Genomic DNA, 55,339 nt, shown 5'->3' with positions numbered 1-55,339 from the left:
AGCTTCTGGCCGAGGGCGCCTTCGCCCCGGGCGAGCTGGCGCTTCTGGGCGTCAGCGATCCCGCGCAGCCCGAGGCGGCGCCGCGGCTCCTGTCGGGCTGGTGCGCCAAGGAGTCCGCGGCGAAACTCCTGGGCGAAGGGCTGACCGGACGGCCGCGGGCCTTTGTGTTGACCGCCTGCGACGCGCCGGGCGGCCGGGCCGAGATCCGCACGCCCGACGGCAGCGCGGTCGCCGTGCGGCTGGCGCAGAGCGGCGGGCTGGTCATGGCGCTGGCGCTGAGCGTCCGTTCGGGCGCCGATGCGGGCTCGGCCGCGTGAGCTCTGAGCGACGGCGCGGGCCGGGCGGCACGGCGGCGCCCCCGCCCGCACCGGCAAGCCTGCGCCACCCGGCTCCCCCGGGCCCCGCCGCATTGGACAGCCTCATGGGGCCTTGCTACTCTTTTTCCACCGCCCGGGCGCGTCCCGTGGCGCTTCTCTTCCACTGCAGCCCAGTTTGAAGAAGGGACTGACGATGATTTCCTTGGTTAGCAGAACTCTTGCCTCGGGCGCGCTGCTCATGGCGCTTCTGGCCACCTCCGCCACCGCGCAGGACGGGCCGATCCGCGAGGCGATCCGCGACCGTATCGCCGAGCGCCGGGCCGAGCGGCAGGCGGGCGGCAGTCCCAGCGCCAGCGGGCTCGAGCTGATCACCATCCAGCACCAGGGGAGCCAGCGGTCCTATTACATCGACCCTGCGACCGTCTCCGCGGGCCGGGGCGTGGTCATGGTCTTCCACGGCGGCGAGGGCGACGGGCGGAACGCCCAGGAGTCGGCGCTGCTTTCGCGCTTCGCCGGCAGCTACGGCTTCGCGGCGGTCTATCCCAACTCCCCGGGCCAGCAGTGGAACGACGGCCGCGCCACCACCCGGTCGAGCTTCGACGACGTGGGCTACACCCGCGCGGTGGCCGCCGACCTGCGTGCACGCTTCGGGCTCGACACCGGGCGGATGTTCGCCGCGGGCGTCTCGAACGGCGGCATGTTCACCCAGCGGCTCGCCTGCGAGGCGCCGGATCTCTTCCGGGGCTACGGCGTCGTGGTCGCCAATATGCCCGCCGATCTTGCCTCGCGCTGCGCACCGGGACAGGCCCAGCCGATGATCTTCTTCCAGGCCACCGACGACCGGCTGATGCCCTGGCAGGGCGGCGAGATCGCCAATATCGCCATCCTCGGGATCGGCACCGGCGGGCGGGTGCTTTCGGCCATCGAGACCCAGGAGTTCTGGATCCGCGTCAACAATTGCGGCGGCGGCTCGGGCGGTTCGGTGCGCGATGACGCCAATGACGGCACCAAGGCGCAACTCATCACCTACAATTGCGCGGGCGGCGCGGCGCTGCGGTTCTGGGTGCTCGAAGGGGCAGGCCACAATTGGCCCGGCGGCACCCGCGGCGGTGGCCGGATCGCGGGCAACATCAGCCGCGAGGTGGCGGCGACCGACGCCATGCTCTCCTTCTTCGCGCGCTACGGTCTATGAGCGGCGAGAGCCGGCCGCGGCCGATCCTGGTCGCGGCCTCTCCGGGCAGCGGCCACGGCACGCTGGCGGCGGCGCTCGGGCGCAACAGCCAAGCCTTCGACCTGCCGGTCCTGAACCTCGAGACCGAGAAGACCGTCTACGACTTGGTCTTCGAGATGACCGGCCCGCGCATGGTGCAGCTGAGCGGCACCCTGCGGGCGCTGGCGCTGCTTCTGTCGGGCGAACAGAGCCTGCAGTCGGTCGAGATGGCGCGGCGCTGGCTCCTGGAGCGGATGCATTGGCCGACCGCGCGGCTGGCCGATTGGTTCGCCGAGCGGCTCGCGCCGCGCCGGCTGGTCCTGCCGCTGGGCGCCGGGCTCTTCAGCGAGATCGCGCGGGATCGGATCGCGGCGCTTTACCCGGGCGCCGACATCGTGACCCTGCGCCGTCACCCCGGCGCCCAGGCACGGGTGGTCATGGCCCAGGCCGGCGGCGCGGCGGCGACCTTGCTGGGCGCCTCGGGCGGGGCCGCGGGCCAGCCGCGCCAGCCCGATCCCATCGGGCTCTGGCTCAAGGCCGAGGAGGCCATCGACGCGCTGGCGGGCGCGATGCCCGGCAGCCGGGTCGCTCCGGTGCGGCTCGAGGATCTGATCGCGTCCCCCGGGACCGAGCTGGCGCGCCTGGCCGAGGTTCTGGACCTGGCCGCCGAGCCCGCCGACCTCGCTGCCATGGCGCAGCCCGAGCTGTCGCCCTTCGCGGGCCCCGGCCCCTACGGCGCGAGCCTCGCCGAGCCCATCGCGCCCCTGGGTGAGCTGACCCGCGCCGAGGACGGCCCGCGCTACGCGCTACCGAAGAAGGCGCGGGAGTATGGGTATTCGTGAGGGGGTGAGGTCAAATGCGCGCAGGCCGGTCTCATAGGTGAGGTGCGGGCGGGCAGGGCTGTCCGCAAGCCATGCGGCAACGCGAGCCTAGGCCGTCTCGGGTCAGCAGGGATGCCGCCGCTGCCGGACCTCCAGCCGCGGCCGCATCCCCGAAACCACCCCTAGCTGCCCAGCAACACCTCGAACCCGTTCTTGTCGGCATTCAGCGCGGGGGTTACCGCCCCGGATTTCCGGCTCAGGATGCGCAGGAGCTTCGGGTGCACGCTGGTGCCCAGGAACAGGCCCGCCGGCGTCGATTGCATCGATCTCAGGCCGGTCGCCGAGACCCGCCCCAGCGCGGCGTCGATCACCTTTTCCCAGTCGCCTCCGTTGCGCGACCTCCAGAGCTGGTACCCCCCCGTCAGCGGCGATCCGTCACCGTGCAACGCCGTGTCGAAGGGCTCCCATTGCTGGGTGCCGACATAGAGCGCGTCTTCGTGCACCGTCATTGACCACATGACCGAGTTGTAGGGATCGTCGAAGCCCGGCCCCATGGCGCTGAGCGGCACCTTGAGCCCGTCGGGCGTGCAGCGCAGGTCCCCGACCAAGAGATCCCAGGACCCGTCCGGCTTCACGCGGATCAGCTCGGCAGTGGCGGGGCCCACGTCATGCGCCTTGTCGTAGCCCAGCCCGGAGATGCCCGAGCCCACGTACATATCGCCGTCGAAGGCGCAGAGCGTGGCAACCGAGAAGTTGTGGTTGAACCGATAGGCGCCGTCCGTCAGCACCCGCTCCCATTTGTGCAGCCCTTTGCCTTTGCCGTCGGTGCGCCACAGCTGGAAGCCGCGCGTCCAGGAGGCGGTGCCCGCGTAGAGGTAGCCATGCGCGACACCCAGCGCGAAGACCGAGCGGTTGACCGGATCGCCAAAGGCAGGTTCGCAGACCGGCGCCCAGCTTTCGGCGCCCTTGGCGGGGTCGTCGGAGACATAGACCATGGCTTCCGGGGCGAAGTTCGGGTCGGCCTTGTCGCGCGTGGCGGTTCCGGCGGGCGCGGTGTAGAGCCGCCCCTTGAACTCGACCAGACCGCGGAAGGACAGGATGCTGTCGTCGTGCCGTCCGGTCCCCAACACGGGCTCAAAGCTCACCCCGTCTTCGGACCGCAGGATGCCACCGCCGAAAAGCGACATGGTGCCCGCGTAGAGACAGGGATGCGGGTCGCTCTTGCCCTTGAAGATCTGCAGCGCGCGAATGCCGTATTCTCGCGCCAATCCGGTGGGATGGGTGACGCCGGTTAGCCCGGCCAGATCCTTGCCCCCAAGAGTTTCGTTCTGCGCGTCGAGCCGGGCCAGGATCTCCTCGTTGGTCTCGATCACGGGGGCGCTGTGGGCGGTCTCCCAGCTCTCGGACTTCGGATCGAACCGCAGGATGCGGCCCGCGTCTGTCGGGCTGGCGCCGCGCGGAGCGGTGGTGCCGAGGTAGAGGTGATCCTGAAACCAGGCCATGGCGTGGGCCAGCGTGCTGCCCTCGTGGCCTAGCCCGCCTTGCGCGACGGATACGAATTGCAGGTCTGTATCGCCGTCCATGTGCTTATCCATATCCAAACTGGCGCGCGAGCCTGATTGTCTCCGGCGCCAGCGCGCCACCATCGTCGCGCCAGGGCAGGTGGCTGTCGAGCGAGGGCTCGGCGATATTCTGCAGCCGCGACATGTCGAGCACCGGGTTTTTCAGGAAATTCGGGTCGTTGCCGTAAAGCGCCGAAGGTGGCCCGATCGAGGCATAGGGTGAGTTTTCCGGGTGCATCATCGCCTCGAGCGCATCGGGCTCGGTGGACAGCCCCAGCCATTCGCAGATTTGCGCGAGGTATTTCGGCGGGTCGCTGAGGATCATCTCGGCCTTGACCCGCAGGCACTGGCCCGGGGGAAGCGTGGCGGTGAAGCGCGTGATGTTGTCCTGCGCGCGCCGCCAGGTGTTCTCGGGATCGAGGTTGATGCGCGCCCGGCGCTTGGGCTTGTTGGCATCCGCGAAGCTGTTGCGCAGCGCCATCGCGGACTTGCAGGTGGTGATCGGGTGGCGCGTCAGATGCAGGAAGGAGGCATTCGGAAAGACCTGCAAAAGCCGTGCCATGTTGTCGTAATTGGTAACGGTTCGAGGGCTCTTATCGAACAGCGCCTTGTCGCCGACCTGGTCCTGGATATGGGCGAAAAGCTCGGCGATGCTCCAATGCGCGCGCTGCATGAGCCACTGCCGGGCGGCGTTGACCGTCTCCTCGGTCTGTTCGCCGTCGTGCAGCTGCGCGAGGAGCCTGAGTAGTCCCGCCAGACCGTATTCCAACGGCCCCTTCAACGTCTGCAGCACCCCGCCGATGGTATCCGCATGCGAGACGCTGATCTCGGGCATGCCGTAGACCTGGGGGTGCTGGCCGATCATGCCGCCGATGAGCGAGGTATAGGACCGCCCGGGCGCGATCAGGAAAATGGGCTCGGGCATGGGCGCTCCGCGATGAATGACACAAACAAACGACCTGTCCCGAAAGGGATAGCCGCCGCTTCATCGCTCTGGCAATTAAAATTGACGCCCCGGCAAGCAGTGGTGCGCGCGCGCCTCAGGGGCGGCCGCGGGTGCCGGTCAGATCCGGGGCGCCGGGGGTGTCGGCACCTTCCGCCTCTGCACCCGAGGCGCTTTCCACCCGGTCCATCAGCGCGCGCTCTTCCTCGAGCAGCGCCAGCACCGAGCGCAGCACCTCGATGCGGTAGTCGAGGTCGCGGCGGCGACCGTCCAGCGCCTCGGCGTCGTCGCTGACCTCGATGGCCAGTTCGGAGAGATCCAGAAAGGCCGGGGTGGAGATGAACTCCTGCACGTGGCGCAGCCGGGTCTGGCGCTCCTGCTGGTCGCGCAACAGGTCCTTCAGGCCCTTGTCGGTGCCGCTGTCGTCCCGCGATTTGGCCGTGTCGGTCATGGCGTGGCGCTGTCCAGGTTGCCCCCGAGCGCTACGAAGTCCTGCGCCCGAAGGCAAGAAGTTGCATTCAAAGAGGGTTGCGCCAAGACCGAGATCCGATTTTAAATTTCAGGGCGTTGCCGCGCAGCATCGGCGGCAGGGGGCAGTATTCGGAGTAAGTTTATTTGTCTGACCGTGTTTTGATGATCGGCCTCGACGGGGCCACTTTCAGCCTGCTCTCTCCTCTGTCCCGGCAAGGCCATCTGCCCTTCCTGACCGGGTTGATCAAATCCGGCACCATCGCCCAGCTGATGTCGACGCGGAACCCGCTGACGCCGCCGGCCTGGACCTCGATGACCACCGGGGTCAGCCCCGAGGCGCATGGCATCTACGACTTCCTGCGCCCGGCCTTCCTCGAAGATGGCGGCGTTTTCCTGAAGATCAACGACCGCCGCGACAATCACGCGGAAACGGTGTTTTCCATCGCCAACCGCGGCGGCAAGCGCGCGACGGTGCTGAACTTCTTCGGTTTCTACCCCGCGCCCGAGCTCGACGGCCACGTGGCCTCGGGCTTCGTGCCCTGGAAGCACCTGCGCGGCGGCATTCACCCACCGGCGCTGTTCGACAGGCTGCGCGCCTCGGAGGATTTCGACTACCGCGACCTCGGCATGGACATCGGCGAGGAGAAGAAGGTGGTCCAGGGCCTCGAGGCCGACGAGCACGAGGAATGGATCGAGCTGCAGAACGTCCGCGACAAGGCCTGGACCGACGTCATGTGCCGGTTGCTGGAAGAGGACCCGACCGACCTCGCGGCCATCGTGCTGGACGGGCCGGACAAGATCCAGCACCTCTTCTGGCGCTACCTCGACCCCGAGTGCCACGCCGGCGAACCGGGAGAACAGACCGAGAAGATCACCCGACTGGTGACCGAGTTCTACGCCCGGATGGACGATAACATCCGCCGCATGGTCGAGGCCGCGGGCCCCGGGACCAACGTGCTGATCACCTCGGACCACGGCTTCGGGCCCACGACCGAGATCGTCTACATCAACCAGTGGCTCGCCGATCGCGGCTACCTGCACTGGCGCGAGGACGGCGCGGGCGACGGGCGGGCGCAGCTCGCCGCCGACAAGCTCAAGGACCACCAGGCGATGATCGACTGGAAGCGCACGGTGGCCTTCTGCCCGACGCCGTCCTCGAACGCGATTTTCATCAAGCCCGACCCGGGCGACGGCTCGGGCATTTCGCCCGACCGCTACATGGAGTTTGCGCTGAAGCTGCGCGAGGAGCTTCTGGCCTGGACCGACGACCAGGGCGAGAAGGTGCTGGCCGGGCTCGACATGAACAAGATGCGCGGCCGCGCCTTCATCGAGCCCTGCCCGGACATCACCCTGAAGCTGCGCGACGGCGGCTTCGTCTCGATCATCTCCTCGGACGCCGTGGTCAAGCCGCGCGCCCTGGCCGACGGCACCCACCGTCCCGAGGGCATCTTCATCGGCGCGGGCCCCGCCTTCCGGCAGGACGAACAGGTCGATCCGCTGAATCTTCTGGACATCGCGCCCCTGATGCTGACGCTACTGGGGCTGCCGGTGCCGAAGAACCTCGAGGGGCGGGTGCCGCAGGAGGCCCTGGTCCCGGGCATCACCGCCACCAAGGCGGGCCAGGCCCGGAGTGCCGCCTCCCAACCCGCCGAGGAGCGCCCGGAACCCAGCGCCGAGGAGCGCGAGGTCCTGCTCCGGCAGATGAAGAAGCTCGGCTACATGGATTGAGGCACGCGCCCGATGACGGCCCTGACGCTTCCCGACGTCAAGCTGAACTACCAGCTTCTCGGTGCGGACCCGGAGGCCGGTCCGGTGCCCCTGGTGATGATCCACGGGCTTGGGGCGAACCTGTCCTTCTGGTTCCTCGGCGCGGTGCGCTACCTTGGCCAGGAGCGGGCGCTGCTCTTGCCGGACCTGCGCGGCCACGGGGCCAGCTCCATGCCGCCCGAGGGCTACCGGCTCGACCGCATGGCCGCCGACATGCTGGCGGTCATGGATGCGGCGGGCATCGGCCAGGCGCATCTGGTGGGCCACAGCCATGGCGCCCGGGTGGCGCTGGTCCTCGCGCAGCGCCATCCCGAGCGCTTCGCCAGCCTGACCGTGGCCGACACCCAGCTGCGCGCGATCCAGCCGCCGATGCGGCTTTGCGACTGGCCGCATTGGCCCGAGTGGCGCGCGCAGCTCGCCGAGCAGGGGGTGACCCGCTTCCCGCCCGAGGAGGCCGAGATCGACTTCACGCTCCTGGCCGAACTGGGCCAGCGCGGCGGCTCGGCGCTGGCCACGGGCGAGTTGCCCGCGCGGGCGGGGCCGGCGCGGCGGCGCGGCATCAACTTGCGTTCGCGGCAGATGGGCGCGCGCGGCGCGCAGCGCTGGCAGGCCCTCCTGGAGACCACCACCGCCCGCGACGAGATGCAGGACGAGACCCAGATCGACGTGCCCGCGCTGCCCGAACTGCCGATGCCGGTGCTTCTGGCCTATGGGGCCAAGTCGCACTGCCTGCCGACCTCGGAATACCTGCTCGATCATCTGCCCGGCGCGCGCCGGGTGGTGGTGCCCGGCGCGGGGCATTTCTTCCCGATCGTGAAGCCGCGAGTCTTCGCCATGGCGCTGCAGGCCTTCATCGGCGGCAGCGACCAGCCCGCCGCGCTGCGCCTGCGCGCCGCTGCCAAGCGCCGCCAGCGGCCGCTGCGCGCCACCATCCGCCGGAGGGGCTGGCGATGAGCGCGCCGGTCGCCGTGCTGACCGGGGCCACCAGCGGCATCGGCCGGGCCCTGGCGCTGGAATACGCCCGGCGCGGGCATCGGATCATCGGGCTCGGCCGCGCCGAGGCGCGGCGGGCGGAACTTCTGTCCGAGCTGGAAGAGATCGCGCCGGGCGCGGGCCACGAGGCGCTGGGCCTCGACGTGGGCGACGCGGACCAGATGGGGCAGCTCGCCGCGCGGCTGACCGAGATCGGGCGGGCCGACCTGCTGGTCTGTTCGGCGGTGGTCGGCCGCGACCCCGAGGCGGGCGCGCCGCCCCGCACCCGCGACCTGCCGCTCGCCGACTGGCAGCGCGCCATCGACGTGAACCTGCACGGGGTCTTCCTGGCCGACCAGGCGGTGCTGCCGCTGATGCGCAAGGCGGGCGAGGGCGACATCCTGCACATCGGCTCTTCCACCACGCCGCAGGGGCTGCGCGGCACGCCGCTCGCCCCGGCCTATTGCGCGACGAAATTCGCCCTCGCCGCCCTGGGCCGCGAGCTGGCCGAGGCGCTCGGCCCCGAGGGCATCCGCGTCCGCACGGTCTTCCCGGGCTCCGTCGACACGCCGCTGATCGCCGATACGCTGCTCGACGGGCCCTTCGGCGGGCGCATGACCCCCGAGGGCTTCGCCCGGGCGCTGGCCGATCTGACCGAGCTTGGGCGCCGCATGGCCTGCCCCGATCCCCATCTTCTGCCGATGCCCCGCCGGGGCCGTCAGCGGCACAAAGCGCGAGGTTCCGCATGAGCATCCCCCTGACCGGCAAATCCGCCATCGTCACCGGCGCCGCGGGCGGCATCGGCGCCGCCGTGGCGCGCCGCCTCGCGGCGGGGGGCGCGCAGGTCCTGCTGGTCGACCGCAACGCCGAGGGGCTCGCCGCGGTGGCCGCGGAGATCGGCGCGGCGGCGCGGGTCTTCCCCGCCGACATCACCTCGGAGGCGGACATGGCGCGCATGGCCGAGCTGGCGCTCGAGCCCACCGGCCGGATCGACATCCTTGTCGCCGCGGCGGGCATCCTGCGGGTCGGCGGCACGCTGAAATCCGTGGCCGACACCAGCTTCGAGGAATGGAAGACCGTCATCGACGTGAACCTGACCGGCACCTTCCTGTCGAACCGCGCGGTCCTGGCGGCCATGCTGGCCCAGAAGGAAGGCGACATCGTCAATATCTCCTCGGTCTCGGGCAAGCAGGGCCGGGCCTTCGACGGGCCCTACGCGAGCTCGAAGTTCGGCATCCTGGGCCTGTCGGAAAGCCTCGCCGAAGAGGTCCAGCGCGAGGGCGTTCGGGTGCAGACTGTGCTGCCCGACGCGGTGGACACCGGGCTCTGGTCGCAGTCGGGCACCGCCGCGCTCAAGCCGCGCGCCATGCTGTCCGCCGATCACGTCGCCGAATACGTCGACTACCTGGTGCGGCTTCCGCGCGAGATGTTCCTGTTCAACTCCGTCGTGGCCCCGGTGCCGCAGCGCCGAAAACGCGGCAAGGGGGCCTGAGCGCGATGACCATGCCGCTGCCCGATCCCTTCCCGAACCGCGGGCTCAACGCCCGGGACTTCACCCGCGTCGGGGTCGGCGGGCTGGGCGACGGGCACAACAACTATGCCCATTCCATGGCCTGGTTCCGCGGGCGGCTCTACCTCGGCACCACCCGGTCGAACCTCTGCATGCTGCGCTTCCAGTCGGCCTTCAAGGCGCTGCCCTTGAAGGTCTGGCCGGTGGAATGCCCCGAGACGCTCGACGGGCTCTACGAGCTCGACCGGCGCTCGCAGATCTGGGCCTATGATCCGCTCACCGACCAATGGGAGATGGTCTTCCGCGCGCCCATGGTCGAGGGGCTCGACGGCCGTCCCGTCCCGCGCGAGATCGGCTACCGCTCGATGGAGGTCTACCAGGGTCCGGGCGATACCGAACCGGCGCTCTACGTTTCGGCCTGGGCGCCGGGGCGGGCGCCGGGCGGGCTGATCCTGCGCTCGACAGACGGGCAGGGGTTCGAGCCGATCACGCCTTACGGCATCACCGATCCGCCCTTCTCGGTGACCCGCAGCCTGACCACCTTCAAGGGGCGGATGCATTTCGCCCCGACCGCGCGGCGCGGCAGCGACGGCGGGCAGCAGAACTCGGCCGGCCTGCCGCTGATCTTCGCCTCCGCCACGCCCGAGGCCGGCGACTGGCAGCCGGTGAACCCGCCGGGCTTCGAGGACGCGGGCAACATGGGGATCTTCAGCCTCGCGGTGGCGGGCGACACGCTCTACGCCGGGACGCTGAACCTCGAGGGGCTGCAGGTCTGGGCGACCGACGGCAGCCCCGCCGACCCCAAGGCCGGGCCCTTCCCCTACCGCTGGCGCAAGGTGATGAGCCATGGCGCCGGGCGCGGGCCGCTGAACCAGGCGGTGGCCAGCATGACCGCCTTCAAGGGGGCGCTCTACGTCGGCACCGGCATCCAGGGCGGCGGGCTCGACCGGGTCAACGGCATCGGCCCCGCCGCGGCCGAGATCCTGCGCATCCATCCCGACGACAGCTGGGAGGTGGTGGTCGGCGACCGCGACGGCGACGGGCGCGCGCCGCTCTCCGGGCTGAAGGCGGGGTTCGGGCATTTCTTCAACGGCTACATCTGGTCGCTCGCCGAACATGACGGCTGGCTCTACTGCGGCACCTACGACTGGGCGGTGACCCTGCGCTGGGCCAAGCTCGACGGGGCGCCGCGGCTGGTGCGCGAGCTGCTGACCCATGTCAGCCCCGAGCGCATCATCGAGAACGACGGCGGCGCCGACATGTGGCGCAGCGCCGACGGCGAGAACTGGCTGCCGGTCACCCGGCGCGGGCTCGGCAATCCCTACAACTGGGGGGTGCGGAACCTGGTCTCCACGCCCGAGGGGCTCTTCGTCGGCACCGCCAATGTCTTCGGCCCGCGCGTGGCGGTGCCGGACGGCACGCCCGAGGGCTGGCGCTACGAGGACAACCCGCTGGGCGGGCTCGAGGTCTGGCGCGGGCAGGGGCCTGCCGTGGACCGGGCGGGATAGGGCCGTGGCGGCGCGCGGCAAAAGGGGCGGCAGCCCCGGCGCTCCGGTCCGGGCCGCGCGCAGCGTCTCCATCAAGACCCGCTGGGGCGCCCGGGCGCTCCTGCTGCCCGAGATGCCGGTCGAGACCGCGCCGACCTGTTCCACGGTGCTGGCGCTGCACGGCGGCAACGGCACCGCCCAGGGCTTCGTGCTGCGCTCGGGCCTGGCCGAGGCGCTGCAGAGCTACGGTCACGACATCGCCTTCCCGCAGGCGCTGCGGCATTGGTCCGACGGCCGCCCCCCGCTCGAGGACCGCTGGCCCGGCGACCGCGGCTTCATCGAGGTGATCCACGCCCGCCAGAAAGAGGCGCTGAACCGCGCCGAGGTGCCGCTCGCGCTGATCGGCGTGTCGAACGGCGGGATGTTTTGCCAAAGGCTCTGCTGCGCGCTCTCCGAGCCGCCGGCGATCGGCGTCGCCGTGGTCTCGGCCCTGCCCGAGGCCCTGGCGCAGAGCGCGCCGCCCGGCCCGCCGGTGCCGATGATGCTGATCCAGGCCACGGATGACCCGCTGATCCCCTGGGAGGGCGGCGAGGTGCCCGACATCGCCGGTTTCTCGGTCGCGGGCCGGCTCCTGGGCGTCGAGGCGACGGTGGACTTCTGGAAGCGCCGCAACCGGATAACGGCCCCGCCCCGGCGCAGCCGCGCCCGGGTCGGACGGCACGACGCGCGGATCAGCTTCTGGGACGGCGGGGCGGCGGGCGCCGATCTCTGGCTCGTGGTGCTGGAAGGGGCGGGGCACCGGCAGCTCGACGGCGACCCCCGGCATTTCCGCACTGGAACGCTGCAGGATCTGATCGCACGCACGGTGATGTGGTATGTCGACCGCGACAGGCTCGCGGCGACGGGGAAGGCTTCAATCTGAACGAGGTGGATTTGATGACGAAAGTGGATACGACCTACGAGTCCTACGCGCAGGACAATCATTACGTCTCGGTGAACCGTCAGCTTGTCTCCGAGGTGGACCTCGGCGCGGTCTCGCGGGTCGCCGACCTGGCCTGCGGCACCGGGCTGCTGTCGCGGATGCTGCTCGAGCGGAAGCCCGGGCTGGCGGTCTGCGGCATCGACCTCGACCCGGTGCAGATCGAGCTGTCGCGCCGCGGCCTCGAAGAGGACGGCGCCCGCTTCCACGAGAGCCTCGAGGAATGGCGCGCCGCCGCCGAGGCCGGGCAGGGCGGGGTGCACCTCCGCGTCGACAGCGCCATGGAGCTGCCCTTCGCCGATGGCGAGATCGACCTCGTGGTGATCGGCAACGCGATCCACATGATGCCCGACCGCCCGGCCTTCCTGGCCGAGGTCGCCCGGGTGCTGCGCCCCGGCGGGCAGTTCGTCTTCAACTCGGTTTTCTACGCCGGCACCTTCGTCGAGGGCACCGAGATGGTCTTCACCGAGATGATGAAAGAGGCGGTGCTGGCGATGAACGAGCTCAATGCCGAGCGCAAGACGCGCGGCGAGCCGCCGGTGCCCCGCAAGCGCGGCACCGTGAAGCGCGCCTTCCAGCAGACCGAATGGGTCTCTGAAGCCGGCTGGGCCGAGGCGGTCGAGGCGCATGGGCTCACGGTGACCATGTCGCGGCAGACACCTGTTGCCATCTCGCAGCGCGGGCTGGAGCTTGTCGGCGGCTATGGTGGACTCGCGGAGGTATTGATGAGTGGATACCCTGTCGACATCGCAAGCGAGTGCATGCAGGCCGGTGTTGCGCGCGCCTTCGCCAACCTGGAGATCTCCGAAGTTCCGCGCAATTGGCTTGAGGTCACGGCGAAGAAGGCCGGCTGAAGAGCCGTTGGGGAAGCGGAACCGGCCCCGTCCCAGGGACCGGAGATTGACAGACAAGGGATTTGCACATGACCGACACGTCGCAGAAGGCGCTGGAGAGCACCGTCACATCGGTTCTTGAAACCACCGTCGAGGACTGGGGCCTCGAGATCGAGGGCGGCATCCAGCCCGAGACCACGCTGATCGAGGACCTGGAGTTCGAGTCGATCGACGTGGTGCAGCTTTGCGTGGCGCTGGAGCAGAAGCTCGACCGCAAGGGGCTGCCCTTCGAGAAGCTCTTCATCAAGGACGGCGCCTATGTGGACGACGTGGCGGTGAAGGACGTGGCCGCCTTCCTGCACGAGGAGCTGCAGGCGGTCTGAAGGCGCGGAGCTCGCGAGACTTGGGGCCTCGGCGTTGCGCCGGGGCCTTTTTCGTTTCGGTGGGGGGCGATGGTCGAAGACCGCCTCTGAGGGACGGCGCGACCCTGACCGAGGCCCGGCAATGCGGGACGGCGCGACCGCGACCGAGGCCCGACAATGCGGGGCGGTGTGCCCCTTGCCGAGGCCCGGTAGTACGGGGCGGCCTGCCCCTGACCGAAGGCCGGACTCGCTGGTCGGCGCGGCTTTGACCGAAGAGGGGGATGATGGGCCGAGGGCGCGCTTGCGGAAGGCCGCCGTCGAGTCTCGCCTCCATGTGCCAGAGCGTCGCGCGAGGGCCGGACCGTCAGCCCGGCCCGCCCGGCACCCGCGCCCGCCTCACGGGATCCAGGACCAGAACTCGATCTGGAAGAACCGCTGGATGCTGCGCAGGTAGGCCTCCCAGACGCGCATCTCGGTGCCCTCGATCTTGGCGTATCCCGTGGTGCCCGAGCGCAGGAAGTCGTCGGGGTTCTCGAAGACCGCGTCGACGCGCACCACCCGGCCGTAGCCCTTGTCCTCGGCGGTCGGCGCGATGGCGGCGACCCGGCCCTCGATCTCGTCTTCCTGGTAGCCGCGCACCTTCATCCGCACCGCGTCGCCGGGGGCGATCAGGGTGATGTCGAACTCCGGCACGTCGATCGCCGCCGAGATCCGCTCGGTCCGCTCGATCTCCAACAGAGGGTCGCCGACCCGCAGGAAGCTGCCGATCTGCAGCTCCAGGTCCGAGGTGATCACCCGGCCCGCCATCGGGGCCTCGACCCGGGTGCGGGTGACCTCGGCCTCGTGGAAGGCCAGCTGGATGCGCAGCCGCTGCACGTCGGCCTCGGCAATCGCCAGCTCCTCGGCGGTGGCGCCGCTTTCGACGAGCGCCAGGTTCGCCTCGGCCGAGGCCAGCGCGCTCAGGTCGTTCTGATGCGCCGCGCGGGCCTTCTCGAGGTCCTTGCCGCTGATCGTGCCTTTCGCCGCCAGGTCCTCGGACCGCGCCAGCTCCGCCTCCGAGAAGGCCAGCGCCGCCCGGGCGCTGTCGAGCCGGGTCTCGGCCACGCGGACCTCCTCGGGCTTGGCCCCGGCGCGCAGGCGCTGCAGCTTCGCCTCGGCGGCGGCCAGTTCGGTCGCGGTCACGTCGCGCTGGCTGAGCTGTTCCCAGTTCGAGAGCTGCGCCAGCGGCTGGCCGGGCGCCACCAGCTCGCCCTTGGTCACGAAGAGCTCGATCACCTCGCCCTCGGTCCGGGCAATCGCCTTGGCGCGCGAGGCGGGCAGGATCTCGACCTGGCCGCCGGCCTCGTAGGTATAGGGCAGGAAGGCCACCGCCAGGAGGCCCGCGCCGATCAGCGCCCAGACCACCTTGGCCGCGCCCGAGGCCTGGGCCCCGGTCGTCGCTTCCAGGGGATGCGGCCGCGGGCCGGTCTCGGCGGCCATGGCCGCCATCTGCGGGCTCATCTGCGCCATCCGCCGCCCGAGCGTCGCCTTGACCGCCAGGAGCCAGATCACGAAGGCCAGGACCAGGCCGAAGAAGATCGACACCCCCATGCCGCCGAGCTCGCGCTCGAGCGCGATGGCGGCATAGATCGCCAGCGCCGTCAGCCCCGCGACCGAGGTGATCACCGTGGCCAGCCCGAAGAAGATCAGCGGGCCGAGGTCGGCGCGCCCGACGAAGGGCGGCAGCGGGCGGCGGAAGAAGACATGGCGCAGCGCGGCCAGCGTCTTCGGCATCAGCCGCGGGTCGTTGAAATAGACCGCCATCCAGCGCTGGCCCTCGGCGGGGATCAGCGGCAAGGCCGAGAGCACGAAGACGATCAGGCCGATCTTGGCGGCGATCAGGCTCATGTCGGCGAACCAGGTGCCGCTGTCACGGGTCACCGCCCAGAAGAGCATGCCGAAGCCGAAGGTCGCGAGCCGCGCCAGGAGCGGCGCGCCATGGGCCCAGAGTTGGCCGCGCCGGTCGAGCATCCGCACCGCGCTGGTGTCGACGTAGAAGCGCGGCAGGATGCCGAGCATCAGCGTCACCCCCAGCCGCGAGACCCGCCCGCCATGGGCGACGATGGCCACCCCCTGGGCGAGCCGCGAGACCAGGTTCACGATGCCCGCCGCGCCGATCAGCACCCAGAGCCGCGAGACCTGCCCGAGGGCGGCGTAGATGTCGGCGATCAGCGGCTCCCAGTTCTGGAAGATCGTCATGCCGGCGATCAGCACCAGCGGCACCAGGGCCCAGAACAGGAACTTGGCAGGGTAGAAGGCGATGTAGAGCAGTTTCAGAAGCGCCTGCGGGTTGAAGAGCGGCAGCCGCGCGGGGCCTTCCTCGGGGCCCGGCTGCTGGGCGGCCATGCCGCCCATGCCGCCGAAGCCGCCGCCCATGCCCGCGCCCATGCCGGCCCCGAGGCCGCCCATGGCACCGAGCCCGCCGCCCATGCCGCCCATGCCCGCGCCAAGCCCGCCGCGCGCACCCATGCCGCCGCCGAAGCCGCCGCCCATGCCCGCACCCATGCCGCCGAGACCAGCGCCCATGCCGCCGCCAAAGCCGCCGCCCATGCCGCCCTGGCCCTGCCGCGCCGCCAGGAGCGCGCGGAGCCGCTGCCCCTCGCCACCCATCCGGCTCCCGGCGGGCTCTCCGCCGGCGCCTTCGCCGGGCCGCCCGACAAAATCCATGCCGAAGTCATTGGCCAGCTCCGCGGTGAGCGCGTCGACATCCGCCTCGATGTCTTCCGCCGCCTCGGCAGCGCTCGCCGGTCGCAGCGTGGCGGTCACTGTCGCAAGCGGATCAAGCGCGGGAGCCTCTTGGGCCGTGCCGGTCGCTTTCGGGCCGTCTGTGCCACGCGCCTCGGCGCCGGTGGCCTTCGAACCGTCGATGATGGTCTGGCGTGGGCCAACGCCAGAGGCTCGCGGTCCGTCGATGCCGGTTCCGCGCGCGCCAGCGCCTCGGGCACTGCCCGCGCCGCGCGACGGGCCGCCCGTGTTTTTCGCCGCGCCGCTCGTCCGATTGCGGCCCGATCCTTGGGGTCGTTCGGCCGGGGCTTCGGACTCTTCCGTTCCGGCCACGGGTGCAACTGGCGACGCCGATCGCATTGTCTCGGCAGATGCCTGCTGCGCCGCTGCCTCACGTCCCGTCCCCTCGGTCTTCTCCTGCCGCGGCGAGGTCGGCACCGCGCGCAACCGCGCTCCCCCGCGCCCGCGCGGCGGTTTGGCCGGGGTGGAGTCACTGGTCTCGGAGGCGGCGCTTGTCTCGTCCGGTGTCGGGCGCGGAGCCTCATCCAGCGACGTCACGCCAGCGTTCTGCGCCGTCTTTCCATCGCCGGTCTTTGCCGCTTTAACCGCGCCCTCAGACCCCTTTTTCGCCTGCGCGGGTTCCTTCGCCTCAGACGCCGCATCTGTCACCGGGGCCGTCTCCCCAGACGTCCCGCGCTCCGCGCTCGGCACCTCCGCCCGCTGATCGTCCTCCGCAGGCTTGGCCCCCGAAGCCGCCTCTTCCTCCGCCTGCTTCTGCGCCTGGTGGCGGCGGCGCGCCTCCATGGTCTTCTGCGCCTTGGCCTTGGCGGTCTCAAGTCGCGCCGGACGGCTCCCGGTGCCAGCCGCTTCGGACGGACCAGAGCCGCCGGCCTCGGCAGCCCCGGCCCCAGAGGTCGTCCCGCCCGACCCGGTCCGCGCGGCCCGCGCGCCCGCACCAGCTCGCGGCGCCCGACCGCGCAGCGCGGCGCCGCGCTCGCGGAGCGGCCGCGCGGGTGGCTCGGGGCTCTCGCGCTCGGCCTCGGAGGCCAGGAAGCCCATGATGCTCAGCCGCCGGAAGAAGGCCATGACCCCCTCGGGGTCGAGCGCGCCCTCCTCGGGCTGGCAGGCGTGCAGCGCGGCGAGGTCGCGGCTGCCGTCGGCCTGTTCGAGCAGCGCCGCCTCGGGGCCGCTCAGCCGGATGCTGCGCCCGGTCTCGGGGTTGCGCAGCGCCAGCGCGGGCTCCCGCGCGCCACGCGCAAGGCCACGGGGTGGCGCATCGGCGGCGCGGCGCACGCCCGACTTCAGCCGCGGGCGGGCGTAATCGGCGTCGGGTTTCACCGTGTCGAAGGGGCTGTTCGTGCGAGCCATGCGGCACCTGCTTCCCTTGTCGCCCGGCATCCACCGGGACGATGCGCGCGTCGCGCCGGGCTCCGCACTGGTCCAAGCGGGGCCTCTCACGGCCCGGCCCTTGAAAAATCACGGAAAGTATAGCCGCGGCGCGGGGCTTTGCAAAAGCGCGCTGCAAGGGGGCAGGGCGCTTGGGCGCGGGGTGTTGTCCTTTCTGCCGCGCCTGCGGTTGGGGTGGAGCTGGGGCGGGGGTGAGAGCGGGTCAAAGGCGCGCCAAGCTGCCCGAGGGAAACAGACCGTCATTCCCGGCCCACATCCGCGCCGGATGCCCCTCACCGCACCCCACCTCCCGGGCACAAATTCGCCCGCGCCACCGCCCGCGCGCCCGGCCCCCCCCTCACCCCATGTTCCGTTCCGCCGACCAACCCGCTACACCAAGGAAAAGACGGCAAAGAGCAGGAGACCCACCCCATGCGCAATCTCATCCTCAGCGCCCTCGCGCTCACCGCCCTCGCGGGTTGCCAGGCGCCGGGCACGGGCCTGGCGGGCGAGCGCGGGCTCTCCGTGGTCTACGGCGTCGAGGAGGGCGACATGCTGAAGCTGCGCGCCGGGCCGGGCACCGGCTTCGACGTCTATACCGGCCTGCCGAACGGCACGCTGGTGCAGGTGCGCGACTGCGACCAGCAGGGCGGGGTGCGCTGGTGCCGCGTGGCGCTCGAGCGCACGCCGGAGATGACGGGCTACGTCTCGCAGAGCTACCTGCGCCGGCTCTGAGGCCCCGTTTCCCTCACCTCCCCGCGCTGCTAGGCTCTGCGCCGAGATCGCAGAGGGAGGACCGGATATGATGGACGGACAGGGCGGCGCCTGGGGCGCGCTCATCGCGGAGCTGTCGGAGCTGCTCGGAGAGCGGCTCTCGACCGGGCAGTCGGTGCGCGAGCTGCACAGCCGCGACGAGGCCTATGCCACCCCGCATCTGCCCGACGCCGTGGCTTTCCCCGAGACCACCGAGGAGGTGAGCCGGATCATGGCCGCCTGCCATGCCCACCGCTGCCCGGTGGTGCCCTTCGGCATCGGCTCCTCGCTCGAGGGCCACGTGGTGCCGGTGAAAGGCGGGATCTCGATCGACACCAGCCGCATGACCCGCATCCTCGAGGTCCACGAAGAGGACCTCGACGTGGTGGTCGAGCCCGGCCTCACCCGCAAGGAGCTGAACGAGGCGCTGCGCGCGACGGGGCTGATGTTCACCGTCGATCCCGGCGCCAATGCCACGCTCGGCGGCATGGCCGCGACCCGGGCCTCGGGCACCAACGCGGTGCGTTACGGCACCATGCGCGAGAACGTCCTGGCGCTCGAGGTGGTGCTGGCCGACGGGCGGGTGATCGAGACCGGCACCCGGGCGCGGAAATCCTCGGCGGGTTATGACCTGACGCATCTTTTCGTGGGCTCCGAGGGCACGCTCGGGATCATCACCAAGCTGACCCTGCGGCTCGTGGGCCAGCCCGAGCGGATCTCGGCGGCGACCTGCGACTTCCCCGACATCGCCGCGGCGGTGGACACGGTGATCCTGGCGATCCAGTCGGGCCTGCCGATGGCGCGGATCGAGCTGCTGGACGAGGTGCAGATGCGCGGCATGGCGCTCTACAACCCCGACCTGGGCCTGCCCGAGCGGCCGCATCTGTTCCTCGAGTTCCACGGCACCGAGGCGGGCGTCGCCGAACAGGTCGAGAGCTTCCGCGAGATCGCCACCGACTACGGGGCGGCGAATTTCCAATGGGCGACCCGCACCGAGGAGCGCACCCGCCTCTGGGAGGCGCGCCACACCGCCTATTACGCCGCCCGCTCGCTGCGCCCGGGCGCGCAGGGCGTGGTCACCGACAGCTGCGTGCCGATCTCTGCGCTGGCCGAGGCCATCGCCCGGACCAAGGCGCTGATCGCCGAGGCGGGCCTCGTGGCGCCGCTGGTGGGCCATGTCGGGGACGGCAACTTCCACCTCTCGATCCTGGTCGACCCCGAGGACGCCGAGGAGCTCGCCGCCGCCCGGGCCCTGGCCTCCAAGGTCAGCCATATCGCGCTGGAGCTCGGCGGGACGGTGACCGGCGAACACGGCATCGGCAGCGGCAAGATGCGCTACATGCGCGACGAACACGGCGACGCGCTGGACGTGATGGCGGACATCAAGCGGGCGCTGGATCCGTTGAATTTGATGAACCCGGGGAAGATTGTGGAGGTGTGACGGGGGCTGAGGTGGGCTGTGTTGGCTGGTTTGCGCGGTCGCGTTCGGGCGCGCTTGGCGCAGAAGGGCCCGGCTGTAGCGGGATTTTGTCGGATGCCCGCAGTATTGCGACGTCGCCCCTCACGCAGCGCTTCCCGTGCAGCCCGCTGGTGACTAGGCGCCCCGACAACCACCCTTGCCCCTCCTTGCGCCCGAATAGCACCGAAGGTGCCGGGCGCGCGCCGGACCGGCCCGATGGGCCGGCGCTCTTGTGGGTGGCCCGCCTAGCTCGCCACTAGCCCTGACCTTGCGGGGATTAAGCGCCTCGATCAGAGGTCGGCAGCGCCGGCCCCCGGTCCGGCGCGCGCCCTCTGATGGGATGGGGTGTGAGGGTGTTGGGGGAGGCTTTGGGCTCTAGGCGTGGTCGGAGCGACGGGGCAAGCTGCGTAGCTTCCAACCACATCAACCCAGCCAACAGCCAAGGTCCCCAAAACTCACCCGCCCGGCAGCACTTCCACCACCGTCTCCTGCCGATACCTCTCGCCCGGCTCCAGGCGCACCTGGTCGGCCCAGGCGCGGTTCGGGGCGTCGACCCAGGCCTGGGGCTCGAGCGCCACGGCGTCGCCCGCGCGGTAGCGCGCGCCGGCGTGGCCGCCGGGCAGGTCGAGGTGACGGCCGTCGTAGACCTGCAGCCCCGGCTCGGTCGAGGAGAGCACCAGCCGGGCGTCGGGCGTCAGGAGACGGGCGACCTCGCGGCAGGGGGCTCGATGGCGGGCGAGGCACAGGTTGTGGTCGATCGGATCGCTGAGCGGCACCGGGGTGCGGAAGTCGAAACCGCCCTCGACCGGCACGGGGTCGCCCTCGGGGATGCCCTCGGAGACCGCCTGGTAGTGTTCGGCGGGCACCTGCAGCCGGGTGCCGGGCGGGCGCAGGTAGTAGAGATGGCTCGCCAGGTTGCAGAAGGTCGGCGCCTCGGCGCGGCCGGTGAGCTCCAGGCTCAGCCGCTCGCCGGCGCAGGAATAGCGCGCCTCGAGATGCAGCCGCCCGGGAAAGCCCATGTCGCCGTCCTCGAGCACAAGCGACAGGGTCACCGCCTCGGCCGAGGCCTCCTCGAGCTGCCAGATCCGCCCCCAGGTGCCGCCCGGCCCGCCGTGCAGCATGTTGGGCCCCTCGTTCGGCACCAGCGGATAGTCGCGGTCCCCGAGCCTCACATGTGCGCCCGCGATGCGGTTGGCGACCCGGCCGACCACCGCGCCCAGGAACTCGCGGTCGGTGAGATAGGTCAGGGGATCGGCGAGCCCCAGGACCAGCGGCCGCGCGACGCCCGCATGCCGCAGGTCGGTCAGCGCCGCGCCGCGGTTCACGATCCGCGCGGAGAGCGCCCCGGCGCCGATGTCGATGCACCAGAAGGGGCCCTCGGGCGTGTCGGCGAGTTTCTGCGTCGATGCGGTCACTGGGGGTCTCCTCGGGGTGCAATGGCTCCGAAACAAGCAGCCCTGCCGCCTTTTGGAAAGCCCGTGCGGGCAATTGACGCCGTTTTGGGGCTTTACATCCGGGCCGATGACCGCCGTAAACACGGGCCACCGATCCAGCCCGAGGCCCCAGAGGAGAACCGCCCCGTGTTCCGCAGAACCTTCACCGCCCTGTCCGCAGCCGTGCTGGCCGCATTCGCACTGCCCGCCGCCGCCCAGGAGGACGGTCCGATCGTGATCGGCGAGATCAACCATTTCAAGCGCATGGCCGCTTTCGCCGAGCCCTATCGCAAGGGCTACGAGATGGCCATCGAGGAGGTCAACGCGGCGGGCGGCATCGCCGGGCGCGAGATCGCGGTGATCTACCGCGACGACCAGGGCGAGCCCGGCGAGGCGATCCGCATCGCCGAGGAGCTGATGACCCGCGAGGGCGCGGTGATGCTCACCGGCTCGATCCTGTCGAACGTCGGGCTGGCGATTTCCTCGCTCGCCGACCGCAAGGGCTGGGTCTACCTGGCCTCCGAGCCCCTGGCCGACGCGCTGGTCTGGTCCGAGGGCAACCCCTGGACCTTCCGGCTGCGCGCCTCGACCTACATGCAGGCGGCGATGCTCGCCGAGGAGGCCGCCAAGACCGAGGCCACGCGCTTCGCGACCATCGCGCCGAACTACGCCTACGGCAAGGACGCGGTCGCGGCCTTCAAGGAGGTGCTGACCGCGCTCAAGCCCGAGGTCGAATTCGTCGGCGAGCAATGGCCGCAGCTCTTCCAGATCGACGCCGGCGCCGAGGTGCAGGCGCTGGAACGCGCCAAGCCCGACGCGATCTACAACGTCACCTTCGGCCCGGACCTGGCCAAGTTCGTCCGCGAAGGCGCCGACCGGGGCCTCTTCGAGGACCGCGCGGTCTTCGGTCTGCTCTCGGGCGAGCCGGAATACCTCGAGCCCCTGGGCGCCGAGGCCCCCGAAGGCTGGGTCGTCACCGGCTACCCCTGGTATGCCTTCGAGGGTGACGCCAACGCGGAATTCGTCGCGGATTACACCGCCCGCTGGGAGGAAAGCCCGAAGAACGGCTCGCTGGTGGGCTATATGACCGGCCTCTCGGTCGCCGCCGCGCTCGAGCGCGCCGAGAGCTTCGCGCCCGAGGCCATCCGCGCCGCCTTCGAAGGTCTGAGCGTCACCGGCCCGGTGGGCGAGGTCACCTACCGCGAGATCGACAACCAGTCAACCATGGGCGCCTTCGTCGGCACCACGGCGGTTGAAGAGGGCGCGGGCGTCATGGTCGATTGGGCCTACCGCGACGGCGCGGCCTATCTGCCCGAGGACGCCGAGGTGAAGACCCGCCGCGCCGCCGAGTAACCCCCCGCCTCCTGGCCGAAGGGACACCCCCCGATGGGCCTGATCCTCGCGCAGATCCTGACCGGGCTTGCCAATGCCGGGGCGCTCTTCATGGTCGCCTCGGGCCTGTCGCTGATCTTCGGCGTCACCCGGATCGTGAACTTCGCCCATGGCTCCTTCTACATGCTCGGGGCCTACCTGGGCTGGAGCCTGATGCAGGTGCTGCCGGGCAGCTTCGGCTTCTGGGGGGCGATCCTGCTGGCGTGGCTCGGCGTCGGGCTGATCGGCGCGCTGGTCGAGATCGTGATCCTGCGCCGGGTCTATGCCGCGCCCGAGCTCTTCCAGCTGGTCGCCACCTTCGGGGTGATCCTGATCGTGCAGGACCTGGCGCTGATGATCTGGGGCCCCGAGGACCTTCTGGGCCCGCGCGCCCCGGGGCTGCGCGGGGTGGTCCGCATCCTCGGCGAGCCGGTGCCGAAATACGACCTCGCGCTGATCGCGCTGACGCCGCTGGTGGCGCTGGCGCTCTGGGCGCTGATCACCCGCACGCGCTTCGGCATCCTGGTGCGCGCCGCCACCCAGGACCGCGAGATGGTCGGCGCGCTGGGCGTGAACCAGCGCTGGCTCTTCACCGCGACCTTCGCGCTGGGCTGCGCGCTGGCGGGCCTCGGCGGCGCGCTGCAGCTGCCCAGGGGCGGGGCGGACCTCCTGATGGATTTCACCATCCTGACCTCGGTCTTCGTGGTCGTGGTGGTGGGCGGCATGGGCTCGCTGCCCGGGGCCTACCTGGCCTCGGTGCTGATCTCGGTGGTCGGGGTCTTCGGGGTCAGCTACCTGCCGCAATCGACCCTGGCGCTGACCTTCGTGGTCATGGTCGCGGTCTTGATGTGGCGGCCCTTCGGGCTTCTGGGCCGCGAGGAGGTGGCCGGAGAGCTGGGCCAGGTCGGCCCGCCTGAGGACCCGATCGCCCCGGCCTCGGCCAGGATGCGCCTCCTGGTCGGGATGGCGCTCGCCGCGCTGGCGGCGCTGCCGGTCTACGGCTCGCCCTTCGCGCTGGTCCTGGCCACCGACATCGCGATCTTCTGCCTCTTCGCCGCCTCGCTGCACTTCCTCTTGGGCCAGGCGGGGCTGGTGAGCTTCGGCCACGCGGCCTTCTACGGCGGCGGGGCCTATGCCGCGGCGCTCCTGGTGCGGCACGCAGGTGCGCCGATGGAGCTGGCGCTCCTGCTCGCGCCGCTGATCGCGGGCGGGCTGGCGCTGGGCATCGGCTTTGTCGCGCTCCGCGCCAGCGGGGTCTATTTCGCCATGCTGACGCTGGCCTTCGCGCAGCTCCTCTGGTCGCTGGTCTGGCAATGGGCCGGGGTGACCGGCGGCTCGGACGGGCTGATCGGCATCTGGCCCGCGCGCTGGGCCGACAGCAACACGGTCTTCTACCTGCTGTCCTTCGCGCTTTCGGTCGGCGGCATCCTGACGCTGCGCCACGCCGCCCATGCGCCCTTCGGCTACGCGCTGCGCGCGGCCCGCGACAACGCCCCCCGGGCGGCGGCCACCGGCTTCGACACCCGCGCGCTGCAATGGGCGGCCTTCACCTTCGCGGGCGCCATGGCCGGGCTCGCCGGCGGGCTCTTCGTCTTCGCCAAGGGCTCGGTCTTTCCCAACGAGCTCGAGATCGCCCGCAGCTTCGACGCGCTGATCGTGGTGTTCCTGGGCGGGGTGAAGACGCTCTCGGGCGGCTGGGTCGGCGGCGCGGTCTTCGAGGCCGGCGTCGACTGGCTGACCCGCTTCGACTACTGGCGCCTGGCGCTGGGGCTGGTGGTGCTCTTCATCGTGACGCTGGCGCCGCAGGGGCTGGTCGGCACCGCGCGGGCGCTCTGGGCGCGGGTGCGGCCATGAGCGCGCTGCTCGAGGTCCGGGGCCTGTCGCGCCACTACGGCGCCCTGCGCGCGGTCGACGGGGTGAGCTTCGCCCTCGCGCCCGGCGACATCCAGGCGCTGATCGGGCCCAACGGGGCGGGCAAGTCGACGCTCTTCCGCATGCTCATGGGCGAGACCCGCCCCACCGAAGGCGAGGCGCGTTTCGACGGGCGGCGGATCACCGGGCTGAGCCCGGCGCGCATCGCCCGGTGGGGCGTCGGGCGGACCTTCCAGATCACCGGCACCTGGGCCTCGATGCGGGTGATCGAGAACGTGCAGACCGCGCTTCTGGCGCATCGCCGCCGGGGGCTGAGCCTGCGCGGCTTCGCCACCCGGCTCTACCGCGCCGAGGCGCAGGCGCTGCTCGAGACGGTGGGCCTGGCCGAGGTCGCCGAGCGGCCCGCCGCGATTCTGGCCTATGGCGATCTGAAGCGGCTGGAGCTGGCCATCGCGCTGGCGCTGGAACCGCGGCTCCTGCTCATGGACGAGCCCACTGCGGGCATGGCCGCGGGCGAGCGCGGCGAGCTCATGCAGACGGTGACCCGCATCGCCCGCGAGACCGGCATGACGATCCTTTTCACCGAACACGACATGGACGTGGTCTTCGGCCATGCCGAGCGGATCATGGTGCTCGACCGCGGCGCGCTGATCGCCGAAGGCGCGCCCGAGGCGGTGCGCGCCGATCCGCGCGTCCGCGAGGTCTACCTGGGCGGGGGGCTCGACCCGGAGGCGCTGGCCGATGCTTGAGATCGCGGGCGCAGAGGTCTTCTACGGCAAGGCGCAGGTGCTGCAGGGCCTGTCCCTGCGGCTCGGCCGCGGCGAGGTGGTGGCGCTTCTGGGGCGCAATGGCGCGGGCAAGACCACGACGCTCAAGGCGGCGATGCAGATGCTGCCCTTGGCGCGCGGTTCGGTGAGGCTCAACGGGCAGGAGATCACCGGCTGGCCCGCCTATCGCGTCGCCCGCGCCGGGCTCGGCTATGTCCCCGAGGAGCGGCGCATCTTCACCCAGCTCACCGTGCGCGAGAACCTCGAGACCGGGCGCCAGAAGCCGCGCGAGGGGCTGCCGCACTGGCAGGAAGAGGCGCTCTTCGAGCTGTTCCCGAACCTCGCCGAACGCGCCGAGGCGCGCGGCAAGGCGCTGTCGGGTGGGGAGCAGCAGATGCTGACCATCGCCCGGACGCTGATGGGCAACCCCGCCTGCCTCTTGCTCGACGAGCCCTCCGAGGGCATCGCCCCGGTGATCGTGACCGAGATGGCCCGCGCGATCCTGCGGCTGAAGCGGGCGGGGCTGAGCATCCTTCTGTCCGAACAGTCGCTGCCCTTCGCCCGCGCCGTGGCCGACCGCGTGGCGGTGATCGACCACGGCCGGGTGGTCTTCGAGGGCAGCTTCGCGGAGCTCGATGCCGCCCCCGAGGTCACGGCGCGGCACCTGGCTGTGTGAGGGGGCGGGGGATCTGGCGTTGATGGCTGTTTTGAAAGCAAGCCCAGAGGGTGGCGGGAGAGCCTGAGGTCCGGCTTTAAATCAAGGGCTTACGCCCTAGCACTGACTTCCGCCCCCCACCCTCACGCGTTCCAGCGCACCGTGCCAGCCTCGCGGACGTCGTAGCCCGCGAGCTGCGCGGCGTGGGCGCGGAAGGCTTCGGAGCGCATCACCTCGAACAGCGCCTGCAGCGGCGGCTCGAAGGCGGCGCGGCGGTCGACCAGCAGGTCGAAGCGTTCCTCGGCCAGCGGCAGGAAATCGAGCCCATGCGTCCGTGCCAGCGCCTCGAGGCCGAAGGTCGTGTCGGCCTCTTCGTGTTTCACCGCGAAGACGGCGTCCTCCTCGCTCTGGGCGGTGCCGGTGCGCATCAGCCGGGCGGGGTCGAGGCCGGCCTCGGCCAGGAGCGTGGCAAAGAGCTTCTCGCTGCCGGTGGTCTCGGGGCGCGGCGCGATCCAGAGGTCGGGCAGGGCCTCGAGCCCGCGCGTTCCCTTCGCCATGCCGGGGCGCAGGATCAGCCCGCGCTGGCGGCGCGCGAAGGCGATCAGCACGGCGTCGGTGCGGGCGGCCTCGGCCTCGACAGCGGGGATGTTCCAGCGGCCCCCGGGGCCCGGCAGATGCAGCCCCGCGGCCAGGCCCTCGCCGCGCAGGAAGCGCCGGAGCCCCGCGCCCGAACCGTCGAAAAGCGTCGCGAGCCCCGCGCCCGACTGCCGCAGCGCCCATTCCAGAAGCGGGTCGTGGCTGCCAAGGAAGACCGGCGGCGGCGCCGGGCGTTCGGGCGCGGGACCCGAGCGGCCCCCGGCGATCCAGGCGCGCACTTCGTCCTCGGGAAACAGCAGCTTGCCGGTGACCTTGGCGCAGGGCACGGCCCCCGAGGCGGCCAGGTCGTAGACCTTCCGCTCCTTGATCCGCAGTAGTTCGGCGAGTTCCCGCACCGTCAGAAATTCGGGCATCCGAGCCGCTATCCCCCTGATCGCTCCGGGGCGGACTATGCGGCGGCGGGGGGCGCGGAGCAAGCGGGCAGGGGTCTGTGATATGCCCCCTTCCCCCCGCTGCGGAGGGAAGGGGGAAACTCGTTAACCAAAGGCACTAAGAAACCTGATGCGCCGATATCGCGCGCAGCAAGCCGATGCGCTGCCGTTAGGTCAATGTATTTAAATGCAAGGACATATTCGCGGAAATTGATCTAGCCGCGGGGCTCGGACTGTGAGTCCGGATCAGGTGCCGGTCCGATCCTGGATGGACCGGGGCGTTTCGATCACGCTAGACAGGACAGATGGCAGAAAAAAGGCGCTGAGATGACCGAGATCCGGCCCGGCGAAACCACCGCGGAGCTGCCCGAGGTGCCCTCGGCGGGGCTCTATTTCATCGGGCGCTGCCGCACGCCCTTTGCCACCCGCGCCGACTGTCCGCGCCAGGGCGTGCCCGACGGGCCGCTCTGCCGGCTCGAGCTCGACGAGGCCTGGGTCCCGGCGCTTGACGGTTTGGAGAATTATCAAGCCCTCGACGTGCTTTACTGGCTCGATCGCTCGCGCCGCGACCTGGTCACGCAAAGCCCGAAATCGGACGGGGCGCTGCGCGGCACCTTCTCGCTGCGCTCGCCGGTGCGGCCCAATCCGATCGGCCTGTCGCGGGTGCGGCTGGTGGGCCGCGAGGGCGCGGCGCTGCTGGTCCGCGGGCTCGATTGCATCGACGGCACGCCGCTTCTCGACATCAAGCCCGAGGCCTGCGCCTACAGCCCGCCCGCGCCGCCGAAACCCGGCGTGGAGGGCTGAACCCCGCGCGCGGCACCGCCCGCCCGCGCCCCACCGGTCCCCCCGCTCTGACTGTTTTTTGTGCAGCGTCCTTGTGAATTTGCCACAGGCCCCCCGGGCGGGGTGCCCGCGCTTGCAACCGCCGCGCCGGGCGCGCTCAGCTTTCGGGGTGACTTTTGGAGCGTGACGATTCCCTACGATCTGGCAGATGACGCCCCGGGACCGGCCCGGCAGCGGGCCCGTGGCCGGGCGCGGATCACCGCGCGGCTGCGCGCCGGGGCCAGCCGGATCGCCGCGCTTCGGCAGGAGGGGTCGCTGCGGCTGCTCTTCCCGCATGGGGCGGGCGGGGCGCTTTCGGCGACCTGGCTCAACACCGCGGGCGGGATCACCGGGGGCGACGCCTTCACGCTCGAGGCCGGGGCCGAGGCGGGCGCGCATCTGACGCTGACCAGCCAGGCGGCGGAGCGGATCTACCGCGCGCAGGGCCCCGCGCCGGGCCGGGTCGAGACGCGGCTGACGCTGGCGCCCGGCGCGCGGCTCGACTGGCTGCCGCAGGAGACGATCCTCTTCGACGGCGCCGCGCTCGACCGGCGCCTGAGCGTCGAGATGGCCGAGGACGCGCGCTTCCTCGGGGTCGAGACGCTGATCTTCGGACGCGCGGCCATGGGCGAGGAGGTCCGCCGCCTGGCCCTGCGCGACCGCATCGACATTCGCCGCGGCGGCGCGCTGATCCATGCCGACCGCCTGGCGCTGAGTGGCGATGCCGCCGCAGCCCTGGCCCGGCCCGGCGTCGCCGACGGAGCCCGTGCGATGGCCACCCTGGTCATCGCGGCACCGGGCGCCGAGGGGCAACTCCCGGCGCTCCGGGCGCGGCTGCCGGTCACGGCGGGGATCTCCTCCCCCCTGCCTGGACTGGTGGTCGCGCGCGTTCTGGCCCCCGACGGCTTCGAGCTGCGCCACACGCTTCTGCCCTTGCTGCGCGACGCCTGCGCGGCCGATCTTCCCCGACCCTGGATGCTGTGAGACGATGAATCTGACCCCCCGCGAAAAGGACAAGCTGCTTGTCTCCATGGCCGCCGAGGTGGCCCGCCGCCGCCTCGCGCGCGGCGTGAAACTCAACCACCCCGAGGCCATCGCGCTCATCACCGACGCGGTGGTCGAGGGCGCCCGCGACGGCCGCAGCGTCGCCGAGATGATGCAGGCCGGCGCCGAGGTCCTGACCGCCGAGCAATGCATGGCGGGCGTGCCCGAGATGATCCACGAGGTGCAGGTCGAGGCAACTTTCCCCGACGGCACAAAACTTGTCACCGTTCACAACCCGATCCGCTAGTATGCCTGCAAGGAGCACCACGATGCGCCACCTTCTGATCCCCGCCGCGGCCCTTCTGGCCGGTCCCGCCTTTGCCCACGAGGGCGCGCATCTGCACCCTCACGACGGCGCGGGCTGGCTTGCGGTGACCGCCGCGCTGGCGGTCCTGGCCCTGGCCGGGGTGCTCGCCCGGGGTGAGCTGCGCCTGCCGCGCCGCGACGCGCGCCGGTACCGGGGGCGGCCATGATCCCCGGAGAGATCCTCACCGCCCCCGGCGATCTGACGCTGAACGAGGGCCGCGTGCCGATCACCCTCATGGTCGCCAACACCGGCGACCGGCCGGTGCAGGTGGGCTCGCATTACCATTTCGCCGAGGCCAATCCCGCGCTCGACTTCGACCGCGCCGCCGCGCGCGGCCACAGGCTCGACATCGCCGCGGGCACCGCGGTGCGCTTCGAGCCGGGCCAGCGCCGCGAGGTGCGGCTGATCCCCTATGCCGGTGCGCGCCGGGTCTTCGGCTTCAACGCCCAGGTCATGGGGCCGCTCTAGATGCGTCGCGCGGGCCTTGTCCTGGCCGCGTTCGTCGCGGCGCTCCTGCCGGGACGGGCCCCGGCCCAGGAGGTGGACTGCGCCAATGCCATGACCCAGCGCGACATGAACCTCTGCGCCGCGCGCGCCTATGACGCCGCCGATGCCGAGCTGAACCGCGTTTGGCGCGCTGTCATCGCCGAGTTACGTCGCTGGGTCCAATATCTGCCCGAGGGGGCGGCCCCGGCCGAGGAGACCATGCGCCAGGCGCAGCGCGCCTGGATCCCCTTCCGCGACGCGGCCTGCGAGGCGGAAAGCTACATGGCGCGCGGCGGCTCGATGCAGCCGCTTCTGCGCTTCGGCTGCCTCGCGCGGCTGACCGAACGCCGGACCGAGGATCTCAGGGAAATCCTCGACGGCGGATAGGAGCGCCGCGCGCCGCCAGCCCGGGCGGCGCGGGGCAGGGGGCGCCGATCCGCGCCCCCGCGAAGGGAACCACCGTCAAAGGGAGGATAAGACGGATGTTCACAGCGATGGATGCGACACGCAGCTGGCTCGCCTGGTCGGGGGCGATCTGGAGCCAGCAGATCAAGATGTCGCAGATCATGTTCGATGCCATGGCGGCCTCGTCGGCGGAAGCGGTCTGGGGAATCCGCCCGACGGTGAAGGAGCCGCCGAAGGAGGCGTCGGAAGAGACCGCGCCATGCGCCACCCGCGCCGAGGCGCTGGAGCGCGCCCGATTGGTCGAGCTGACCCCGGCCCGCCGCCGCGGCAGCCGCCGCCAGCCCGCGACGCCGCCCGGCCTGCCGCCGCGCCGCACCCACGCGACGCCGGTCTGAGCATCTGCTGAAAAAATGGGCACACCGCCTCGCGCGGGGTGCCCCGGCCGATCAGGCGCCTGGCGATATTTTCCAATATTGCCAGGCGTTTGCCGTCTCAGTGGGGGCTTTGCGAAGCTGCCCTCCGGTTTGACAGCCCCCCGGCGCGGGGCAAGGCTCGCGGGGTCTCTCACGGAAGGCTCTGCCCATGCCCGCCACCATCTCCCGCGCCGATCACGCCGCCATGTTCGGTCCCACCACCGGCGACCGGCTGCGGCTCGCCGACACCGATCTGATCATCGAGGTCGAGCGCGACCTGACCGGCCCGCATGGCGAAGAGGTGAAATTCGGCGGCGGCAAGGTGATCCGCGACGGCATGGGCCAGTCCCAGGCCAGTCGCGCCGAGGGCGCCCCGGACACGGTGATCACCAATGCGCTGATCCTCGACCACAGCGGCATCTACAAGGCCGACGTGGCGCTGCGCGACGGGCGGATCGCGCGCATCGGCAAGGCCGGCAACCCCGACACCCAGCCGGGCGTGCAGATCACCGTGGGCCCCGGCACCGAGGTCATCGCCGGCGAGGGCCGGATCCTGACCGCCGGCGGCTTCGACAGCCACATCCATTTCATCTGTCCCCAGCAGATCGAGGACGCGCTGCACTCGGGCCTGACCACCATGCTCGGCGGCGGCACCGGGCCCGCGCATGGCACGCTGGCCACCACCTGCACGCCCGGGCCCTGGCACATCGGGCGCATGCTGCAGGCCGCCGATGCCTTCCCGATGAACCTCGCCTTCGCGGGCAAGGGCAACGCCTCGCTGCCCGGCGCGCTGGTCGAACAGGTCGAGGCCGGCGCCTGCGCGCTCAAGCTGCACGAGGACTGGGGCACCACGCCCGCAGCGATCGACACCTGCCTGAGCGTCGCCGAGGATCACGACGTCCAGGTGATGATCCACACCGACACGCTGAACGAATCGGGGTTCGTGGAGCAGACCGTGGCCGCCATGAAGGGCCGCACCATCCATGCCTTCCACACCGAGGGCGCGGGCGGCGGCCATGCCCCCGACATCATCCGCATCTGCGGCGAGGAGCACGTGCTGCCCTCCTCGACCAACCCCACGCGGCCCTTCACGGTGAACACCCTGGAAGAGCATCTCGACATGCTCATGGTCTGCCACCACCTCGACAAGCGCGTCCCCGAGGACGTGGCCTTCGCCGAAAGCCGCATCCGCCGCGAGACCATCGCCGCCGAGGACATCCTGCACGACATGGGGGCCTTCTCGATCATCGCCTCGGACAGCCAGGCCATGGGCCGCGTCGGCGAGGTGATCATCCGCACCTGGCAGACCGCCGACAAGATGAAGAAGCAGCGCGGGCGCCTGTCGGAAGAGACCGGCGAGAACGACAACCTGCGCGTCCGCCGCTACGTGGCGAAATACACCATCAATCCCGCCATCGCCCATGGCCTCAGCCACGAGATCGGCTCGATCGAGGAGGGCAAACGCGCCGACCTCTGCCTCTGGTCGCCGGCCTTCTTCGGTGTGAAGCCCGACATGGTGCTTCTGGGCGGCACCATCGCCATGGCGCAGATGGGCGACCCCAATGCCTCGATCCCGACGCCGCAGCCGGTCCATTCCCGCCCGATGTTCGGCGCCTATGGCCGGTCGGTGGAACGCTCCGCGGTGACCTTCGTCTCGGCGGCGGCCGAGGCCCGAGGGGTGGGCGACGCGCTGGGCCTCGCCAAGGAGGTCGTCGCGGTGCGCGGCACCCGCGGCATCGGCAAGTCCGACCTGCTGCTCAACGACGCGACGCCGAAGATCGAGGTCGACCCCGAGACCTACGAGGTGCGCGCCGACGGGCAGCTCCTGACCTGCGAGCCCGCCGCCGAGCTGCCCATGGCGCAGCGGTATTTCCTGTTCTGAGCGGGGGGGAGCTGGGGGCTGATGAGGGATGGACCGCGCGCCATCCCGCTCCGATCCGCCACCCGCCGCGCCGTTCCTTCGCAACCCGCCGTCCCGCTTCGAGCCCGACACCGACGCCCCGCTCTGATCTTCTCCTGACCGCCCGTCCCGCCGCACACCACCTGTTCCACCCCGACCCCCACCGTTTGCCAACCCTCCCGTACCGATCCCCACCGTTTGCCAACCGCCACAACCCAATCCCCAGCCCCAACCCGAGCCTCCCGATGACCGACCTGACCGCCCGCGCCTATCACGACCACGCCCATGCCGCCCCGATCGGGCGGGTCACGCTCGATTACGAGGGCCGCTTCCTGCGTCGCCGGGTGATCCGCCTCGACGACGGGCGGGCGCTGCTCGTCGACCTCGCGCAGACCACCTCGCTCGCCGCCGGCGGGGTGCTTCTGACCGAGGCGGGCGAGATCACCATCGCCGCCGCGCCCGAGCCGCTCCTCGAGATCAGAGGCGGCGACCTCGTGCGGCTCGCCTGGCACATCGGCAACCGCCACACGCCCTGCCAGATCGAGGCCCATCGCCTGCTGATCCAGCGCGACCACGTCATGGCCGACCTCCTGGCCCGCCTCGGCGCCGAGACCCGCGCGGTGGAGGAACCCTTCACCCCCGAGGGCGGCGCCTATGGCCATGGCCGCACCCATGGGCACGACCACTCCCACGCGCATGGCCCCGGGGATCACGCCCATGCCTGAGGCCGGGCTGGTCCTGCACCAGCTCTTCTCGCCCGCCTTCCCGACCGGCGGCTTCGCCTATTCCCACGGGCTCGAGACCCTGGTCGCCGAGGCCCGGCTGACCTCGGGCGCGGAGCTCGAGGCCTGGCTGGCCGACTGGCTGAGCCACGGCGCGGGCTGGAGCGACGCGGTGCTTTTTGCCCAGGCCGCCGCGGGCGCGGATCCGGCGCCGCTGGCCGAGCTGGCCGCCGCGCTCTCGGGTGCCGCCCACCGCCGCCGCGAGACCGCGCTGACCGGTGCCGCCTTCGCCGCGACCGCGCGGCGGGTCTGGGGGCTCGACCTGCCGGACATGGCCTATCCGGTGGCCGCGGGCCGGGCGGTGCATCTCCTGCGGCTCGATCCCGGCGCGGCGCTCGAAGCCTGCCTCATGGCCGCGGTCCAGACCTATGCCGGCGCCGCCATGCGGCTCGTGCCGCTGGGCCAGGGCGAAGGCCAGGCCGCCATCGCGGGCGCCACGCCCCGGATCGCCGCCACCGCGCGGGCCGCCCTGTCCGCCACGCTCGACGAGATCGGCGGCTTCGCGCCCGCGCTCGACATCGCCGCCATGCGCCACGAGGCGCTCGAGACCAAGCTTTTCCGCTCCTGACGAAAGGACCGCTCATGACCTCTCCCAATGGCCCCCTGCGCGTCGGCATCGGCGGCCCGGTCGGCGCCGGCAAGACCACGCTGACCGCCGCGCTCTGCGCGCATTTCGCCCCGCGCCTCTCGATGGCGGTGGTGACCAATGACATCTACACCCAGGAGGACGCCGAAGAGCTGATGCGCCGCCAGGTGCTGCCGCTCGACCGGATCCGCGGGGTGGAGACCGGCGGCTGTCCGCATACCGCGATCCGCGAGGATGCCTCGATCAATCTCGCCGCCATCGCCGAGCTGACGGCGAGCTTCCCCGACCTCGAGCTGGTGCTGATCGAATCCGGCGGCGACAACCTCTCGGCCACCTTCTCGCCCGAGCTCGCCGATGTGACGATCTACGTGATCGACGTGGCCGCGGGTGAGGAGATCCCGCGCAAGGGCGGCCCGGCGATCTGCCGCTCGGACATCCTGGTGATCAACAAGACCGACCTCGCCCCGCATGTCGGCGCCTCGCTCGAGGTGATGGAGCGCGACGCGACGCGGATGCGCGCCGGGCGGCCGTTCTTCTTCACCGCGATGCGCCGCGCCGAAGGCGTGGAGGAGGTCGCCCGCGCCCTGACCGAGATCGGCGGCCTGCCCGTCGCCCGCGCCCCCGCCGAAGCGCCCGCCTGACCGAAGCCGGGGCGCTCCCCGGGCCATCCCCCGGCGCGCTCCGGCCCCCCACGCAAACCGCGCGCAATCCCCCCCAAGGGCGACTTCGCATCGATCCCCAAGAAAAGCCCACCGGCCCGGCCCCCTCCCAGGTCCCAAACCCCGGAACCACAGCCAGCGCCCACACCCGACGCACCACGCCCCAATCAGGCGCCCCGCCCAGCCCTTCAGCTTGGCAAAAATACCTCGGGGGGAGTCGGGCCGCAGGCCCGGCGGGGGGCGGAGCCCCCCCAATGCAACCGATCGGCTCAGCCCGACACCCCGGGCAAACGCCCAAACCCCACAACCAAGCCCCGAAAAACGCGTCGTTTTTCCCCGAACGCCCCCGTGCCGCAGGGAACACCCTCAGCCGATCGCCCCGCGCGCGCCGCCGGTCTGGGCGCGGTCGAGCAGGATGTGGTCGAGCAGCACGCAGGCCAGCATGGCCTCGCCCACCGGCACCGCGCGGATGCCGACGCAGGGGTCGTGGCGGCCCTTGGTGATCACCTCGGTCGGCTGGCCCGACTTGGTGATCGAGGCGCGCGGCTTCAGGATCGAGGAGGTCGGCTTCACCGCGAAGCGCGCGGTGATCTCCTGGCCGGTGGAGATGCCGCCGAGGATCCCGCCGGCGTGGTTCGAGGAATAGACCGGCGCGCCGTCGTTGCCGAGGAAGATCTCGTCGGCATTGGCCTCGCCGGTCAGCGCCGCGGCGCCCATGCCCTCGCCGATCTCCACGCCCTTGACCGCGTTGATCGACATGAGCGCGGCGGCGATCTCGGTGTCGAGTTTCGCGTAGACCGGCGCGCCGAGGCCCGCGGGCACGCCGCTGGCGGCGACCTCGATCATCGCGCCGCAGGAATTGCCGGACTTGCGCAGCTCGTCGAGGTAGGCGCCCCAGCTCTCGGCGGTCTGCGCCGAGGGCACCCAGAAGGGGTTGTTCTCGATCTCGTCCATGTCGCGCGCACCCTCGATGCCATGCGGGCCCATCTGCACCATGTAGCCGCGGATGCGGATGTCCGGCGCGAGCTCGGCGAGAGCGGCGCGGGCGAGCCCGCCGGCGGCCACCCGGGCGGCGGTCTCGCGCGCCGAGGAGCGCCCGCCGCCGCGCGGGTCGCGGATGCCGTATTTCTGCCAGTAGGTGATATCGGCATGGCCCGGGCGGAAGGTCTCGGCGATCTCGCCGTAGTCCTTGGAGCGCTGGTCGGTGTTCTCGATCATCAGCTGCACCGGCGTGCCGGTGGTGCGGCCCTCGAAGACGCCCGAGAGGATGCGCACCGCGTCGGCCTCGCGGCGCTGGGTGGTGTAGCGGCTGGTGCCGGGCTTGCGCCGGTCGAGCCAGTGCTGGATCGCCGCCTCGTCGATCGCCACCCCCGGCGGGCAGCCGTCCACCGTGCAGCCGAGCGCGGGCCCGTGGCTTTCGCCCCAGGTGGTGACGCGGAAAAGGTGACCGAAAGTGTTGAAGCTCATGGGGCGGATCCTCGTCAGACGCGTCTCCGTCCTACTCAAGCCCCGCGCCCCCAACAAGCCGTTTCGCCTTGTCAGCCCGGGGGCACGGCGTTACCTCAAGGGGTACCTCGGGGTGCCCGGACGGGCTGAGATGCGCCACGCGCGAACCCGTTGAACCTGACCCGGTTAACACCGGCGGAGGGAAGGTTTGCCGGGCCCAAGGCCCCCGATCTTGCCCATCCGCCGCAAATGGAAGGACGGCAAGATGAAAGCCCTCACGACTTTTGCAGCGGTCACCCTTTCCGCGGGCGCGGCGCTCGCCCAGGAGAAGGTGCTCACCGTCTACGCGGGCGACTACGTGGTCTCCGAATGGGGCCCCGGACCCGCCATCGAGGAGATGTTCGAGGCGCGCTGCGGCTGCGATTTGCAGTTCAAGCCCGGCGAGCTTCTGCCCCGGCTCCTGCTCGAAGGCGAGGCCACCGATGCCGATGTGGTCTTCGGGCTCAACACCGATGTGACCCAGCGGGCGCGGGCCTCGGGGCTCTTCGCGCCGCATGGGCAGGACCTCTCGGCGCTGACCCTGCCGATCGACTGGCAGGACGACACCTTCCTGCCCTTCAACTACAGCCACACCGCCTTCGTCTACGACCGCGACCGGCTCGAGAGCCCGCCCGAGAGCTTCGAGGCGCTGCTCGACGCCGATGAGGATCTGTCGCTGGTGATCCAGGACCCGCGCTCCTCGATCTCGGGGCTGGCAATGGCGCTCTGGGTGCAGTCGGTCTACGGCGATGAGGCCGAAGAGGCCTGGGCGCGGCTCTCGGACAGCGTGCTGACCGTGACCAAGGGCTGGTCGGAAAGCTACGGGCTCTTCACCGACGGAGAGGCCGACATGGTGCTCTCCTACACCACCTCGCCGGCCTACCACATGATCGCCGAAGAGGACGACAGCGTCGCCGCGGCGATCTTCCCCGAGGGCCATTACTTCATGGTCGAGCTCTCGGCCGTCACCTCGGTCACCGAGGAGCCCGAACTGGCGCGGGACTTCCTGGAATTCACCCTCTCCGAGGACTTCCAGGAGATGATCGCCACCGGCAACTGGTCGATCCCCGCCGCGCTCGAGCGCCAGGGATGGCCCGAGGGTTTCCAGGCGCTGGAGCTGCCCGAGACGGTGCTGTTCTACTCCGAGGACGAGGCCGCCGCGCTCAAGGATGACGCGGTCGAGGCATGGCGCGCCGGTCTCTCGCGCTGATCGCCGCCGCGCTGGTGCTGGCGCTCACGCTGGTGCCCATCGGCGCGGTGACCCTGCGGGCGGGGGGCTTTTCCGGCTTCGCGCCCGGCGACGGCCAGGCGCTGCGCTTCACGCTCCTGCAGGCGTTCCTGTCGGGCCTGTTCTCGGTCCTGGCGGCGGTGCCGGTGGCGCGCGCGCTGGCGCGGCGGCGCTTTGCCGGGCGCGGGCTCCTGGTGGCGCTTCTGGGCGCGCCCTTCATCCTGCCGGTGATCGTGGCGGTCCTGGGTCTAATCGCGACCTTCGGGGCCAACGGGCTGGTCAACCGCGGGCTCGCCGCGCTGGGCCTGCCGGAGGTCACGATCTACGGGCTGCACGGGGTGGTGCTGGCGCATGTCTTCTTCAACCTGCCGCTGGCCACGAGGCTCCTGCTGCAGGGCTGGCTCGCGGTGCCGGCCGAGCGCCTGCGCCTGGCCGCGGCGCTGGGGCTGACGCCCTGGGCGGTCTTCCGCACCATCGAGGCGCCGATGCTGGCGCGCATCCTGCCCGGCGCCTTCGCGGTGATCTTCGTGATCTGCCTGTCCTCCTTCGCGGTGGCGCTGACGCTCGGCGGCGGGCCGCGCGCCACGACCGTGGAGCTGGCGATCTACCAGGCCATGCGCTTCGACTTCGACCTGGGCCGGGCGGCGGCGCTCTCGCTGCTGCAGCTGGCGCTGGCGACGGCCGCGGGGCTCGTGGCGCTGAAGCTCTCGGGCGGGACGGGCTTCGGCGCGGGGCTCGACCGGGTGGTGCCGCGCTGGGACGGGCAGGGCCGGGGGCAGCGCGCGCTCGACGCGCTGGCGATCGGCGTGGTGGCGCTGTTCCTGCTGACGCCGCTGTCGCTGGTGGCGCTGCGCGGGCTGCCGGGGCTGGCGCTTCTCGGTCCCGAGACCTGGGTCGCCGCCGGCCATTCGCTGAGCGTCGCGCTGGCCTCGACCGCGCTGTGCCTGGCCTGGGCGCTGCCGCTCGCCACCCGGCGCGGCGAGGCGCTGGGCCTTCTGGGCATCGCCATCTCGCCCCTGGTTCTGGGCACCGGGCTTTTCCTGCTGCTGCGGCCCGTCGTGAACCCCTTCACCCTGGCGCTGCCGGTCACCGCGCTGATCAACGCGCTGGTCAGCCTGCCCTTCGCGCTGCGCATCCTGCGCCCCGAGGCCGAGGCCATCCGCGCCGATTTCGGCCGGCTCTCCGCCGCGCTGGGGCTGACGCCCTGGGCCTGGCTGCGCTGGGTCTTCCTGCCGCGCCTGCGCCGGCCCCTGGGCTTCGCCGCGGGTCTCAGCGCGGCGCTCTCCATGGGGGATCTCGGGGTGATCGCGCTTTTCGCCGACCCCGAGCGGGCGACGCTGCCCCTGCATGTCTACCGGCTCATGGGCAGCTACCAGATGCAGGCCGCCCAGGGCGCGGCGCTCTTGCTGCTGGGCGCGAGCCTCGCCATCTTCTGGCTCTTCGACCGAGGAGGGCGCGTCTATGCTTGAGCTGCGGGATCTCGATTACCGCGAGGGCGGCTACCGCCTGCGGGCCTCGCTCAGCCTCGAGCCCGGCGCGCGGGTCGCGGTCATTGGGCCCTCGGGCGCGGGCAAGTCCACGCTGCTCGATCTGATCGCGGGGTTCCGGGCGCCCCAGGCGGGCCGCATCCTCTGGCAGGGCGGCGACATCACCGAGGCCCCGCCGGCGCGGCGGCCGGTGGCGACGCTCTTTCAGGATCAGAACCTCTTCCCGCATCTCAGCCTTGAGCGGAACCTCGGGCTGGCCCTGGCGCCGGGCGGCGGGCGGCTCTCGTCCGAGGCGCGCGACCGCGTCGCCGAGGCGCTGCGCGAGGTCGGCCTCGCGGGCTTCGCCGCCCGCCGGCCCGGAGAGCTCTCGGGCGGGCAGGCGGGGCGCGCGGCGCTGGCGCGGGTGCTCCTGCAGGCCCGGCCGATCCTGCTTCTCGACGAGCCTTTCGCGGCGCTCGGTCCGGCGCTCAAGGCAGAGATGCTCGACCGGGTGGGCGCGGTCGCGGCCCGGCTCGCGGCGCTGACGCTCTTGGTGAGCCACGCCCCCGAGGACGCCCGCCGCTTCGCCGAGGCGACGATCCTCGTGGCCGAGGGCCAGGCCTTCCCGCCGCGCGAGACCGGCGCGCTTTTCGCCGATCCGCCTCAGAGCCTCAGCGCCTACCTCGGTCCCCGGGGGGCGTGACCTCAAAGTCCCGCCCCGCCGAAAGCTGCCCCGAGCGGGCGATCCCGCGTTGACAGAAATGACCCCTTCGGAGGAAAAGATTGCCCAGGTTCCGGCCACAAGGAACCGCAACATCACAGAGGCGATATGACGAGCCAGGCCAAGATCGACCCGACGCTCCGCAGCACCCTGCTGGAGCGTCCCGACCTCCTTCTGGAAGACCAGGATTTGATGCGCGCGCTGGTCTCCGCCAACGAGCGCGCCATGGGGTCGAACATCGTCGACCTGCGCGGCATCGCCATGGAGCGGCTCGAGGCGCGCCTCGACCGGCTCGAGGAGACCCATCGGTCGGTCATCGCCGCGGCCTACGAGAACCTCGCCGGCACCAACCAGATCCACCGGGCGATCCTGCGGCTTCTGGATCCCACCGATTTCGAGCCCTTCCTGCGCGATCTCGGCGGCGAGGTGGCGGACATCCTGCGCGTCGACTGCATGAAGCTGGTGCTGGAAAGCCCCGAGCCGGTCGACGACGACCCGGCCATCGCGCGGCTCGGCGGCGTGTTGACCGTGGCGCGGCCGGGCTTCATCGACGCCTATATCGGCGAGGGCCGCGGCGCGCCGATCCGCCAGGTCACCCTGCGCCAGCTCGAGGCCGGCGCCCCGGACCTCTACGGCGAGCTCTCCGACTGGATCCGCTCCGAGGCCTGCCTGAAGCTCGACTTCGGCGAGGGCCGCCTGCCGGGCCTCTTGATCATGGGCGCCGAGGATCCGCATCAGTTCACGCCGCAGCACGGCACCGACCTCCTGGCCTTCTTCGCCGGGGTCTTCGAGAGGTCGATGCGGCGCTGGCTGCAGTGAGCCTCGCGCTTTCGGCGCAGGCGCGCGAGGCGCTTCAGACCTGGCTCGAGACCGCCCGGGCCCTCAAGGGCCAGGCGGCGCATACCCAGACCGCCTATCGCGCCGACGTGGTGGATTTCATCGCCTTCATGACCGCGCATCGCGGCGGCCCGCAGGGCCTGGGGGCGCTCTCCGAGATCACGGTCAGCGAGATGCGCGCCTGGATGGCGCATCTGCGCGAGGGCGGGGCGGGGGCGCGCTCCATGGCGCGCAAGCTCTCAGCGGTGAAGTCCTTCTACCGCTGGCTTGCCGAGCGCGAGGGCTTCGAGCCGACGGCGGTGCTTTCCGCGCGGGCGCCGAAGTTCCAGAAGAAGCTGCCGCGTCCGCTGGATGCGCCGGCGGCGCGGGCGATGCTTGCGCAGGTCGGCGAACAGGGCCGGGCCGACTGGATCGGCGCGCGCGACGTGGCGGTGGTGACGCTGCTCTACGGCTCGGGGCTGCGGATCTCCGAGGCGCTGGGGCTCACGGGCCGCGATGTGCCCCTGGGCGAGGGGCTGCGGATCACCGGCAAGGGCGGCAAGGAGCGGGTGGTGCCCGTCCTGCCCGTCGCCCGGAGTGCCGTCGCACGGTATGTAGAGCTCTGTCCGTTCGAGATCGGCGCCGGCGAAGCCGTCTTCCGCGGTGCCCGCGGCGGGCCGCTCAGCCCGCGCGTCGTCCAGCAGGTGACCGAGGCCTCCCGGATGCAGCTCGGCCTGCCCGCCTCCGCCACGCCGCACGCCATGCGCCACAGTTTCGCGACGCATCTCCTGGCCGCCGGGGGGGACCTGCGGGCGATCCAGGAACTGCTGGGCCATGCCTCGCTCTCGACGACCCAGGCCTATACCTCGGTCGACGAGGTGCACCTGATGAAGGTCTATGCCGCCGCGCATCCGAAGGCGAAGGGGTAGGGGGGGTGGCGCCCTCTTGCGCCCGAATAGCACCGAAGGTGCCGGGCGCGCGCCGGACCGGCCCCTTGGGCCGGCGCTCCTTGGGGCGGCGTGCTTAGATCGTCGCTGGCCCTGACCTTGCCTGGATAAAGCGCCTCGCTCGGAGGGCAGCAGCGCCGGCCCCCGGTCCGGCGCGCGCCCTCTGTTGGCGCTTGTTGATGGCGGCTGTTTGTGGAGCTGTTTGCACGGAGCGGCGCGCGGATGGGGTCGCGCCTCTCGGCTTTCTTGTTGCCCCGTTGCAGTGCACCGCCCGCCGGTCCGTTGCCAGCGGCGTCCAACCTTCCCCCCCCCCGATCCCCCCTTGCAGCCCCCGGTCCCGCCGCTAGGCTCGGCGCGACTGACAACTGACCGGGAAGGCCGCCATGATGAAGCTCTACAAGCTCAGCCCCTCGCCGTATGTCCGCAAGGTGCGGGTGGTGCTCGAGGAGACCGGCATGGCCGATGCGGTCGAGACCGTGGAGGGGCCGGTCTCGCCGATGGACCCCGATCCCGACCTCGTGGCGCTGGCGCCGCTCGGCAAGATCCCGGCGCTGGTGCGCGAGGACGGGGCGACGCTCTACGACAGCCGGGTGATCTGCCGCTACCTCGACGCCAAGGCGGGGGCGGGGCTCTATCCCGAGGCGCGGATCTGGGAGGTGCTGACCCTCGAGGCCACCGGCGACGGCATGCTCGATGCGACGCTCCTGATGACCTACGAGGGCCGGCACCGGACCGAGGCGCAATATTCCACCGACTGGGTCGAGGCGCAGTGGCTCAAGGTCACCCGCGCGCTCGATGCGCTCGAGGGGCGCTGGATGAGCCACCTCGCGGGGCCGCTCGACGCGGGCCAGATCGCGGTGGGCTGCGCGCTGGGCTATCTCGACCTGCGCCAGGACGCGCGGAACTGGCGCGCCGGGCGGCCGGCGCTGGCGGCCTGGTTCGAGGGCTTCGCGGCGCGGCCCTCGATGCAGGCCACCGCGCCCGAGGGTTGAGCGCGGGGTTTTGGGAGCGGGCCGACGGCCCGAGTGCGGGGCCGGCGGCGCTCCTACGGGTGAGCACGGGTCTAGGGATCCTCCGAGGGCTGGCCCGGCGTCCCAGCTTCGCTCTCCACATCGGAAAGGGGGCCGGAACGCCCGACGCGGTTCCCGCTGCCGCAGGCCGCCGGGGATCGGCCAAGGGCGTCACGCCACCGCCACCATCCCGGCCAAAGGCACCACGCCACCCCAGCCGACCAGCGGCACCACACCCCGCCCACCAGCGCCGCGCCTCCTCCCGCCGGGCTTGCATCGCCGGGCGGGCGGCGCTACCGAACCGGGTCACTGACATGATCCGAAAGGCCGTCCGATGCGGATGCGCGATACCTTCCTGAAACCCATGCACCCCGAGGGCCGGCGCTTCGTGGCGGCCTTCGCGGCCCTGGCGCTGGTGCTCTACGCGATTTGGACGCCGCTGGGCTGGATCGGCGCGGCGCTGACGGTCTGGTGCTACTACTTCTTCCGCGACCCCGAGCGCGTCACGCCCGAGCGCCCCGGCCTCGTGGTCTCGCCCGCCGATGGCACCGTTTCGCTGATCGAACGCGCGGTGCCGCCGCCGGAGCTCGGCCTCTCGGACGCGCCGCTCATGCGGGTCTCGGTCTTCATGTCGGTCTTCAATTGCCACATCAACCGCGCGCCCGTCGCGGGGCGGGTGACGCGGGTGGCCTACAAGCCCGGCAAGTTCCTCAACGCCTCGCTCGACAAGGCCTCCGAGGACAACGAGCGCAACTCCCTGATGATCGAGATGGCCGACGGCCGGGTCCTCGGCGTGACCCAGATCGCGGGGCTGGTGGCGCGGCGCATCCTCTGCTTCACCGAGGAAGGCGCGCCGCTGCGCCGGGGCGAGCGCTTCGGCTTGATCCGCTTCGGCTCGCGGCTCGACATCTACCTGCCCGAGGGCACCGAACCCGATGTGGCCCTCGGCCAGACCATGATCGCCGGCGAGACGGTGATCGCCCGGATCGCGGACGGCACCACATGAAGGACGGCGAGGGCCCCCGCTCGGACAAGCTGACGCTGGTGCAGCTGATCCCCAACATGCTGACGCTGGCGGCGATCGGCCTGGGGCTCTCGTCCTTGCGCTATGGGCTCGACGGGCGCTGGGAGCTGGCGGTGCAGATGATCCTGCTGGCCGCGGTGCTCGACGGGCTCGACGGGCGCATCGCCCGGGCGCTGGGCTCGGACAGCCCGATGGGGGCCGAGCTCGACAGCCTCGCCGATTTCCTGAACTTCGGGGTGGCGCCGGGCTTCCTGCTCTATCTCTGGGCGCTCGAGGACCTGCCGGGCTTCGGCTGGCTGGCGGTGCTGGTCTATGCGATCTGCTGCGTCCTGCGGCTCGCGCGCTTCAATGTGGCGCGCAAGGAGGAGGTCGGCGGCAAGGGCGGCGAGGACGCCTATTTCATCGGTGTGCCCTCGCCCGCGGGCGCGATGCTGGCGATGCTGCCGATGTTCGTGGCCTTCGCCTTCGGGCTCGGTCCGGTGCTGCCCGACCCGGTGCTGGCGCTTTACGTCATGGGGATCGGCTTCCTGATGGTGAGCCCGGTGCCAACCTGGTCCTTCAAGACCACCAAGGTGCCGCGCCGGAACGTGAAGGTCTTCCTGGTGGGCTTCGTGGTCGTGGGCGCGCTCCTGGCGCTTTACGCCTGGATCAGCCTGGTGGCGGTCTGCGTGGCCTATGTGGCGGTGGTCCTGGCCAAGCTGGTGACGCTGCGCCGCCGCGCGCCGCGCGGGTGAGCGCCCCCGAGGGCCGCAGGAATTTTTTTAGATAAAAAAATGACAAGGGCCACGCGATGCCGCGCGGCCCTTTGTTTGTCCAACGCGCCACGGCCGCCTCCTCCAAGGGCCGTGACGGCGCCGATCAGAACTTCAGCGCCACCCCGAGGTTCACCGCGTTGGTGTTGATCTGGGTCTTGGCCGATCCGCCGTTGTCGAGGTCGAGATCGTTCCAGGAGGCGGTGAACTGGTATTCGCCGAACAGCGCCACCGTCTCGGTGACATCGTAGCTCGCGCCCGCGGTCAGCCGGACGGCGGGGCCGCCGAACTGGTAGCCGAAGGTGTCCGAACTGCCGACCTCGGCGTCGACATGCGGCAGGGTCACGCCGATGCCGCCGCCGAAATAGGGCGTCACGCCCGGCGCCTGGTCGGGAAAGCGCACCATGGCATTGGCGGTCAGCACGTTCAGCCCGTCGCTGAGCTGGAAGCCGTCGAAACCGAGCGCCGACTTGTCGGAGCCGTCGAGATAGACCTTGGAGTGGGTGAACTCGGCGCCGAAGCCCAGGCGCTCGGACTGCCACCAGGTGCCGCGGATGCCGTAATAGGGCGGCATCTCGCCGCTGCGGCCGTCCCAGGCGACGTCGCGGTCATAGCTGCCGCCTGACGGGTAGTCGCCCTTCAGCGTGGAGCCTGCGGCCCCCTGGATGCCGGAATAGATCGAGACCTCGGTTTCCGCCTGGGCGGAGCCGGCGGTCGCGGCGAGGGCCGCGGCACATACCGCGGCAGAGAAAATTTGTGTCTTCATCGGGATCTGCGCCTTGGTCGGAGGAGACTGTGCAACCAGCCGGAGTTAGGGGGCCGTTAGGGCTGCGACAACCGCGACACAACGGCGCTTTTTTGAATCTCCCGGGTTTGTGTTCTGGACGCTCGATTTTTCTACCGCTAATTAGCCCTCCAGACCGCTGCGGGCCACCCCGCGGCGCATCCGAGATTTGCCGGCATGCCGGCGCAGGAACGGAGAGACCCTCGTGTCGCACGCAGAAGAACACACAGGCACCCGTAGAGATTTCCTTTATTACGCCACCGCGGGCGCGGGGACCGTGGCCGCCGGCGCCGCGGTCTGGCCGCTGGTGAACCAGATGAATCCCTCGGCCGATGTCCGCGCGCTGGCCTCGATCCGCGTCGACGTGGGCGGTGTCTCGGAAGGCTCGCAGCTGACCGTGCAATGGCTGGGCAAGCCGGTCTTCATCCGCAACCGCACCGCCGAGGAAATCGAGGCGGCCCGGTCGGTCGAGGTCTCCGAGCTGGTCGACCAGGTCGCCCGCAACGAGAACCTGCGCGGCGAGCAGCCCGCCACCGACGAGAACCGCTCGCTCGACGAAGAGGGCAAGTGGCTCGTCATGATGGGCGTCTGCACGCACCTGGGCTGCGTGCCCTTGGGTGACGGCGCGGGCGACTTCAACGGCTGGTTCTGCCCCTGCCACGGCTCGCATTACGACACCTCCGGCCGCATCCGTCGCGGCCCCGCGCCGACCAACCTGCCGGTGCCGGTCGCCGAGTTCGCCGACGAAACGACGATCGTCCTGGGTTAAGGGAGAGAAAGATGGCTGGTATCCCGCACGACCATTACGAACCGAAATCCCGAGGCGAGAAGTGGCTTCACAAACGCCTCCCGATCGTCGGCCTGCTCTATGACACGCTGATGATCCCGACGCCCAAGAACCTCAACTGGATGTGGATCTGGGGCATCGTCCTGACCTTCTGCCTGGCGCTGCAGATCATCACCGGCATCACGCTGGTCATGCACTACACGCCGGACGCCGACCTGGCCTTCGCCTCGGTCGAGCACATCATGCGCAACGTCAACGGCGGCTGGGCCCTGCGCTACCTGCACCAGAACGGCGCCTCGCTGTTCTTCGTGGCGGTCTACGCGCATATCTTCCGGGGCCTCTACTACGGCTCCTACAAGACCCCGCGCGAGGTGACCTGGATCATCGGCATCCTGATCTACCTGTTGATGATGGGCACCGCCTTCATGGGCTACGTGCTGCCCTGGGGCCAGATGTCCTTCTGGGGCGCCACGGTGATCACCGGCCTCTTCGGCGCGATCCCCTTCATCGGCGAGACCATCCAGACCTGGCTCCTCGGCGGGCCGGCGGTGGGCAACTACACGCTGACGCGCTTCTTCTCGCTGCACTATCTCATGCCCTTCCTGATCGCGGGCCTGGTGATCGTGCACATCTGGGCCTTCCACACCACGGGCAACAACAACCCGACCGGCGTCGAGGTCCGCCGCGGCTCCAAGGCCGAGGCCGAGAAGGACACCGTGCCGTTCTGGCCCTACTACGTGATCAAGGACCTCTTCGCGCTGGCGCTGATCATGGCGGTCTTCTTCGCCATCGTCGGCTTCATGCCGAACTACCTCGGTCACCCCGACAACTACATCGAGGCCAACCCGCTGGCGACGCCCGCGCACATCGTGCCGGAATGGTACTTCCTGCCCTTCTACGCGATCCTGCGCGCCTTCACCTCGGAGGTCTGGGTGGTCCAGATCGCCTCCTTCGTGACCGGCGGCATCATCGACGCGAAGTTCTTCGGCGTGCTGGCGATGTTCGGGGCCATCGCGGTCATGGCGCTGGCGCCCTGGCTCGACACCTCGAGCGTCCGCTCGGGCCGCTACCGCCCGCAGTTCAAGTGGTGGTTCGCGCTCCTGGTGGTCGACTTCTTCGCGCTGATGTGGCTCGGGGCCATGCCCGCCGAGGAGCCCTACTCCTCGCTCTCGCTGATCGCCTCGGCCTATTGGTTCGCCTACTTCCTGGTGATCCTGCCGCTTCTGGGCGTGATCGAGAAACCGCTGCCGCGTCCCGACACCATCGAGGCCGACTTCGACGCCCACAAGGCGAAGGCCGGCGCCGGCAGCTCCGACGGCAACGTCGCTCCGGCGGAATGAGAAAGGATCGGAACAAGTGATGATCAAGAAATTCGCCATCACGGCCCTCGCGGCTCTGACCTTCACCGCCTCCGGCGCATTCGCCGCCGGAGGGGACGGCAAGGTCATCGACTACGACTTCTCCTTCGAGGGGCCCTTCGGCACCTATGACCAGGCGCAGCTGCAGCGCGGTCTGCAGGTCTACACCCAGGTCTGCTCGGGCTGCCACGGGTTGCAATACGTGCCGATCCGCTCGCTCAGCGACGAGTCGGGGCCGGGCTATTCGGACGCCCAGGTGCGCGCCTATGCGGCGCAGAACTTCCAGGTCTACGACGAGGAGATCGACGACTACCGCGACGCCAAGCCGACCGACAACTTCCCGGTCAACGAGGCCGTCGGCGCGCCGGACCTGTCGCTCATGGCCAAGGCGCGCGCCGGCTTCCACGGCCCCTACGGCACCGGCATCAACCAACTGGTCAAGGGCATGGGCGGCGCGGAATACATCGCCTCGCTGCTGACCGGCTACACCGGCGAGCAGAAGGAACAGGCGGGCACGGTGCTCTACGAGAACACCGCCTTCCCCGGCGGCTGGATCTCCATGGCGCCGCCGCTCTACGGCGATGACGTGGCCTACGCCAACCCCGACGTGGCACCCACGCTCGAGCAGGAGGCCAAGGACGTGGCCGCCTTCCTGATGTGGACCGCCGAGCCGAAGATGATGGCGCGCAAGCAGGCGGGCTTCGTCGGCGTGGTCTTCCTGACCATCCTGTCGGTGCTCCTGTACCTGACCAACAAGCGGATCTGGAAGCCGATCAAGGCGCGCCAGACGCGCTGAGGGCTTTCTGTCCCGAAGGTCTTGAGCCCCGCCGGTTATCCGGCGGGGCTTTTTGCTGTTCGCAGGGCTTTGCGGCATGGCAGTGGGGTCCGGGCCGCCTGCGGCGCCCCGGACCCGTAGGGGGCTCTGCCCCCTCTGCGGGCATGCCGCCCGCATTCACCCCCGGAGGTATTTGGGGCCCGGTCAGGCGCAAGTGGGGGTGGCGCTTGGTGAGGGTGGTGGGCTGTTTGGGGAGATGTGGCGTTTTTGAGGGTGGTCCGGGCCGCCTTTGGCGTCCCGGACCCGTAGGGGGCGCTGCCCCCTCTGCGGGCCTGTGCGGCCCGCATTCACCCCCGAGGTATTTTGGCCAAGATGAAGGGGCTGGGGGTGGGCGGTTTTGCTACGGGTGTGCTCGAAGGTGTGAGGGGTGGGCTGGTGTTTCTGCTGGGGATCTGGGCCTGGCAGCGCGGGGGGCGCGCCGGGGTGACGTGGCGGCGGCAGGGGCGGCGTTCGGGCGCTGCGGCGCGATGCGCGGGGGGCGCCCCTTGTTTGTCCATGCCCGGCCCTCTAAGTCCTGAGCCATGAAGTCACTGCGTCAGCTTTTCCGCAAGACGCCCACGGTCTCCATCGTGCGGCTGCAGGGCACCATCGGCATGGGCCGGTCGAGCCTGTCGGAGCGCGCCCTCTCGGATATGCTCGGCAAGGCCTTCAGCCGCGGCAAGCCCAAGGCGGTCGCGCTGGAGATCAACTCGCCTGGCGGCTCGCCGGTGCAATCGGCGCTGATCGGCGCGCGCATCCGGCGGCTCGCCGAGGAGAAGGAGATCCCGGTCTTCGCCTTCGTCGAGGACGTCGCCGCCTCGGGCGGCTACTGGATCGCCAGCGCCGCCGACGAGATCTACGCCGACGACAGCTCGATCCTGGGTTCGATCGGGGTGATCTCGGCGGGCTTCGGGGCGCATGTCTTCCTGCAGCGCCAGGGCATCGAGCGGCGCGTGCATACCGCCGGCAAGTCGAAGTCCATGCTCGATCCCTTCCGCCCCGAGAGCGAGGAGGACGTGGCCCGGCTGAACCGCATCCTCGAAGAGCTGCACGGCAATTTCATCGCCCATGTGAAGGCCCGCCGCGGCGCCAAGCTGGCCGAGGAGCCGGAGCTTTTCACCGGCGAGATCTGGCTGGGCCAGAGCGCCGTCGACGTCGGGCTGGCCGATGGCATCGGCCACCTCGAGGCGGTGATGAAAGCGCGCTACGGCAAGGAGCTGCGCTTCCGCCGCTACGGCCAGAAGAAGGGCCTGATCGGACGGCTCGGGGCGCAGTTCACCGGCCAGGCCCTGGCCGAGATCGAGGAACGCGCCTCCTACGCGCGCTTCGGCCTCTGACGTGATCGTCAAGATCGTCTTCCTCTTCCTGATCGCCATGGGCGTGATGGCGATGTTCGGCAAGCTCCGGATGCCGGGGCGCCGCACTCTGGAAAACCGCAAGTGCCGCCGCTGCGGCCGCTACCGGATCGGCAAAGGGCCCTGTCCCTGCCGCAAGGGAACGGGCTGAACCATGGTCTATCTCACCGCTCTCCTGGGTCTGGCGATCCTGCTTCTGGCCGGCGACGCGCTGGTCAAGGGCGCGGTCAACCTGGCGCTGCGGCTGGGCGTGCCGGCGCTGATCGTCTCGCTCACGATCGTGGCCTTCGGCACCTCGGCGCCGGAACTCTTGATCTCGATCAACGCCGCGCTTGACGGGGCGCCCGGCATCGCGCTTGGCAACGTGGTGGGCTCGAACACCGCCAACGTGCTCCTGGTGCTGGGCGTGCCGGCGATCTTGGCGGTGATGCACACCGCCGAATGCGACACCCGCAAGAGCTACGTGATCATGCTCGGGGCCTCGGGGCTGTTCATCCTCCTGGCGATGCGCGGGGTCTTCGACTGGGTCTCGGGGGCGATGCTTCTGGCGGTGCTGGCGGTGATCCTGGCCGACAACTTCCGCGACAGCCTGAAACACCGGCGCAACGGCGCCCTGGCCAGCGCCGAGGCGCCCGCTGTGGCGCCCGACGAGGCGCTGGAGGAGGCCGACCCGGACATGCGCTGGTGGAAGGTCATCCTCTACCTCGCGCTCGGCCTCGCGGGGCTGCCGCTGGGCGCCGACCTGCTGGTCGACAGCGCCCGCGAGATCGCCCAGCGGTTCGGCGTCTCGGACACGGTGATCGGGCTGACGCTGGTGGCGCTCGGCACCTCGCTGCCGGAGCTCGCGACCACGGTGTCGGCGGCGCTGCGGCGGCAGGCGGATGTGGCGCTCGGCAATGTCATCGGCTCGAACATGTTCAACCTCCTGGCCATCATCGGCGTGGCGAGCCTGATCGCCCCCATGGAGGTCGACGCCGAGTTCCTGCGCTTCGACCTCTGGGTCATGCTCGGGGCCTCGCTCCTGCTCGCGCCCTTCGTCTTCATGGGGCGCAACATCACCCGGAGCTGGGGCCTGGCATTGACCGCGGGCTATCTGGCCTATGTGGGGTTCGTGCTCTTCTGAGACATCAGCAAGGAGGATGACCATGTCCCTTCAGCCCCGCGCCCTCGTGACCGGCGCCGGCAAGCGGCTGGGCCGCGCCATGGCGCTGTACCTGGCCGGCCGAGGCCTCGAGATCGGCGTGCATTACAACAGCTCCAGCGCGGAGGCAGAGAGCCTCTGCGAGGAGATCTGCGCCCAGGGCGGCCGCGCCGTGGCGCTCCAGGCCGATCTTCTGAACGAGGATGAGGTCGAGACCCTGGTGCCGCGCGCCACCGAGGCCCTGGGCGGGCCGCTCACGGTCCTGATCAACAACGCCTCGATCTTCGAGCATGACGACATCACGACCGCCGACCGCACGAGTTGGGACCGCCATATCGAGAGCAACCTGCGCGCGCCCTTCGTGCTGACCCAGGCCTTCGCGGGCCAGGTGCCGGGAGTGACGGCGGATGCCGCCGGAGAGCCGGTGGCCCAGGGGCTGGTGGTGAACATGCTCGACCAGCGGGTGCGCAAGCTGACGCCGGAGTTCATGTCCTACACGATCGCCAAGATGGGGCTCTGGGCCTTCACCCAGACCGCCGCCATGGCGCTGGCGCCGCAGGTGCGGGTCAATGCCATCGGGCCGGGGCCGACGCTGCAGGGCGGACGCCAGTCCGCAGAACACTTCGACCGGCAGCGCCGGGCGACCATCCTGGAACGCGGCGCCAACCCCGAAGACATCACGGGCGCGCTGGCATACTTCTATGATTCGCCCGGTATCACGGGGCAATTGCTCTGCGTCGACGGGGGCCAGCACCTGGCCTGGCAGACCCCCGACGTGGCCGGGACCGAGTGACTCTGCGCACAGTTGTTCACCGGCGGCTGCATTCGCGGCGTTGCGTGAACAACGCGGGGCATTCCGGGATGCCATGGCACACATCATAAAAATCCCGTTTTAAATCAATAGATTCTGGGGTTGCCTAAAAATTAGGCGAAGTAACGAAACCGTCATAAACAAAGGGAAAATTCGACCAACCCAAGATTTCTCCCAAGGTTTGTCCACAGGAATCGTGGATGCAATTTGGCTTGAAACAGAGCTGTTACATTGCCTTGGACAGGGCGAATCGAGAATCACAGCAATGGCACAGAGAATCGGCACGGAAGAGACGTGAGCGACCGCCAGAACGACATCCCCGCCACCGGCCACGAGGTCATCCAGGGCTATCTGAAGACGCTGGACAGCTCTCCGGGCGTCTACCGGATGCTGGATGAACAGAGCCGCGTGCTTTACGTCGGCAAGGCCCGCAACCTCAAGGCGCGGGTCTCGAACTATGCCCGGCCCTCGGGGCATTCGCGGCGCATCGCGCGGATGATCTCGGAAACCGCCTCGATGATGTTCCTGACCACCAGGACCGAGACCGAGGCGCTGCTGCTCGAGCAGAACCTGATCAAGCAGCTCAAGCCGAAGTTCAACGTGCTCCTGCGGGACGACAAGTCCTTCCCGAACATCCTGGTGACCGGCGATCACGCCTACCCGATGATCCGCAAGCACCGGGGCGCCAAGCGGCAGAAGGGCTCTTACTACGGGCCCTTCGCCTCGGCGGGCGCGGTGAACCGGACGCTGAACCAGCTGCAGAAGGTCTTCCTGCTGCGCAATTGCTCGGATTCGATCTTCGAGAGCCGCACGCGGCCCTGCCTGCTGCACCAGATCAAGCGCTGCTCCGCGCCCTGCGTGGGCCGCATCTCCGAGGCGGATTACGCCGAAAGCGTGCGCGACGCCGAACGCTTCCTGTCTGGGCGCGACACCAAGATCCAGGAGACCCTGGCCGCCGCCATGCAGGAGGCCTCGGAGGCCATGGAGTTCGAACGCGCGGCGGCGCTGCGCGACCGGATCCGGGCGCTGACCCAGGTGCAATCGGTGCAGGGCATCAACCCCAAGGGTGTCGCCGAGGCCGACATCATCGCGCTGCACATGGAGCACGGCCAGGCCTGCGTGCAGGTCTTCTTCATCCGCGCCAACCAGAACTGGGGCAACCGCGACTTCTATCCCCGCGTCGGCGAGGACGTGGATGCCGCCGAGGTGCTCGAAGCCTTCGTCGGGCAGTTCTACGACACCAAGGAGCCGCCGCGGCGCATCCTTCTGTCCCATGCCATCGAAAGCCCGGACCTGATGCAGGAGCTCTTGACCGAGAAGCTCGGCCGCAAGGTCGAGATCTCGGTGCCGCAGCGGGGCGAGAAGGCCGAGCTGGTCGAGGGCGCGGTGCGCAACGCCCGCGAGAGCCTGGCGCGCAAGATGTCCGAGACCGCGACCCAGACCAAGCTCTTGCGCGGGCTGGCCGAGGCCTTCGGCCTCGACGGGCCGCCCGAGCGCATCGAGGTCTACGACAACTCGCACATCCAGGGCACCAATGCCGTCGGCGCGATGATCGTCGCGGGCCCCGAGGGTTTTCTGAAAAGCCAGTATCGCAAGTTCAACATCCGCGGCGAGGAGCTGACCCCGGGCGACGACTTCGGGATGATGAAGGAGGTGCTGACCCGGCGCTTCAAGCGGCTCCAGAAAGAGGACCCGGACCGCGACAAGGGCATGTGGCCGGATCTTCTGCTGATCGACGGCGGCGCGGGGCAGGTCTCGGCGGTGCATGAGATCATGGCCGAACAGGGGGTGGAGGACATCCCCATGGTCGGCGTCGCCAAGGGCGTCGACCGCGACCACGGCAAGGAAGAGTTCTACCGCACCGGCCAGCGGCCCTTTGCGCTCCGCCACAACGACCCGGTGCTGTATTTCGTGCAGCGCCTGCGCGACGAGGCGCACCGCTTCGCCATCGGCACGCATCGGGCCAAGCGGGCGAAGTCCATGGGCAGCAATCCGTTGGATGAAATCCAGGGGGTGGGCGCCTCGCGTAAACGCGCGCTCCTGAGCCACTTCGGCTCGGCCAAGGCGGTGAGCCGGGCGAATCTCGCGGACCTCAAGGCCGTGGAAGGGGTTAGCGAGGCGCTGGCGGAGCGCATCTACGGGCATTTCCACGAGAAGGGGTGAGGGGCGGCTGGCGCGCCGTCGAGGCGGCTGGCTTATGTGCGGCGCCATGCCACCGCGCGTGCGCCCTGCGGCGCCCTGTGGGTGTCTACCGGCCTCGGCTGCGCCCTGAGGCCCCCTCAGGAGCGCCCACCGCACCACAGTGGCCTCTCATCGCCTCTGCTGCGCCTAGTCCACCACCAGCGGCGCGAAGCGCGCCTTGAGGTCCTCGGGCATCGGCGTCGGGCGGGCCTCGGCGTCGGTCAGCACGTTCACGAAGTAGCCGAGGCTCGCGGCCTCCTCCTCGCCCTCGCGGAAGAGCGCCACCTCGATCCGATACGAGGACGACCCCAGCCGGGTGATCCGCAGCCCCGCCGAGAGCCGGTCGGGAAAGCCGACCTCGCGGAAATAGGTGCAGCCGTTCTCGACCACCACGAAGCGCCAGGCGTCGGGGCCGCGCACCTCGATGCCGTTGTCCATCTGCCAGTAGGTGATCGCCGTGTCGAATAGCTCGAGATAGGTGGCGTTGTTCAGATGCCCGTATTCGTCGTTGTCGTTCCAGCGCGTCTGCATCGGCACGAAGGCGGGAAAGGCGTCGCGGCGGGGCGGGGGCGTGCGGGACATCAGGACCTCAGAAGACGTGTGACGGTGGAGGCCACCCAGCCGGCGGCCAGCGCCAGGACCAGGGCCAGGAGACCGTAGAGAAAGGGCTGGTTCTGCGACAGGTTGAAGAGCCAGCGTTCGATCCCGACCTTGCGCACCTCGATGTCGCGGGCGATCTGCCCGACCACCCGCCCGTCGCGGGTCAGGAAGATGCGCGTGCGATAGGTGCCCTCGGTCAGGTTGGCGGGCAGGCGCACGGAGGTGGAGAACAGCGTCTCCTCGCGCACCGCCACCTCGCCTTCGAGAAGCTGGTAGCGGCCGGTGTTGCTGCGGATGCGGATCAGCGCCTCGGAGAAGACCTGCGCGTCCTCGACCTCGATCGGCGCGCCGACCGAGCGGATGGCGCGCGGGATGGAGACGCGGTTCCGCAGGTCCTCGACGTGGCTCATCACGCTGCGGAAAGGGCCCGAGGTGGCGATGGCATAGAACGAGGGCGCGAGGTCCACCTCGACCGCCTGGGTGTTCACCCAGATGCCGAAGCGGCGCTCCTTGCGGTAGACGGTCAGCGGCACGAAGGGGCCCTCGACGGTGATCACCACGTCCAGCTCGCTGTCGCCGGGGATCGGCACCTCGCGCTTGACCGCGCCGTAGACCAGGATGTCGGAGCCGTCGAAATTGGTCGAGATCGAGACCGCGTTGCGGCTGAGGCCGAGGACGACGCTTTCCTCGGCCCGCGCGCCGGGGGCCGCCGCGACGGCCAGGAACAGGAGGGACAGCAGCGCCCGGATCATCCCGCCCTCGCGATCACGTAAAGCTCGTCGGGCGTCAGGAAGAGGTCGAGCGCCAGCTTGAAGCAGACCGCGAGGACCAGCGTCGCGAGCAGGATGCGCAGCTGTTCCGCCCGGAGCCGCGCGCCGATCACCGCGCCGATCTGCGCGCCCACGACGCCGCCCAGGATCAGCGCCAGCGCCAGCACGATGTCGACCGTGCGGGTGGTCGTCGCGTGCAGAAGCGTGGTGAAGCCGGTGACGAAGATGATCTGGAAGAGCGAGGTGCCGATCACAACCTTGGTCGGCATGCCGAGCAGGTAGATCATCGCGGGCACCATGATGAAGCCGCCGCCAACGCCCATGATCGCCGCCAGCACGCCGACCGCGGCGCCCACCAGGAGCGGCGGGATGGCCGAGATATAGAGCCCCGAGGCGCGGAAGCGCATCTTGAAGGGCAGCCCGTGCACCCAGACGTGGCTCCGCCGCTTGGGCCGCGCGCCGGATTTCGAGCGGCGCAGCGCCCGCAGGCTCTCGACGAACATCAGCCCGCCGATCACGCCGAGGAAGACCACATAGGCCAGCCGCACCAGCAGATCGACCTGGCCCTGTTCCTTGAGGTAGTTGAAGAGCGCCACGCCCGCCGCCGAGCCGACCAGCCCGCCGGCCAGCAGCACCGTGCCCATCTTCAGATCCACCGTTCGGCGCTTGAGATGCGCCATGACCCCCGAGACCGAGGAGGCGACGATCTGGTTGGCGCCGGTCGCCACCGCCACGGCGGGCGGGATGCCCATGAAGAACAGAAGCGGCGTGATCAGGAAGCCGCCGCCGACGCCGAACATGCCCGACAGGATGCCCACCAGCGTGCCCACCCCGAGAAGCAGGATCAGGTTGACCGAGACCTCGGCGATGGGAAGGTAGAGCTGCATGGGCAAAGCATGTGCCGCGGCGGGGCGATTGGCAACGGGCGCGGGGCGGGCCGGGGTGGCTTTTGTGCGGGGCCCGCGGCCTCTGGCCCGCAGGGTGGGCGGCCGGGCGCGCGGGCGTCGTGCCGCGCGCCCGGAAGGGTCCGGGGCAGGGGACGCAGGGGCGCCTAGCGCTCCTTCACGTAGGGCTGGCCGCCGGCGCGCGGCGGGATCGCCCGGCCGACGAAGCCCGCCAGGATCACCACCGTCAGGATGTAGGGCAGCGCGTCCATGACCTGAA

General features: G+C 70.6%; 56 protein-coding genes and 1 riboswitch (2 of these 57 only partly in view). Of the genes, 44 read left to right on the top strand and 12 right to left on the bottom strand.

Annotated elements, in window-relative coordinates:
- The 3 genes from LR948_RS10660 to LR948_RS10650 all read left to right on the top strand — a co-directional run.
- Positions 1–317: the final stretch of a type I polyketide synthase gene (locus LR948_RS10660; RefSeq protein ID WP_232754001.1), read on the top strand. Its footprint begins 4,684 nt before the window's first position; the window shows 317 of its 5,001 coding nt (coding positions 4,685–5,001); its start codon lies beyond the left edge, outside the window; it ends in the stop codon at positions 315–317.
- 193 nt (positions 318–510) lie between these two features.
- Positions 511–1,509, top strand: coding sequence for a PHB depolymerase family esterase (locus tag LR948_RS10655; RefSeq protein WP_232754000.1), 999 nt, complete (start codon positions 511–513; stop codon positions 1,507–1,509).
- Positions 1,506–2,369: a sulfotransferase gene (locus LR948_RS10650; RefSeq protein WP_232753999.1), complete on the top strand. Its 864-nt coding sequence runs from the start codon at positions 1,506–1,508 to the stop codon at positions 2,367–2,369. The genes LR948_RS10655 and LR948_RS10650 overlap by 4 nt, the downstream gene beginning before the upstream one ends.
- A gap of 161 nt (positions 2,370–2,530) precedes the next feature.
- On the opposite strand, the gene LR948_RS10645 is transcribed toward LR948_RS10650, so the two are convergent.
- The 3 genes from LR948_RS10645 to LR948_RS10635 form a co-directional block, all read right to left on the bottom strand.
- Positions 2,531–3,931: a hypothetical protein gene (locus LR948_RS10645; protein ID WP_232753998.1), complete on the bottom strand. Its 1,401-nt coding sequence runs from the start codon at positions 3,929–3,931 to the stop codon at positions 2,531–2,533.
- Between the two features lie 4 nt (positions 3,932–3,935).
- On the bottom strand, positions 3,936–4,835 hold the full coding sequence (locus tag LR948_RS10640; protein WP_232753997.1) for a sulfotransferase: 900 nt from the start codon (positions 4,833–4,835) through the stop codon (positions 3,936–3,938).
- Between the two features lie 115 nt (positions 4,836–4,950).
- Positions 4,951–5,304: a hypothetical protein gene (locus LR948_RS10635; protein ID WP_232753996.1), complete on the bottom strand. Its 354-nt coding sequence runs from the start codon at positions 5,302–5,304 to the stop codon at positions 4,951–4,953.
- 164 nt (positions 5,305–5,468) lie between these two features.
- On the opposite strand from LR948_RS10635, the gene LR948_RS10630 reads away from it, so the two are divergent.
- From LR948_RS10630 to LR948_RS10595, 8 genes are all read left to right on the top strand, one after another.
- Complete coding sequence (locus LR948_RS10630) at positions 5,469–7,052, top strand: alkaline phosphatase family protein (RefSeq protein WP_232753995.1); 1,584 nt, start codon at positions 5,469–5,471, stop codon at positions 7,050–7,052.
- A 12-nt stretch (positions 7,053–7,064) separates the two neighbouring features.
- Positions 7,065–8,045 (top strand): alpha/beta fold hydrolase, encoded by a 981-nt coding sequence (locus LR948_RS10625; protein ID WP_232753994.1) that lies wholly within the window; start codon positions 7,065–7,067, stop codon positions 8,043–8,045.
- Entirely contained in the window at positions 8,042–8,812 is a 771-nt protein-coding gene (locus LR948_RS10620) for an SDR family oxidoreductase (RefSeq protein WP_232753993.1), read from the top strand. Before LR948_RS10625 ends, LR948_RS10620 begins: the two co-directional genes overlap by 4 nt.
- Positions 8,809–9,555, top strand: a complete 747-nt coding sequence (locus tag LR948_RS10615; protein WP_232753992.1) for an SDR family oxidoreductase — start codon at positions 8,809–8,811, stop codon at positions 9,553–9,555. The genes LR948_RS10620 and LR948_RS10615 overlap by 4 nt, the downstream gene beginning before the upstream one ends.
- A gap of 5 nt (positions 9,556–9,560) precedes the next feature.
- Positions 9,561–11,081 (top strand): hypothetical protein, encoded by a 1,521-nt coding sequence (locus tag LR948_RS10610; protein ID WP_232753991.1) that lies wholly within the window; start codon positions 9,561–9,563, stop codon positions 11,079–11,081.
- A 4-nt stretch (positions 11,082–11,085) separates the two neighbouring features.
- On the top strand, positions 11,086–11,982 hold the full coding sequence (locus LR948_RS10605; RefSeq protein WP_232753990.1) for a PHB depolymerase family esterase: 897 nt from the start codon (positions 11,086–11,088) through the stop codon (positions 11,980–11,982).
- A gap of 14 nt (positions 11,983–11,996) precedes the next feature.
- Complete coding sequence (locus LR948_RS10600; RefSeq protein WP_232753989.1) at positions 11,997–12,893, top strand: class I SAM-dependent methyltransferase; 897 nt, start codon at positions 11,997–11,999, stop codon at positions 12,891–12,893.
- Between the two features lie 68 nt (positions 12,894–12,961).
- On the top strand, positions 12,962–13,255 hold the full coding sequence (locus tag LR948_RS10595) for an acyl carrier protein (protein WP_232753988.1): 294 nt from the start codon (positions 12,962–12,964) through the stop codon (positions 13,253–13,255).
- Between the two features lie 375 nt (positions 13,256–13,630).
- On the opposite strand, the gene LR948_RS18890 is transcribed toward LR948_RS10595, so the two are convergent.
- The gene (locus LR948_RS18890; protein WP_255702923.1) at positions 13,631–17,365 is read right to left on the bottom strand and encodes an HlyD family secretion protein; all 3,735 of its coding nucleotides are present in this window, start codon (positions 17,363–17,365) and stop codon (positions 13,631–13,633) included.
- A 450-nt stretch (positions 17,366–17,815) separates the two neighbouring features.
- Between LR948_RS18890 and LR948_RS10585 the strand changes: the two genes are divergently transcribed.
- Positions 17,816–18,118 carry an SH3 domain-containing protein gene (locus tag LR948_RS10585; protein ID WP_232753987.1) on the top strand — a complete coding sequence of 101 codons (303 nt, stop codon included), beginning with the start codon at positions 17,816–17,818 and terminating at the stop codon, positions 18,116–18,118.
- Between the two features lie 70 nt (positions 18,119–18,188).
- Entirely contained in the window at positions 18,189–19,577 is a 1,389-nt protein-coding gene (locus LR948_RS10580; RefSeq protein ID WP_232754136.1) for an FAD-binding oxidoreductase, read from the top strand.
- A 473-nt stretch (positions 19,578–20,050) separates the two neighbouring features.
- Here LR948_RS10580 and LR948_RS10575 read toward each other — a convergent pair whose 3' ends face one another.
- Positions 20,051–21,010, bottom strand: a complete 960-nt coding sequence (locus LR948_RS10575; RefSeq protein WP_232753986.1) for an aldose epimerase family protein — start codon at positions 21,008–21,010, stop codon at positions 20,051–20,053.
- 165 nt (positions 21,011–21,175) lie between these two features.
- Between LR948_RS10575 and LR948_RS10570 the strand changes: the two genes are divergently transcribed.
- From LR948_RS10570 to LR948_RS10555, 4 genes are read left to right on the top strand one after another with little or no spacing between them, the layout of a single operon-like run.
- The gene (locus LR948_RS10570; protein ID WP_232753985.1) at positions 21,176–22,381 is read left to right on the top strand and encodes an ABC transporter substrate-binding protein; all 1,206 of its coding nucleotides are present in this window, start codon (positions 21,176–21,178) and stop codon (positions 22,379–22,381) included.
- 33 nt (positions 22,382–22,414) lie between these two features.
- Entirely contained in the window at positions 22,415–24,253 is a 1,839-nt protein-coding gene (locus tag LR948_RS10565) for an ABC transporter permease (RefSeq protein WP_232753984.1), read from the top strand.
- Complete coding sequence (locus LR948_RS10560; RefSeq protein ID WP_232753983.1) at positions 24,250–25,020, top strand: ABC transporter ATP-binding protein; 771 nt, start codon at positions 24,250–24,252, stop codon at positions 25,018–25,020. The genes LR948_RS10565 and LR948_RS10560 overlap by 4 nt, the downstream gene beginning before the upstream one ends.
- Positions 25,013–25,714 (top strand): ABC transporter ATP-binding protein, encoded by a 702-nt coding sequence (locus LR948_RS10555; protein WP_232753982.1) that lies wholly within the window; start codon positions 25,013–25,015, stop codon positions 25,712–25,714. The genes LR948_RS10560 and LR948_RS10555 overlap by 8 nt, the downstream gene beginning before the upstream one ends.
- A 122-nt stretch (positions 25,715–25,836) precedes the next feature.
- On the opposite strand, the gene LR948_RS10550 is transcribed toward LR948_RS10555, so the two are convergent.
- The gene (locus LR948_RS10550) at positions 25,837–26,703 is read right to left on the bottom strand and encodes a helix-turn-helix transcriptional regulator (protein WP_232753981.1); all 867 of its coding nucleotides are present in this window, start codon (positions 26,701–26,703) and stop codon (positions 25,837–25,839) included.
- Positions 26,704–27,048: 345 nt separating this feature from the next.
- Here LR948_RS10550 and tsaA point away from each other — a divergent pair, with 345 nt between their 5' ends.
- From tsaA to ureG, 11 genes are all read left to right on the top strand, one after another.
- Positions 27,049–27,525, top strand: a complete 477-nt coding sequence (gene tsaA / locus LR948_RS10545) for a tRNA (N6-threonylcarbamoyladenosine(37)-N6)-methyltransferase TrmO (RefSeq protein ID WP_232753980.1) — start codon at positions 27,049–27,051, stop codon at positions 27,523–27,525.
- Positions 27,526–27,687: 162 nt separating this feature from the next.
- On the top strand, positions 27,688–28,527 hold the full coding sequence (locus LR948_RS10540) for an urease accessory protein UreD (RefSeq protein ID WP_370634933.1): 840 nt from the start codon (positions 27,688–27,690) through the stop codon (positions 28,525–28,527).
- Positions 28,528–28,531: 4 nt separating this feature from the next.
- Entirely contained in the window at positions 28,532–28,834 is a 303-nt protein-coding gene (locus tag LR948_RS10535; protein ID WP_232753979.1) for an urease subunit gamma, read from the top strand.
- 22 nt (positions 28,835–28,856) lie between these two features.
- Complete coding sequence (locus LR948_RS10530; protein WP_232753978.1) at positions 28,857–29,060, top strand: hypothetical protein; 204 nt, start codon at positions 28,857–28,859, stop codon at positions 29,058–29,060.
- A complete protein-coding gene (locus LR948_RS10525) occupies positions 29,057–29,362 on the top strand; it encodes an urease subunit beta (RefSeq protein WP_232753977.1) in 306 nt (101 codons plus the stop codon). The genes LR948_RS10530 and LR948_RS10525 overlap by 4 nt, the downstream gene beginning before the upstream one ends.
- Entirely contained in the window at positions 29,363–29,767 is a 405-nt protein-coding gene (locus LR948_RS10520) for a lysozyme inhibitor LprI family protein (protein WP_232753976.1), read from the top strand.
- 95 nt (positions 29,768–29,862) lie between these two features.
- Positions 29,863–30,180: a hypothetical protein gene (locus tag LR948_RS10515; RefSeq protein ID WP_232753975.1), complete on the top strand. Its 318-nt coding sequence runs from the start codon at positions 29,863–29,865 to the stop codon at positions 30,178–30,180.
- Between the two features lie 187 nt (positions 30,181–30,367).
- Positions 30,368–32,080: an urease subunit alpha gene (gene ureC, locus LR948_RS10510; protein WP_232753974.1), complete on the top strand. Its 1,713-nt coding sequence runs from the start codon at positions 30,368–30,370 to the stop codon at positions 32,078–32,080.
- Positions 32,081–32,343: 263 nt separating this feature from the next.
- Positions 32,344–32,823 (top strand): urease accessory protein UreE, encoded by a 480-nt coding sequence (locus LR948_RS10505; RefSeq protein WP_232753973.1) that lies wholly within the window; start codon positions 32,344–32,346, stop codon positions 32,821–32,823.
- On the top strand, positions 32,816–33,448 hold the full coding sequence (locus LR948_RS10500; protein WP_232753972.1) for an urease accessory protein UreF: 633 nt from the start codon (positions 32,816–32,818) through the stop codon (positions 33,446–33,448). Before LR948_RS10505 ends, LR948_RS10500 begins: the two co-directional genes overlap by 8 nt.
- 14 nt (positions 33,449–33,462) lie before the next feature.
- The gene (ureG, locus tag LR948_RS10495) at positions 33,463–34,107 is read left to right on the top strand and encodes an urease accessory protein UreG (RefSeq protein ID WP_232753971.1); all 645 of its coding nucleotides are present in this window, start codon (positions 33,463–33,465) and stop codon (positions 34,105–34,107) included.
- A gap of 384 nt (positions 34,108–34,491) precedes the next feature.
- Here the strand turns inward: ureG and aroC are convergent, their stop codons facing one another.
- Complete coding sequence (gene aroC, locus LR948_RS10490) at positions 34,492–35,592, bottom strand: chorismate synthase (RefSeq protein WP_232753970.1); 1,101 nt, start codon at positions 35,590–35,592, stop codon at positions 34,492–34,494.
- Between the two features lie 98 nt (positions 35,593–35,690).
- Positions 35,691–35,792, top strand: a riboswitch (TPP riboswitch).
- Positions 35,793–35,836: 44 nt separating this feature from the next.
- On the opposite strand from aroC, the gene LR948_RS10485 reads away from it, so the two are divergent.
- From LR948_RS10485 to pssA, 8 genes are all read left to right on the top strand, one after another.
- Positions 35,837–36,820: a thiamine ABC transporter substrate binding subunit gene (locus LR948_RS10485; protein ID WP_232753969.1), complete on the top strand. Its 984-nt coding sequence runs from the start codon at positions 35,837–35,839 to the stop codon at positions 36,818–36,820.
- Positions 36,796–38,307 (top strand): thiamine/thiamine pyrophosphate ABC transporter permease ThiP, encoded by a 1,512-nt coding sequence (locus LR948_RS10480; protein WP_232753968.1) that lies wholly within the window; start codon positions 36,796–36,798, stop codon positions 38,305–38,307. Before LR948_RS10485 ends, LR948_RS10480 begins: the two co-directional genes overlap by 25 nt.
- Positions 38,300–39,007, top strand: coding sequence for an ATP-binding cassette domain-containing protein (locus tag LR948_RS10475; protein ID WP_232753967.1), 708 nt, complete (start codon positions 38,300–38,302; stop codon positions 39,005–39,007). Before LR948_RS10480 ends, LR948_RS10475 begins: the two co-directional genes overlap by 8 nt.
- 126 nt (positions 39,008–39,133) lie before the next feature.
- Positions 39,134–39,844 (top strand): DUF484 family protein, encoded by a 711-nt coding sequence (locus tag LR948_RS10470; protein ID WP_232753966.1) that lies wholly within the window; start codon positions 39,134–39,136, stop codon positions 39,842–39,844.
- On the top strand, positions 39,841–40,770 hold the full coding sequence (locus LR948_RS10465) for a tyrosine recombinase XerC (protein ID WP_232753965.1): 930 nt from the start codon (positions 39,841–39,843) through the stop codon (positions 40,768–40,770). Before LR948_RS10470 ends, LR948_RS10465 begins: the two co-directional genes overlap by 4 nt.
- Before the next feature lie 404 nt (positions 40,771–41,174).
- Positions 41,175–41,780 carry a glutathione S-transferase gene (locus LR948_RS10460; RefSeq protein ID WP_232754134.1) on the top strand — a complete coding sequence of 202 codons (606 nt, stop codon included), beginning with the start codon at positions 41,175–41,177 and terminating at the stop codon, positions 41,778–41,780.
- A 352-nt stretch (positions 41,781–42,132) separates the two neighbouring features.
- A complete protein-coding gene (locus LR948_RS10455; RefSeq protein WP_232753964.1) occupies positions 42,133–42,804 on the top strand; it encodes a phosphatidylserine decarboxylase in 672 nt (223 codons plus the stop codon).
- Positions 42,801–43,556 (top strand): CDP-diacylglycerol--serine O-phosphatidyltransferase, encoded by a 756-nt coding sequence (gene pssA / locus LR948_RS10450; protein ID WP_232753963.1) that lies wholly within the window; start codon positions 42,801–42,803, stop codon positions 43,554–43,556. Before LR948_RS10455 ends, pssA begins: the two co-directional genes overlap by 4 nt.
- 124 nt (positions 43,557–43,680) lie before the next feature.
- On the opposite strand, the gene LR948_RS10445 is transcribed toward pssA, so the two are convergent.
- Positions 43,681–44,340 (bottom strand): outer membrane protein, encoded by a 660-nt coding sequence (locus LR948_RS10445; RefSeq protein WP_232753962.1) that lies wholly within the window; start codon positions 44,338–44,340, stop codon positions 43,681–43,683.
- Positions 44,341–44,563: 223 nt separating this feature from the next.
- Here LR948_RS10445 and petA point away from each other — a divergent pair, with 223 nt between their 5' ends.
- The 8 genes from petA (at position 44,564) to uvrC (ending at position 52,787) form a co-directional block, all read left to right on the top strand.
- Positions 44,564–45,127, top strand: coding sequence for a ubiquinol-cytochrome c reductase iron-sulfur subunit (gene petA, locus LR948_RS10440; protein ID WP_232753961.1), 564 nt, complete (start codon positions 44,564–44,566; stop codon positions 45,125–45,127).
- A gap of 11 nt (positions 45,128–45,138) precedes the next feature.
- Positions 45,139–46,485 carry a cytochrome b N-terminal domain-containing protein gene (locus LR948_RS10435; RefSeq protein ID WP_232753960.1) on the top strand — a complete coding sequence of 449 codons (1,347 nt, stop codon included), beginning with the start codon at positions 45,139–45,141 and terminating at the stop codon, positions 46,483–46,485.
- 19 nt (positions 46,486–46,504) lie between these two features.
- Positions 46,505–47,299, top strand: coding sequence for a cytochrome c1 (locus LR948_RS10430; RefSeq protein ID WP_232753959.1), 795 nt, complete (start codon positions 46,505–46,507; stop codon positions 47,297–47,299).
- A gap of 560 nt (positions 47,300–47,859) precedes the next feature.
- On the top strand, positions 47,860–48,654 hold the full coding sequence (locus tag LR948_RS10425) for a S49 family peptidase (RefSeq protein WP_232753958.1): 795 nt from the start codon (positions 47,860–47,862) through the stop codon (positions 48,652–48,654).
- 1 nt (position 48,655) lies between these two features.
- Complete coding sequence (locus LR948_RS10420) at positions 48,656–48,823, top strand: hypothetical protein (RefSeq protein ID WP_232753957.1); 168 nt, start codon at positions 48,656–48,658, stop codon at positions 48,821–48,823.
- Between the two features lie 3 nt (positions 48,824–48,826).
- Positions 48,827–49,795, top strand: coding sequence for a calcium/sodium antiporter (locus tag LR948_RS10415; RefSeq protein ID WP_232753956.1), 969 nt, complete (start codon positions 48,827–48,829; stop codon positions 49,793–49,795).
- A gap of 22 nt (positions 49,796–49,817) precedes the next feature.
- Positions 49,818–50,606 (top strand): SDR family oxidoreductase, encoded by a 789-nt coding sequence (locus LR948_RS10410; RefSeq protein ID WP_232753955.1) that lies wholly within the window; start codon positions 49,818–49,820, stop codon positions 50,604–50,606.
- 312 nt (positions 50,607–50,918) lie between these two features.
- Positions 50,919–52,787: an excinuclease ABC subunit UvrC gene (uvrC, locus tag LR948_RS10405; protein WP_232753954.1), complete on the top strand. Its 1,869-nt coding sequence runs from the start codon at positions 50,919–50,921 to the stop codon at positions 52,785–52,787.
- Positions 52,788–52,952: 165 nt separating this feature from the next.
- Here uvrC and LR948_RS10400 read toward each other — a convergent pair whose 3' ends face one another.
- The 4 genes from LR948_RS10400 to LR948_RS10385 form a co-directional block, all read right to left on the bottom strand.
- Positions 52,953–53,387, bottom strand: coding sequence for a thioesterase family protein (locus tag LR948_RS10400; protein ID WP_232753953.1), 435 nt, complete (start codon positions 53,385–53,387; stop codon positions 52,953–52,955).
- On the bottom strand, positions 53,387–54,157 hold the full coding sequence (locus tag LR948_RS10395; protein ID WP_232753952.1) for a TIGR02186 family protein: 771 nt from the start codon (positions 54,155–54,157) through the stop codon (positions 53,387–53,389). Before LR948_RS10395 ends, LR948_RS10400 begins: the two co-directional genes overlap by 1 nt.
- Positions 54,154–55,062 (bottom strand): sulfite exporter TauE/SafE family protein, encoded by a 909-nt coding sequence (locus tag LR948_RS10390; RefSeq protein ID WP_232753951.1) that lies wholly within the window; start codon positions 55,060–55,062, stop codon positions 54,154–54,156. The genes LR948_RS10395 and LR948_RS10390 overlap by 4 nt, the downstream gene beginning before the upstream one ends.
- 164 nt (positions 55,063–55,226) lie before the next feature.
- A protein-coding gene (locus LR948_RS10385; protein ID WP_232753950.1) for an ABC transporter permease crosses the window boundary here: on the bottom strand, positions 55,227–55,339 show its end. It continues 853 nt past the right edge of the window; only the last 113 of its 966 coding nucleotides appear in the window; the start codon falls outside the window, past its right edge — the gene reads right to left on this strand; it ends in the stop codon at positions 55,227–55,229.

Origin of the sequence: Roseivivax sp. GX 12232, assembly GCF_021272185.1 — a bacterium.
Taxonomy (GTDB): Bacteria; Pseudomonadota; Alphaproteobacteria; order Rhodobacterales; family Rhodobacteraceae; genus Roseivivax.
This window is presented reverse-complemented; position numbering and strand designations above follow the sequence as displayed.

Excerpts from the sequence above, each read along its gene's own strand:
- LR948_RS10615 (WP_232753992.1), top strand. The coding sequence starts at position 8,809 with ATGAGCATCCCCCTGACCGGCAAATCCGCCATCGTCACCGGCGCCGCG.
- LR948_RS10505 (WP_232753973.1), top strand. The coding sequence starts at position 32,344 with ATGACCGACCTGACCGCCCGCGCCTATCACGACCACGCCCATGCCGCC.
- LR948_RS10430 (WP_232753959.1), top strand. The coding sequence starts at position 46,505 with ATGATCAAGAAATTCGCCATCACGGCCCTCGCGGCTCTGACCTTCACC.
- tsaA (WP_232753980.1), top strand. The coding sequence starts at position 27,049 with ATGACCGAGATCCGGCCCGGCGAAACCACCGCGGAGCTGCCCGAGGTG.
- LR948_RS10655 (WP_232754000.1), top strand. The coding sequence starts at position 511 with ATGATTTCCTTGGTTAGCAGAACTCTTGCCTCGGGCGCGCTGCTCATG.
- LR948_RS10395 (WP_232753952.1), bottom strand. The coding sequence starts at position 54,157 with ATGATCCGGGCGCTGCTGTCCCTCCTGTTCCTGGCCGTCGCGGCGGCC.
- LR948_RS10480 (WP_232753968.1), top strand. The coding sequence starts at position 36,796 with ATGGCGCGCCGGTCTCTCGCGCTGATCGCCGCCGCGCTGGTGCTGGCG.
- LR948_RS10640 (WP_232753997.1), bottom strand. The coding sequence starts at position 4,835 with ATGCCCGAGCCCATTTTCCTGATCGCGCCCGGGCGGTCCTATACCTCG.
- LR948_RS10445 (WP_232753962.1), bottom strand. The coding sequence starts at position 44,340 with ATGAAGACACAAATTTTCTCTGCCGCGGTATGTGCCGCGGCCCTCGCC.
- LR948_RS10415 (WP_232753956.1), top strand. The coding sequence starts at position 48,827 with ATGGTCTATCTCACCGCTCTCCTGGGTCTGGCGATCCTGCTTCTGGCC.
- LR948_RS10585 (WP_232753987.1), top strand. The coding sequence starts at position 17,816 with ATGCGCAATCTCATCCTCAGCGCCCTCGCGCTCACCGCCCTCGCGGGT.
- LR948_RS10470 (WP_232753966.1), top strand. The coding sequence starts at position 39,134 with ATGACGAGCCAGGCCAAGATCGACCCGACGCTCCGCAGCACCCTGCTG.
- LR948_RS10460 (WP_232754134.1), top strand. The coding sequence starts at position 41,175 with ATGAAGCTCTACAAGCTCAGCCCCTCGCCGTATGTCCGCAAGGTGCGG.
- LR948_RS10425 (WP_232753958.1), top strand. The coding sequence starts at position 47,860 with ATGAAGTCACTGCGTCAGCTTTTCCGCAAGACGCCCACGGTCTCCATC.
- LR948_RS10435 (WP_232753960.1), top strand. The coding sequence starts at position 45,139 with ATGGCTGGTATCCCGCACGACCATTACGAACCGAAATCCCGAGGCGAG.
- ureC (WP_232753974.1), top strand. The coding sequence starts at position 30,368 with ATGCCCGCCACCATCTCCCGCGCCGATCACGCCGCCATGTTCGGTCCC.
- LR948_RS10475 (WP_232753967.1), top strand. The coding sequence starts at position 38,300 with ATGCTTGAGCTGCGGGATCTCGATTACCGCGAGGGCGGCTACCGCCTG.
- LR948_RS10650 (WP_232753999.1), top strand. The coding sequence starts at position 1,506 with ATGAGCGGCGAGAGCCGGCCGCGGCCGATCCTGGTCGCGGCCTCTCCG.
- LR948_RS10525 (WP_232753977.1), top strand. The coding sequence starts at position 29,057 with ATGATCCCCGGAGAGATCCTCACCGCCCCCGGCGATCTGACGCTGAAC.
- LR948_RS10555 (WP_232753982.1), top strand. The coding sequence starts at position 25,013 with ATGCTTGAGATCGCGGGCGCAGAGGTCTTCTACGGCAAGGCGCAGGTG.
- LR948_RS10500 (WP_232753972.1), top strand. The coding sequence starts at position 32,816 with ATGCCTGAGGCCGGGCTGGTCCTGCACCAGCTCTTCTCGCCCGCCTTC.
- pssA (WP_232753963.1), top strand. The coding sequence starts at position 42,801 with ATGAAGGACGGCGAGGGCCCCCGCTCGGACAAGCTGACGCTGGTGCAG.
- LR948_RS10600 (WP_232753989.1), top strand. The coding sequence starts at position 11,997 with ATGACGAAAGTGGATACGACCTACGAGTCCTACGCGCAGGACAATCAT.
- LR948_RS10620 (WP_232753993.1), top strand. The coding sequence starts at position 8,042 with ATGAGCGCGCCGGTCGCCGTGCTGACCGGGGCCACCAGCGGCATCGGC.
- LR948_RS10535 (WP_232753979.1), top strand. The coding sequence starts at position 28,532 with ATGAATCTGACCCCCCGCGAAAAGGACAAGCTGCTTGTCTCCATGGCC.
- LR948_RS10390 (WP_232753951.1), bottom strand. The coding sequence starts at position 55,062 with ATGCAGCTCTACCTTCCCATCGCCGAGGTCTCGGTCAACCTGATCCTG.
- LR948_RS10520 (WP_232753976.1), top strand. The coding sequence starts at position 29,363 with ATGCGTCGCGCGGGCCTTGTCCTGGCCGCGTTCGTCGCGGCGCTCCTG.
- LR948_RS10560 (WP_232753983.1), top strand. The coding sequence starts at position 24,250 with ATGAGCGCGCTGCTCGAGGTCCGGGGCCTGTCGCGCCACTACGGCGCC.
- LR948_RS10645 (WP_232753998.1), bottom strand. The coding sequence starts at position 3,931 with ATGGACGGCGATACAGACCTGCAATTCGTATCCGTCGCGCAAGGCGGG.
- LR948_RS10455 (WP_232753964.1), top strand. The coding sequence starts at position 42,133 with ATGCGGATGCGCGATACCTTCCTGAAACCCATGCACCCCGAGGGCCGG.
- LR948_RS10635 (WP_232753996.1), bottom strand. The coding sequence starts at position 5,304 with ATGACCGACACGGCCAAATCGCGGGACGACAGCGGCACCGACAAGGGC.
- LR948_RS18890 (WP_255702923.1), bottom strand. The coding sequence starts at position 17,365 with ATGGCTCGCACGAACAGCCCCTTCGACACGGTGAAACCCGACGCCGAT.
- LR948_RS10565 (WP_232753984.1), top strand. The coding sequence starts at position 22,415 with ATGGGCCTGATCCTCGCGCAGATCCTGACCGGGCTTGCCAATGCCGGG.
- LR948_RS10530 (WP_232753978.1), top strand. The coding sequence starts at position 28,857 with ATGCGCCACCTTCTGATCCCCGCCGCGGCCCTTCTGGCCGGTCCCGCC.
- aroC (WP_232753970.1), bottom strand. The coding sequence starts at position 35,592 with ATGAGCTTCAACACTTTCGGTCACCTTTTCCGCGTCACCACCTGGGGC.
- LR948_RS10610 (WP_232753991.1), top strand. The coding sequence starts at position 9,561 with ATGACCATGCCGCTGCCCGATCCCTTCCCGAACCGCGGGCTCAACGCC.
- LR948_RS10485 (WP_232753969.1), top strand. The coding sequence starts at position 35,837 with ATGAAAGCCCTCACGACTTTTGCAGCGGTCACCCTTTCCGCGGGCGCG.
- LR948_RS10410 (WP_232753955.1), top strand. The coding sequence starts at position 49,818 with ATGTCCCTTCAGCCCCGCGCCCTCGTGACCGGCGCCGGCAAGCGGCTG.
- LR948_RS10515 (WP_232753975.1), top strand. The coding sequence starts at position 29,863 with ATGTTCACAGCGATGGATGCGACACGCAGCTGGCTCGCCTGGTCGGGG.
- LR948_RS10550 (WP_232753981.1), bottom strand. The coding sequence starts at position 26,703 with ATGCCCGAATTTCTGACGGTGCGGGAACTCGCCGAACTACTGCGGATC.
- LR948_RS10580 (WP_232754136.1), top strand. The coding sequence starts at position 18,189 with ATGGACGGACAGGGCGGCGCCTGGGGCGCGCTCATCGCGGAGCTGTCG.
- LR948_RS10595 (WP_232753988.1), top strand. The coding sequence starts at position 12,962 with ATGACCGACACGTCGCAGAAGGCGCTGGAGAGCACCGTCACATCGGTT.
- ureG (WP_232753971.1), top strand. The coding sequence starts at position 33,463 with ATGACCTCTCCCAATGGCCCCCTGCGCGTCGGCATCGGCGGCCCGGTC.
- LR948_RS10400 (WP_232753953.1), bottom strand. The coding sequence starts at position 53,387 with ATGTCCCGCACGCCCCCGCCCCGCCGCGACGCCTTTCCCGCCTTCGTG.
- LR948_RS10625 (WP_232753994.1), top strand. The coding sequence starts at position 7,065 with ATGACGGCCCTGACGCTTCCCGACGTCAAGCTGAACTACCAGCTTCTC.